This is a genomic window from Shinella sp. WSC3-e (assembly GCF_945994535.1).
Classification (GTDB): Bacteria; Pseudomonadota; Alphaproteobacteria; order Rhizobiales; family Rhizobiaceae; genus Shinella; species Shinella yambaruensis.
This window is the reverse complement of sequence record NZ_OZ000530.1, coordinates 568,204-621,999: the sequence shown is the minus strand read 5'-3', so window position 1 is coordinate 621,999 and position 53,796 is coordinate 568,204. Positions and strand designations below refer to the sequence as shown.

Annotated in this window: 62 protein-coding genes (2 of these 62 cut by a window edge); 16 read left to right on the top strand and 46 right to left on the bottom strand. The window is 68.0% G+C overall.

Annotated elements, in window-relative coordinates; genetic code table 11:
* The 18 genes from AABF56_RS03130 to AABF56_RS03045 form a co-directional block, all read right to left on the bottom strand.
* Positions 1-3,337, bottom strand: partial view of a baseplate multidomain protein megatron gene (locus tag AABF56_RS03130; RefSeq protein WP_272804892.1) — the 5' portion only. 497 nt of this gene lie to the left of the window's left edge; 3,337 of the gene's 3,834 nt are visible here — the first part of the coding sequence; the start codon lies at positions 3,335-3,337; its stop codon lies off the left edge, out of view.
* Between the two features lie 3 nt (positions 3,338-3,340).
* The gene (locus AABF56_RS03125) at positions 3,341-3,748 is read right to left on the bottom strand and encodes an NlpC/P60 family protein (RefSeq protein WP_443021147.1); all 408 of its coding nucleotides are present in this window, start codon (positions 3,746-3,748) and stop codon (positions 3,341-3,343) included.
* A 208-nt stretch (positions 3,749-3,956) separates the two neighbouring features.
* On the bottom strand, positions 3,957-4,847 hold the full coding sequence (locus AABF56_RS03120; RefSeq protein WP_272804891.1) for a DUF2163 domain-containing protein: 891 nt from the start codon (positions 4,845-4,847) through the stop codon (positions 3,957-3,959).
* On the bottom strand, positions 4,844-5,479 hold the full coding sequence (locus tag AABF56_RS03115; RefSeq protein ID WP_272804890.1) for a DUF2460 domain-containing protein: 636 nt from the start codon (positions 5,477-5,479) through the stop codon (positions 4,844-4,846). Before AABF56_RS03115 ends, AABF56_RS03120 begins: the two co-directional genes overlap by 4 nt.
* A gap of 402 nt (positions 5,480-5,881) precedes the next feature.
* Entirely contained in the window at positions 5,882-6,415 is a 534-nt protein-coding gene (locus AABF56_RS03110; RefSeq protein ID WP_272804889.1) for a phage tail tape measure protein, read from the bottom strand.
* Positions 6,416-6,418: 3 nt separating this feature from the next.
* The gene (locus AABF56_RS03105; RefSeq protein WP_272807427.1) at positions 6,419-6,622 is read right to left on the bottom strand and encodes a rcc01693 family protein; all 204 of its coding nucleotides are present in this window, start codon (positions 6,620-6,622) and stop codon (positions 6,419-6,421) included.
* A complete protein-coding gene (locus AABF56_RS03100; RefSeq protein WP_272804888.1) occupies positions 6,619-6,981 on the bottom strand; it encodes a gene transfer agent family protein in 363 nt (120 codons plus the stop codon). The genes AABF56_RS03105 and AABF56_RS03100 overlap by 4 nt, the downstream gene beginning before the upstream one ends.
* Positions 6,981-7,388 (bottom strand): phage major tail protein, TP901-1 family, encoded by a 408-nt coding sequence (locus AABF56_RS03095; RefSeq protein ID WP_272804887.1) that lies wholly within the window; start codon positions 7,386-7,388, stop codon positions 6,981-6,983. The genes AABF56_RS03100 and AABF56_RS03095 overlap by 1 nt, the downstream gene beginning before the upstream one ends.
* 26 nt (positions 7,389-7,414) lie before the next feature.
* Entirely contained in the window at positions 7,415-7,822 is a 408-nt protein-coding gene (locus AABF56_RS03090; protein ID WP_272804886.1) for a DUF3168 domain-containing protein, read from the bottom strand.
* A complete protein-coding gene (locus tag AABF56_RS03085; RefSeq protein WP_272804885.1) occupies positions 7,819-8,157 on the bottom strand; it encodes a phage head closure protein in 339 nt (112 codons plus the stop codon). The genes AABF56_RS03090 and AABF56_RS03085 overlap by 4 nt, the downstream gene beginning before the upstream one ends.
* The gene (locus AABF56_RS03080) at positions 8,157-8,726 is read right to left on the bottom strand and encodes a head-tail connector protein (RefSeq protein WP_272804884.1); all 570 of its coding nucleotides are present in this window, start codon (positions 8,724-8,726) and stop codon (positions 8,157-8,159) included. Before AABF56_RS03080 ends, AABF56_RS03085 begins: the two co-directional genes overlap by 1 nt.
* Before the next feature lie 197 nt (positions 8,727-8,923).
* Complete coding sequence (locus AABF56_RS03075; RefSeq protein ID WP_272804883.1) at positions 8,924-10,168, bottom strand: phage major capsid protein; 1,245 nt, start codon at positions 10,166-10,168, stop codon at positions 8,924-8,926.
* Between the two features lie 72 nt (positions 10,169-10,240).
* Positions 10,241-10,798 carry an HK97 family phage prohead protease gene (locus AABF56_RS03070; protein ID WP_272804882.1) on the bottom strand — a complete coding sequence of 186 codons (558 nt, stop codon included), beginning with the start codon at positions 10,796-10,798 and terminating at the stop codon, positions 10,241-10,243.
* A gap of 127 nt (positions 10,799-10,925) precedes the next feature.
* Positions 10,926-11,234, bottom strand: coding sequence for a DUF6107 family protein (locus tag AABF56_RS03065; protein ID WP_244769956.1), 309 nt, complete (start codon positions 11,232-11,234; stop codon positions 10,926-10,928).
* 387 nt (positions 11,235-11,621) lie between these two features.
* Positions 11,622-12,758 carry a phage portal protein gene (locus tag AABF56_RS03060; protein ID WP_272804881.1) on the bottom strand — a complete coding sequence of 379 codons (1,137 nt, stop codon included), beginning with the start codon at positions 12,756-12,758 and terminating at the stop codon, positions 11,622-11,624.
* A 214-nt stretch (positions 12,759-12,972) separates the two neighbouring features.
* On the bottom strand, positions 12,973-13,581 hold the full coding sequence (locus AABF56_RS03055; RefSeq protein WP_272804880.1) for a glycoside hydrolase family 19 protein: 609 nt from the start codon (positions 13,579-13,581) through the stop codon (positions 12,973-12,975).
* Position 13,582: 1 nt separating this feature from the next.
* Positions 13,583-14,785: a DNA-packaging protein gene (locus AABF56_RS03050; RefSeq protein ID WP_272807426.1), complete on the bottom strand. Its 1,203-nt coding sequence runs from the start codon at positions 14,783-14,785 to the stop codon at positions 13,583-13,585.
* A 403-nt stretch (positions 14,786-15,188) separates the two neighbouring features.
* Positions 15,189-15,731 (bottom strand): hypothetical protein, encoded by a 543-nt coding sequence (locus tag AABF56_RS03045; protein WP_244769953.1) that lies wholly within the window; start codon positions 15,729-15,731, stop codon positions 15,189-15,191.
* A 261-nt stretch (positions 15,732-15,992) separates the two neighbouring features.
* On the opposite strand from AABF56_RS03045, the gene AABF56_RS03040 reads away from it, so the two are divergent.
* A complete protein-coding gene (locus tag AABF56_RS03040) occupies positions 15,993-16,325 on the top strand; it encodes an MmcQ/YjbR family DNA-binding protein (RefSeq protein ID WP_272804879.1) in 333 nt (110 codons plus the stop codon).
* A gap of 7 nt (positions 16,326-16,332) precedes the next feature.
* Here AABF56_RS03040 and AABF56_RS03035 read toward each other — a convergent pair whose 3' ends face one another.
* A complete protein-coding gene (locus tag AABF56_RS03035) occupies positions 16,333-16,818 on the bottom strand; it encodes a YcgN family cysteine cluster protein (protein WP_272804878.1) in 486 nt (161 codons plus the stop codon).
* A gap of 178 nt (positions 16,819-16,996) precedes the next feature.
* On the opposite strand from AABF56_RS03035, the gene AABF56_RS03030 reads away from it, so the two are divergent.
* Genes AABF56_RS03030 through AABF56_RS03020 form a run of 3 tightly spaced genes read left to right on the top strand, consistent with a single transcriptional unit; the run spans position 16,997 to position 20,347 of the window.
* Complete coding sequence (locus AABF56_RS03030; protein ID WP_443021090.1) at positions 16,997-19,180, top strand: transglycosylase domain-containing protein; 2,184 nt, start codon at positions 16,997-16,999, stop codon at positions 19,178-19,180.
* A 29-nt stretch (positions 19,181-19,209) separates the two neighbouring features.
* Positions 19,210-19,803: a DUF1214 domain-containing protein gene (locus AABF56_RS03025; protein ID WP_272804876.1), complete on the top strand. Its 594-nt coding sequence runs from the start codon at positions 19,210-19,212 to the stop codon at positions 19,801-19,803.
* Positions 19,796-20,347 carry a DUF1254 domain-containing protein gene (locus AABF56_RS03020; protein WP_272804875.1) on the top strand — a complete coding sequence of 184 codons (552 nt, stop codon included), beginning with the start codon at positions 19,796-19,798 and terminating at the stop codon, positions 20,345-20,347. Before AABF56_RS03025 ends, AABF56_RS03020 begins: the two co-directional genes overlap by 8 nt.
* A gap of 174 nt (positions 20,348-20,521) precedes the next feature.
* On the opposite strand, the gene AABF56_RS03015 is transcribed toward AABF56_RS03020, so the two are convergent.
* On the bottom strand, positions 20,522-20,710 hold the full coding sequence (locus AABF56_RS03015; protein WP_272804874.1) for a hypothetical protein: 189 nt from the start codon (positions 20,708-20,710) through the stop codon (positions 20,522-20,524).
* Positions 20,711-21,312: 602 nt separating this feature from the next.
* Here AABF56_RS03015 and AABF56_RS03010 point away from each other — a divergent pair.
* Complete coding sequence (locus AABF56_RS03010) at positions 21,313-22,290, top strand: DUF2336 domain-containing protein (protein ID WP_272804873.1); 978 nt, start codon at positions 21,313-21,315, stop codon at positions 22,288-22,290.
* Positions 22,291-22,299: 9 nt separating this feature from the next.
* Here the strand turns inward: AABF56_RS03010 and AABF56_RS03005 are convergent, their stop codons facing one another.
* From AABF56_RS03005 to AABF56_RS02980, 6 genes are all read right to left on the bottom strand, one after another.
* Positions 22,300-22,431, bottom strand: a complete 132-nt coding sequence (locus AABF56_RS03005; RefSeq protein WP_256388502.1) for a hypothetical protein — start codon at positions 22,429-22,431, stop codon at positions 22,300-22,302.
* Between the two features lie 94 nt (positions 22,432-22,525).
* Positions 22,526-24,178 (bottom strand): M10 family metallopeptidase C-terminal domain-containing protein, encoded by a 1,653-nt coding sequence (locus AABF56_RS03000; RefSeq protein ID WP_272804872.1) that lies wholly within the window; start codon positions 24,176-24,178, stop codon positions 22,526-22,528.
* Between the two features lie 198 nt (positions 24,179-24,376).
* A complete protein-coding gene (locus AABF56_RS02995) occupies positions 24,377-24,748 on the bottom strand; it encodes a DUF1491 family protein (RefSeq protein ID WP_272804871.1) in 372 nt (123 codons plus the stop codon).
* A gap of 246 nt (positions 24,749-24,994) precedes the next feature.
* A complete protein-coding gene (locus tag AABF56_RS02990; protein WP_272804870.1) occupies positions 24,995-26,446 on the bottom strand; it encodes a methyl-accepting chemotaxis protein in 1,452 nt (483 codons plus the stop codon).
* Positions 26,447-26,568: 122 nt separating this feature from the next.
* The gene (locus AABF56_RS02985) at positions 26,569-27,282 is read right to left on the bottom strand and encodes a peptidoglycan-binding domain-containing protein (protein WP_272804869.1); all 714 of its coding nucleotides are present in this window, start codon (positions 27,280-27,282) and stop codon (positions 26,569-26,571) included.
* Positions 27,254-28,795 carry a sensor histidine kinase gene (locus AABF56_RS02980; RefSeq protein ID WP_272804868.1) on the bottom strand — a complete coding sequence of 514 codons (1,542 nt, stop codon included), beginning with the start codon at positions 28,793-28,795 and terminating at the stop codon, positions 27,254-27,256. Before AABF56_RS02980 ends, AABF56_RS02985 begins: the two co-directional genes overlap by 29 nt.
* Before the next feature lie 512 nt (positions 28,796-29,307).
* On the opposite strand from AABF56_RS02980, the gene AABF56_RS02975 reads away from it, so the two are divergent.
* Entirely contained in the window at positions 29,308-29,733 is a 426-nt protein-coding gene (locus AABF56_RS02975) for a DUF5330 domain-containing protein (RefSeq protein ID WP_272804867.1), read from the top strand.
* Positions 29,734-29,885: 152 nt separating this feature from the next.
* Positions 29,886-30,305: a SufE family protein gene (locus AABF56_RS02970; RefSeq protein ID WP_244769939.1), complete on the top strand. Its 420-nt coding sequence runs from the start codon at positions 29,886-29,888 to the stop codon at positions 30,303-30,305.
* 301 nt (positions 30,306-30,606) lie between these two features.
* On the opposite strand, the gene AABF56_RS02965 is transcribed toward AABF56_RS02970, so the two are convergent.
* From AABF56_RS02965 to AABF56_RS02910, 12 genes are all read right to left on the bottom strand, one after another.
* Positions 30,607-31,404: a DUF6456 domain-containing protein gene (locus AABF56_RS02965; RefSeq protein WP_272804866.1), complete on the bottom strand. Its 798-nt coding sequence runs from the start codon at positions 31,402-31,404 to the stop codon at positions 30,607-30,609.
* Positions 31,397-31,840 (bottom strand): helix-turn-helix domain-containing protein, encoded by a 444-nt coding sequence (locus tag AABF56_RS02960; protein ID WP_244769937.1) that lies wholly within the window; start codon positions 31,838-31,840, stop codon positions 31,397-31,399. Before AABF56_RS02960 ends, AABF56_RS02965 begins: the two co-directional genes overlap by 8 nt.
* 230 nt (positions 31,841-32,070) lie before the next feature.
* Positions 32,071-32,505, bottom strand: a complete 435-nt coding sequence (locus AABF56_RS02955; RefSeq protein ID WP_272804865.1) for a MucR family transcriptional regulator — start codon at positions 32,503-32,505, stop codon at positions 32,071-32,073.
* A gap of 411 nt (positions 32,506-32,916) precedes the next feature.
* Complete coding sequence (gene mnhG, locus AABF56_RS02950) at positions 32,917-33,273, bottom strand: monovalent cation/H(+) antiporter subunit G (protein WP_272804864.1); 357 nt, start codon at positions 33,271-33,273, stop codon at positions 32,917-32,919.
* A complete protein-coding gene (locus AABF56_RS02945) occupies positions 33,273-33,638 on the bottom strand; it encodes a cation:proton antiporter (protein ID WP_272804863.1) in 366 nt (121 codons plus the stop codon). The genes mnhG and AABF56_RS02945 overlap by 1 nt, the downstream gene beginning before the upstream one ends.
* Entirely contained in the window at positions 33,638-34,111 is a 474-nt protein-coding gene (locus AABF56_RS02940) for a Na+/H+ antiporter subunit E (protein ID WP_244769933.1), read from the bottom strand. Before AABF56_RS02940 ends, AABF56_RS02945 begins: the two co-directional genes overlap by 1 nt.
* A 1-nt stretch (position 34,112) precedes the next feature.
* Positions 34,113-35,654, bottom strand: coding sequence for a Na+/H+ antiporter subunit D (locus AABF56_RS02935; protein WP_272804862.1), 1,542 nt, complete (start codon positions 35,652-35,654; stop codon positions 34,113-34,115).
* Between the two features lie 17 nt (positions 35,655-35,671).
* Positions 35,672-36,049 (bottom strand): Na+/H+ antiporter subunit C, encoded by a 378-nt coding sequence (locus AABF56_RS02930; protein ID WP_133033142.1) that lies wholly within the window; start codon positions 36,047-36,049, stop codon positions 35,672-35,674.
* Positions 36,049-36,468: a Na(+)/H(+) antiporter subunit B gene (locus AABF56_RS02925; RefSeq protein WP_272804861.1), complete on the bottom strand. Its 420-nt coding sequence runs from the start codon at positions 36,466-36,468 to the stop codon at positions 36,049-36,051. The genes AABF56_RS02930 and AABF56_RS02925 overlap by 1 nt, the downstream gene beginning before the upstream one ends.
* Before the next feature lie 445 nt (positions 36,469-36,913).
* Positions 36,914-39,238 (bottom strand): putative monovalent cation/H+ antiporter subunit A, encoded by a 2,325-nt coding sequence (locus tag AABF56_RS02920; protein WP_272804860.1) that lies wholly within the window; start codon positions 39,236-39,238, stop codon positions 36,914-36,916.
* A gap of 46 nt (positions 39,239-39,284) precedes the next feature.
* Positions 39,285-39,680 carry a type II toxin-antitoxin system VapC family toxin gene (locus AABF56_RS02915; RefSeq protein WP_272804859.1) on the bottom strand — a complete coding sequence of 132 codons (396 nt, stop codon included), beginning with the start codon at positions 39,678-39,680 and terminating at the stop codon, positions 39,285-39,287.
* Entirely contained in the window at positions 39,677-39,928 is a 252-nt protein-coding gene (locus AABF56_RS02910) for a type II toxin-antitoxin system VapB family antitoxin (protein WP_272804858.1), read from the bottom strand. The genes AABF56_RS02915 and AABF56_RS02910 overlap by 4 nt, the downstream gene beginning before the upstream one ends.
* A 117-nt stretch (positions 39,929-40,045) precedes the next feature.
* Between AABF56_RS02910 and msrB the strand changes: the two genes are divergently transcribed.
* Complete coding sequence (gene msrB / locus AABF56_RS02905; protein ID WP_244769926.1) at positions 40,046-40,453, top strand: peptide-methionine (R)-S-oxide reductase MsrB; 408 nt, start codon at positions 40,046-40,048, stop codon at positions 40,451-40,453.
* A 29-nt stretch (positions 40,454-40,482) separates the two neighbouring features.
* On the opposite strand, the gene AABF56_RS02900 is transcribed toward msrB, so the two are convergent.
* A complete protein-coding gene (locus AABF56_RS02900; protein WP_244769925.1) occupies positions 40,483-40,986 on the bottom strand; it encodes a GNAT family N-acetyltransferase in 504 nt (167 codons plus the stop codon).
* Positions 40,987-41,216: 230 nt separating this feature from the next.
* Between AABF56_RS02900 and AABF56_RS02895 the strand changes: the two genes are divergently transcribed.
* Complete coding sequence (locus AABF56_RS02895; RefSeq protein WP_272804857.1) at positions 41,217-41,717, top strand: hypothetical protein; 501 nt, start codon at positions 41,217-41,219, stop codon at positions 41,715-41,717.
* A 50-nt stretch (positions 41,718-41,767) separates the two neighbouring features.
* Here AABF56_RS02895 and trhA read toward each other — a convergent pair whose 3' ends face one another.
* A complete protein-coding gene (gene trhA / locus AABF56_RS02890) occupies positions 41,768-42,427 on the bottom strand; it encodes a PAQR family membrane homeostasis protein TrhA (protein WP_272804856.1) in 660 nt (219 codons plus the stop codon).
* A 121-nt stretch (positions 42,428-42,548) separates the two neighbouring features.
* Positions 42,549-42,872 (bottom strand): TraR/DksA family transcriptional regulator, encoded by a 324-nt coding sequence (locus AABF56_RS02885; protein ID WP_064329474.1) that lies wholly within the window; start codon positions 42,870-42,872, stop codon positions 42,549-42,551.
* Positions 42,873-43,176: 304 nt separating this feature from the next.
* Here AABF56_RS02885 and AABF56_RS02880 point away from each other — a divergent pair, with 304 nt between their 5' ends.
* Entirely contained in the window at positions 43,177-44,046 is an 870-nt protein-coding gene (locus tag AABF56_RS02880; RefSeq protein WP_272807425.1) for a VOC family protein, read from the top strand.
* Between the two features lie 583 nt (positions 44,047-44,629).
* Here the strand turns inward: AABF56_RS02880 and AABF56_RS02875 are convergent.
* Entirely contained in the window at positions 44,630-45,040 is a 411-nt protein-coding gene (locus tag AABF56_RS02875; protein ID WP_432347237.1) for a DUF930 domain-containing protein, read from the bottom strand.
* A 165-nt stretch (positions 45,041-45,205) separates the two neighbouring features.
* Here AABF56_RS02875 and AABF56_RS02870 point away from each other — a divergent pair, with 165 nt between their 5' ends.
* The 5 genes from AABF56_RS02870 (at position 45,206) to AABF56_RS02850 (ending at position 49,775) form a co-directional block, all read left to right on the top strand.
* A complete protein-coding gene (locus AABF56_RS02870) occupies positions 45,206-46,333 on the top strand; it encodes an AI-2E family transporter (RefSeq protein WP_244769921.1) in 1,128 nt (375 codons plus the stop codon).
* Between the two features lie 133 nt (positions 46,334-46,466).
* Positions 46,467-46,775 carry a sulfite-sensing transcriptional repressor BigR gene (gene bigR / locus AABF56_RS02865; protein WP_272807423.1) on the top strand — a complete coding sequence of 103 codons (309 nt, stop codon included), beginning with the start codon at positions 46,467-46,469 and terminating at the stop codon, positions 46,773-46,775.
* On the top strand, positions 46,772-47,182 hold the full coding sequence (locus AABF56_RS02860; RefSeq protein WP_244769920.1) for a YeeE/YedE family protein: 411 nt from the start codon (positions 46,772-46,774) through the stop codon (positions 47,180-47,182). The genes bigR and AABF56_RS02860 overlap by 4 nt, the downstream gene beginning before the upstream one ends.
* The gene (locus AABF56_RS02855; protein WP_272804855.1) at positions 47,179-47,613 is read left to right on the top strand and encodes a DUF6691 family protein; all 435 of its coding nucleotides are present in this window, start codon (positions 47,179-47,181) and stop codon (positions 47,611-47,613) included. Before AABF56_RS02860 ends, AABF56_RS02855 begins: the two co-directional genes overlap by 4 nt.
* Positions 47,614-47,681: 68 nt before the next feature.
* Positions 47,682-49,775, top strand: a complete 2,094-nt coding sequence (locus tag AABF56_RS02850) for a S9 family peptidase (protein WP_272804854.1) — start codon at positions 47,682-47,684, stop codon at positions 49,773-49,775.
* 40 nt (positions 49,776-49,815) lie between these two features.
* Here the strand turns inward: AABF56_RS02850 and AABF56_RS02845 are convergent, their stop codons facing one another.
* The 4 genes from AABF56_RS02845 to AABF56_RS02830 all read right to left on the bottom strand — a co-directional run bounded on the left by AABF56_RS02845 (position 49,816) and on the right by AABF56_RS02830 (position 53,198).
* Positions 49,816-50,175: a type II toxin-antitoxin system PemK/MazF family toxin gene (locus tag AABF56_RS02845; RefSeq protein ID WP_244769917.1), complete on the bottom strand. Its 360-nt coding sequence runs from the start codon at positions 50,173-50,175 to the stop codon at positions 49,816-49,818.
* Positions 50,175-50,438: an AbrB/MazE/SpoVT family DNA-binding domain-containing protein gene (locus AABF56_RS02840; RefSeq protein ID WP_244769916.1), complete on the bottom strand. Its 264-nt coding sequence runs from the start codon at positions 50,436-50,438 to the stop codon at positions 50,175-50,177. Before AABF56_RS02840 ends, AABF56_RS02845 begins: the two co-directional genes overlap by 1 nt.
* Positions 50,439-50,511: 73 nt before the next feature.
* Positions 50,512-52,581, bottom strand: a complete 2,070-nt coding sequence (locus AABF56_RS02835) for a caspase family protein (protein WP_272804853.1) — start codon at positions 52,579-52,581, stop codon at positions 50,512-50,514.
* Between the two features lie 137 nt (positions 52,582-52,718).
* Positions 52,719-53,198: a hypothetical protein gene (locus tag AABF56_RS02830; protein ID WP_272804852.1), complete on the bottom strand. Its 480-nt coding sequence runs from the start codon at positions 53,196-53,198 to the stop codon at positions 52,719-52,721.
* A gap of 155 nt (positions 53,199-53,353) precedes the next feature.
* Between AABF56_RS02830 and AABF56_RS02825 the strand changes: the two genes are divergently transcribed.
* Positions 53,354-53,796: the beginning of a protein adenylyltransferase SelO gene (locus AABF56_RS02825; protein ID WP_272804851.1), read on the top strand. The gene runs 1,069 nt beyond the window's last position; only the first 443 of its 1,512 coding nucleotides appear in the window; its start codon is at positions 53,354-53,356; its stop codon lies off the right edge, out of view.

The window sequence follows — 53,796 nt, the reverse complement described above, 5'->3', positions numbered from 1 at the left end:
ACGCCATGGCATCCTCGGTGCCATGCAGGGCGCGCAGCAGCCGGATGAGTCGCCAGCGCCCCGGCGCGATCTCGCTCGCCCCGGCAAAGCCGATAATTTCCCAGGCCCCGCTGCCGGCTCTGAGCGCAAGGCGGTTGGCGCCGTTCAGCATGGCCAGCGTGTCCACCGCGGAAAGCCCGCCGAAGGGCAGGTCGAGCATGATCGCCCGCCCCGGATCGAACCGCCCGGCGACGCCTGCCGCCAGCGGCTCGACCAGCGTGCCGATCCGCGCCGGCCGGTCGAGCCGTACGCGGCTGCGATAACCTTCGCTGCCCTCCGAACTCGACACGATCATGGAGCGCCAGGGATGCGCATAGGCCGCGACACGCGCAAAATCCTGCGCCCCGCCAGACCCGAGGACCGGCAGGTCGAGGAAAACGACGTCCGGCGCAAAGGCGTCGCCCACCCCGCTCGCCGGCCGCGGCCGGCCGTCCGGCAGCAACGGCGCCGGGCTGTCCCCCGCCGCGATCGCCCGCGCCTCCACCTCCCGCACCAGTCCGTCGGTGATGCCGGTGATGAGAAAGCGTCCCTCCGGCCCGTCGGCCAGCCGCACGATGTCGCCCGGCGTCACGCCCATCGCGGTCGGCGGCAGGCGGAAGGTGAGCCGCCGCTGCCCCGCCCGCTGGTCGCGCAGCGCCGTCTCGACGCTCGCCGCGGCCGCCCCCGCATGCAGCACCGCCGGCAGCGCCAGCCGCAGCACGCGGTCGTTCTCCCCTGCCATGCGGCGCGAGCGCGCCGTCACGCGCGAATAGGTGCCCGAATCGTCGAAATGGTCGAGGATCGCCTCGCCCGCGAAATCGCTGATATGCCCGCGGCTCTCCTCGAACAGCACCTCCTCCGGCCGCTCGGCAAGAAGGCCGATCTCCGCCGGCGGCAGCGCGGATTTCAGCCGCGATCGGAAGACCAGCCTGCCGTTCGCCTCCAGCGCATCGATCTGGAACGCTTCCATCAGCGGCTCGATCAGCGCGCGCGCCGAGGTCTGGTCCGCCTGCACGAAACCGGAGAGATCGCCGGCAACGCCCGAGACGTCGAAATCGTGGAACCCGTGATCCTTCAGGATCGCCGCGATGACATCCGCCACCGTCCCGGCCCCGAGCCGCGCGTTCAGCCAGTGCCCGCGCTGCCAGTTGAGCCCGTCCGACCAGAGTGCGGTATCCTCGGGAAAGGCCGGATAGGGCCGCGCATCCCAGGTCCAGAGGAAGACATGGCCCGGATCGACCATGCCGGCCTCCGGCCCGCTGCCCTGCCACCAGCCGTGGTGCGCGTCGAGGAAGCGCCGCTGCACCGCGTCGTTGCGCGCCCCGCCGGAATGATAGGGCAGCGCGTTCTCCGAGCTTTTCGGATCGACGAAGACGTTCGGCTGGTTCGCCCCCTTGTCGACCGCCGGGCAGCCGAGCTCGGTGAACCAGATCGGCTTGGAGCGCGGCACCCAGGCGGTGTGGCCGGAAAGCTCCGCCCCGCCCGGCCCGCGCTCGTAGTGGCGATTGCCCCACCAGTTCTCGAGGTCCTTGTAGCGGAACACCCAGGGCTTTCCCGCCATGCCGTCGGTGATGGGCACGCGCTCGCGCGCCGCCCGCGCCGCCGCGTCGGGATAATACCAGTCGAACCCCTCGCCGCCGGTGATCATGGCGCGCATGGCCGCCATGTCCTCGGAATGGCGAAACGCGTCCGGATTGCCGGCCAGCGTATCGGCATTCTGCCAGTCGGAGAGCGGCATGTAATTGTCGATGCCCACCGCATCGATCGCCGGGGAGGCCCAGAGCGGGTCGAGATGATAGCGCACCTCGCCGCTGCCGCCCGGCGGCTGGTAGCCGAAATATTCGCTCCAGTCGGCCCCGTAGGTGATCTTCGTGCCCGGCCCGAGGATCGCCCGCACGTCGCCCGCAAGCGCGCCAAGCGCCTCGACGAAGGGAAAGGCCCCGCTCCCGTCGCGCAGCCAGGTCAGCCCGCGCATTTCCGAGCCGATCAGGAAGCCGTCCACCCCGCCCGCCGCCTTCGCCAGCAGCGCATAATGCAGGATCAGCCGCCGGAACCCCTCGTCGCCGGCGGGGCCGGCGATCTCCTCGCCCGAAACGGAAAAGCTCCCCGCCCCGGCCGCGCCGACAAAGGCGTTCACCTGGCCGCGCGCCGAAGCGGTTCCCTCGGCGGATTGTGGATGGCAGGTGATACGCCCGCGCCAGGGATAGGGCGCCTGCCGCACGTCGCCATAGGGGTCCGGCAGCGCGTTGTCGGCCGGCACGTCCATCATCAGGAAAGGGTAGAGATAGACCTCGATCCCGCGCGCCCTCAGGTCGCGGATGGCCGCGATCACGCTCGCATCCGAGGGCGTGCCGCCATAGGCCGGCCGGCCCTCGACGCGGCTCACCACATAGGCGTCCGCGCGCGCGATGCCGCAGACCTTCCACGGCCGGCTCTCCTCCAGCCGCTCGGACACCTCCACCCCCGGCAGGATGCGGCACTGGCCCGCCCGAAGGTCCGTGCCGAACCAGGCGACCACCAGCCCCACCCGTTCGAGGCCGGGGCACAGCGCCTGCAATTCGTCGATCGAGGCCACCCAGTCCGTCGCCGCCACCAGCGTGTTGCGGTTCAGGTTGCGCGCCTTGCCTTCGGAAATCTTCTCCGTCACCAGTTCGGGGTCATAGCCATGCTCGCTCGATCCCGGAATGACCGTCACCGCCCGGACCTTGCCCTCCAGCGAGCCGACCGGCTTCAGCACCTCGAACTGCAGGATCGGGATGCGGTTGCCGAACGTGTCGAGCGGCAGCCGCTCGAAGACGACATAGGCAAGCCCGCGATAGGCCGGCGCGTTGCCCGCCCCCTGCTTGGCGAGGATCAGCGGATCGGGCGCCTGGTCGGCGGTGCCGCGATGGACGCGCATCTCGATGCCGGTCAGGTCGATCTCCCGCCCGTCCGCGAAGACGCGCCTGACGCCGGCGATCGGCCCTTCGCACACGCCGACGGCGAAGTTGGCGAAATAGCTGAAGGTCTCGACCCGCGGCCCGCTCGCCTTGCCGCCGCTGCGCTCGACGGAGACGTCCTCCTCGAAGCGCGTCGCCCAGATCAGCGTGCCGCCGACACGCGCCGTGCCGTAGACGCGGCTCATCGCCGTGCCTTCCTCCGCCCCCGGCACGCGCCCGTCATTGAGCCGCGCGCCGGGAATCTTCGTCAGGCCGTTGATCAGCGAGCGGTCGACCGCCGAGCCCGCCAGCGCGCCGACGGCCCGGCCGAGCATGGCGCCGAACGGCCCGAAGAGGCCGCCGAGCGTCGCGCCCGCGGCCTGGAAGAGAAGTGTCGCCATGGCTCAGGAAATCTCCGGAAAACGGAAGACGCCGGCGATCCGCCGGCGCCATGCGGGCACGAGCGGCGATTCGGTCACCGCCGCCTGCTCATAGGCATGGATGAAATGCGCGTCGGACGTCGCGATGCCGGCATGTTTCGCCGCCACCCCCGCCCGCCAGCGGAAGACGAGGATATCGCCCGGCCGCAGCGCCGAGACCGGCAGCGCCGCGCCGCAATGCCGCGCCGCCGCCTCCAGCAGCCGCTCCGCGCCCGCCCGCTCCGCCCAGTCCGCGGCGTAGGCGCCCGGCACCTCCGGCTCCGCCCCGTAAAGCTCCCGCCACACGCCGCGCACCAGCCCGAGGCAATCGCAGCCGACGCCCTTCAGCGCGCCCTGATGCCGGTAGGGCGTGCCGATGAAACTGCGGGCGATCGCGACGACCCGACCGCCGGTATCCTGTCCCGGCCCCTCATCCGGCCTGCCGGCCACCTTCTCCCCGCAGGCGGGGAGAAGGGATTTGCCGCCAAGGTTTCCCGCATGACATTGCCGCGGTGGAAGAAGACGGTTCGGCATGTCCCCTTCTCCCCGTTCACGGGGAGAAGGTGGCCGGCAGGCCGGATGAGGGGCATCCCGCAGCATCTCACTCATAGAGCGGCCTCCCGTCATGCACCGTCTCGCCATCGGCATAGCCATAGGTGAAGTCGCTGCCCGGCATGTGCGGAAAACCGCGGAAATTCAGCCCGTTGGAGAACTTGGCCTTGCAGGTCGCAAAGCGCTTGTCGCACCCTGCCGTCACCTGCATCGCATCGCCCGCGGCCACCCCTGCCGGCACCGGCAGCCAGAAGGTCAGCTCGTCGCCGCCTGCCACCTTGCGCTGGTCCTCGATATCCGCCGTCAGTCCCTCCGCCGCGCCGCTCGTGAAGGTGAGCACGCCATAGCGGAAGAACCGCTCGGCAAAGCCGGAGAGCCCGCTCACCCGCAGCCGCATGTCGTCCAGCACCGCGCCCACCGTCGCCGTCGCCCGGAAGGCCGGCGCCGCCGCATTCACGCTGCACCGGCCGTCGCCCAGCACCGCATCGCAGCGATGCCCGTAGATACGCCCGCGCACCTGGTCGAGCCGGTGCGTCAGCCGCCGCAGCTCGGCGCGAAAAAGCCCGCCCTCGCGCCGCACCTCGCCAAGCTCGGCCGTGCGCAGCAGCAGCCGCTGGGCGGGGTTCTGCCAGTTGACCCGATAGACCTCGACCTTCGCCCCGTCGTAGCGCCCCGCCGAAAGGTCCTCGGTGCGGATCGCCTCCGTCGAAAACCCGCCCGCGAGATCGCCGCCCTCGGCCGAAAGCCCGTTGCCGTCCTCCGTCTCGCTCGCTTCGAAGCCGCTCGCCGCCAGATAGGCGAGCCCGCCGAAGGAAAGGTCGCGGTCGTGGTCGGTAAAGCCCATCACCACGCCGTCGCGCCGCGTCACCCGCCAGGCATGGCACAGCGTCGTCGCCTCGCCGTCGAGATGCGCCTGCAATCCGCCCGGGATCGTCCTCATGGCCGGATCTCCACCAGCGGAATGGAGGGAATGCGCCCGGCATCGAACTGCGCGAGGTCGATGTCGATACGGTCCGTGTCGAAGCGCACCGGCACGTCGAACGCGTAGCCCGCCCGGATCGCGCCCGAAGCCGGTATCTTGCCCGGCTTGAAGGTGACGACACCCGTCGCATGGTCCACCGTATAGTCCGCCGCCGGCCGCGTGCTGCCCGCCACCGAGACGACCACCGTGCCCATGACCGGCTTTTCGATGGTGCGCACCGTCTCCCCGCCGGCATCCGCATAGCGCTTGACGAGCTGGAAGGACGCCGTCGCACCGTCCCCCATGCCGATCTGCTGGTCCGTGGCGCTGACCGCCCCGCCCGGCGCACAGGACTTGTGGTCCACCGGATCATGGAAGCGGAAGCCGTAAAACTGCCCGGCCCGCGCCTCGAAGAAGGCGAGCACCGCATAGAGATCCTCGAGCGACCGCACGCCCGAACCCGCATCGTAGCGCCGCCGCGCATCGTGCCAGCGGCGATTGCGGTTCTCCCGCCCGTTGGAAAGGCTGACGATATCCGTCCGCCGCACCGGCCCGCCGCTGGTGCCGAGCGCGACACGCAGCGGAAACCGCACCTCATGAAATCCTGCCATGCCCATCTCTCCGAAAATGCTCCGGCCCCTCATCCCGCTGCCGCGACCTTCTCCCCGCAAGCTGGGAGAAGGGACGTGGAGCGCGGTTTTCCCGAATCGCCCGAGCCACTTATCGCGAAACCCTCACCCCGATTCCCTTCTCCCCGCCCGCGGCAGGGCGATCGCCTACGGCGTTCGACGGTGCCGCTCTCCTCTTCTCCCCCGCGGGGAGAAGGTGGCCCGAAGGGTCGGATGAGGGGGTGGCTCGGATCGAGCCTTTGCACCGTCGCCATCCCCCTCATCCGCCTGCCGGCACCTTCTCCCCGCGGGGGAGAAGGGGACGGGGCAGCGGTTTCCTTCCACAGGCCACAGCCCTGCCCCTCGGGAACAAGGCCGCAGCAGCGGGTTGAGGAGCGTTCACCCTCACAAACTGCGCTGCCCGCGCCCCACGGCGCGTGTCAGCATGGCCGCGATCTGCCCTTCGGACTTGCGGAAACTCGCCGCATCCTGCGCCGTCACGTTGAAGACGATGCGCGTCCCGCCGCCCTCGCCGGCGACACCCAGCGCCCCGTCCGGCCCGCGCTTCAGGGGCAGGATCGCCTCCGCTCCCGCCTCGCCCATCAGCCCGAGCCCGCCGCCGGTCCCGAAATAGGTCGGCGAGGCCACGACCCCGCCCTTGGCGAAGGGCGTCGCGCCGCCGAGCAGGCCGGAAAAGCCGGTCGACAAAAACCCTTCCAGCGGCTTCAGCCCAACGGAAAGCGCAATGTCGCTCATGCGCAGCGCCAGCCCGCGCAACACGCTCTCCAGCCCCTTGCCGTCGACGACCGCACCCTTCAGCGCGTTCGTCAACGCCGCGCCGAAGGAGCGCGAGCGCGCCTCCAGGTCGTCGAAGATCGCCGAAAGCTGCCCGGCATCGTCGAGCGTGCCGGCAAGAGGTCTGTCATCCGTATCCGCCATCGTTCACTCCTTGTGGTCGGGAAAGGCGCGCATCAGCGCGGCAAGCGCATCGCGCCCCGGCGCCGGCGGCACAGGCCGCAGCACGCCGAGCGCGAAGGCCAGCTCGCGCGGCGTCATCGCCCAGAAATCCGTCGCCGAAAGCCGCATCCGGCAGAGCCCGGCATGAAGCGCCGCCTCCCAGGGAAAGGCCGCCCTCCTCCCGTTCAGCCCGGATGCGGCCCCGGAGGGTTTTCCGGCCGCGCCTCCGCGCCCGGCCCGAAGGTCGCCTGCAACAGCTCCGCCGCGATGCGCGCAAAGCCGGAGAGCCCGTCCGCCACCGCCATCGCCGCCACGTCCTCGTCGGAAAAGAGGTTGCCGCCGCCGCGCAGCCCCGCGCCGATGATGCGGATGAGATCGCCCGCCTTCAGCCGCCCGGAGGAGAAGCGCTCGGCCAGCCCCGTCAGGCTGTCGACGGCAAAGGCCGTCTCCAGCTCCGCCAGCGCCCCGAGCGTTAGGCACAGCACCCGCCGCTCGCCGTCGAGCACCGCCTCGATCTCGCCGCGGTGCCGGTTCGCCCGCGCGCCCATCAGAGCGCCCCGAAGGTGAGCAGCCCGGCCGATTCCAGCGCGATCTCGAAGACCACCTCGCCGTCATGCGCCCCGGAATAGTCGAGCGCCGCGATCTGGAACGGCCCCGCGACCGTGCCGAAATCCGGGATCACGATCTGCCAGGCGAGGATCGTGCCGGCGAAGAACAGCGAGCGCACCAGCGCGTCCGAGGCCTGGTCCTTGAAGATGCCGGCGCCGGACACCGCCGCGCGCTGCACGCCCGCCCCGCCGAGGAGTTCGCGCCAGCGCCCCGCCGATTCCGCATCCGTCACGTCGACGAGCTGCGCATTGAACGACAGCCGCTTCGAGCGCAGCCCCGCAACGGTGACGAAACCCGCCCCGTTGTCGATCTTGATGAGGAGCTCGCGCCCCTTCTGTGCCACCATGGCAAGGTCCTTTCCGAAAGAGGGTGTCAGGCATGCGGCTCCGTCACCGCCCGGAAGCGCATTTCCGCGCGGTGGAAGCGGGACTTGCCGTCGCGGCGAAGCCGCGTGTCGCGGTGGAAGAGCAGGACGAGATGGTGCCCGGCCAGCACCAGCGCCGCATCGTCGAGCGCCGCGCGCACGGCGGCGGCCATCGCCTGCACCTGCCGGTGCCCCGCCGCCTCGGACCAGGCCTCCAGCGTCACCACATGTTCCTCGCCCGTCTCGCTCGCCGTCGAATGGTCGATACTGTCGATGCCCGCGATCACGAGCAGCGGCGCCGCCGGCCCGTCGGGCCTCCGGTCGGTGATGCCGTTCGCGCCGACCAGCGCCGTCAGCGCCGCATCGCCCGAAAGCCTGGCGAAGATCGCCTTCTGCAGGGCCGATGCCGCGCTCATGGCTGGATCTCCTCGCAGTCGCAGAGCGTGTAGCGCCCCGTCTCGTCCGGATCGCGAAAGGCGCGGATGGCGAAGATCCGCGCACCCTTGCGCAGCCGCATGCCGCCGGCAAGGTCGCCCCGCCGCCGCAGCCAGATGCGGTGCGTCACCGTCACCGGCAGCGTGCCCGCCGCCTCGTCCGCCCGCGCCGCCACCGGCTCGATCGCCGCCCAGAGCGTTGCCAGCGCCGCAAAGCCGCGCTCCACGCCGCCCTGCCCGTCCGGCGTCTCGACCGGCCCCTCCAGCGTCAGCCGCGCGGAGAATGCGCCGGGATCGATGATCCTCGCCTTGGCCATCACAGCCTCCGCAGCCGGTAGGGCGCCACCAGCCGGTCGCAGCCCGCCGGCACCGTGCCCGGCTGGTCCTGAGGCGAAAGCACCCCGCGCAGCTCGAACATGGCCGCCACATGCAGGAGCAGCGCCCGCTTCAGCCCGTCCGGCACATCCGCGCCGCTCTCGCCGAAGCCGGCGGTGAAATCGATCTCGATGCCGTTGAGCGCCCGCCCGCTCGCCGGGCGCGCCGGAAGCAGCAGCCGGGCCGGCCGCGCCGTGCCGTCGAGCAGATAGCCACTCGCATCGACCGCGACCGGCAGTCCGGCGGCGTCATAAACCGTCACCGTCTCAATGGTTTGCACCGGCCCCCTGGCAATCTGAATCACCCGCGTTTCGGGCCAGTCGTCGAGATAGAGGCGCAAGGGGCGCGTGATCAGGCAAAGCCCCGTCGCGGCCTCCAGATGTTCGCGCGCCACGCGGACCAGCGCTGAAAGCAGCGCATCCTCGTCGGCCGCATCGAGGCGCAGATGCGCCTTCGCCTCGGCAAGCGTCACCGGCTCCACGGCCGGCGGCAACAGTTCCGCAATGGTCATGATCGTCCTTCGCGATGGAGATAAGGAATGCGGGCGCGGCCGGGAGGAAACCGCGCCCGCCGGCACCGGCGCCAGGGAACGCCGCCGGTGCACACTTTGCGTCATCCTCGGGCTTGACCCGAGGATCCACAGCCGCGCGACGGCGGGTGGATGGTCGGGTCAAGCCCGACCATGACGGCGCTGATGGACGGGGTCGCTCAGCTCGCCGCGAACTTCACCAACTTGATCGCCTCGAAATTCTGCACCCCGCCGCCGACGCGCTTGGTCGTGTAGAACAGCACATAGGGCTTGGCCGAATAGGGATCGCGCAGCACGCGCACGCCCGTGCGGTCGACGACGAGGTAGCCGGAGCGGAAGTCGCCGAAGGCGATGGAGAAGCTGTCGGCCGCCACGTCCGGCATGTCCTCCGCCTCCGCGATGGCGAAGCCGAGCAGCGAGGCCGCCTGCCCCGCCGAGGCCGGCGGGCGCCAGAGATAGTTGCCGTCCGCATCCTTGAACTTGCGGATCTGCCCTTGCGTCTTGCGGTTCATCACGAAGGTGCCGTTCTGCCGGTGCCCCGCCTTCAGCGAATAGACCGTGTCGAACAGCGTGTCGGAGGGGCTCGCGGCCTTGAAGGCCCCGGCCGCGCCCGTCGCGATATAGCCGATATTGCCCCAGCTCCAGCTCGCGTCGGCGACGGCCGTGTAGCCGAGGAAGCCCTTCGGCTTGTTGGTGCCGTCGCCGGAGACGAAGGCGGTGCCCTCCTGCTCGGCGAAGACCATGTCGATCTCGGAGGCGATCCAGCCCTCCACGTCCACCGCCGCGTCGTCGAGCAGCGCGGCCGTCGCCGCCGGCATGGCGTAGAGCTCCATGGTCGGGAAGGAGAGTTCGGCGAGCTGCGCATTGCCCGTCTGCGGCCGCGCGGCGGTTTCCGCCACCCAGCCCGCCGCCATGCCGCCCGTCGCGAACGGCTTCTTCAGCACCGTGCCGGAGACCTGGCGCACGGTCGCAAGCGCCCGGATCGGCGAGACGGCGGAAAGCCGGCGGCCGATCTGCGTGTCGGTCTCCGGCGGCACGAGATAGCCGCCGTCCGCCGCCGAGCCGACCGACATGGCCTTGCCCTCCAGCGCCCGCAGCGCGCTCTCGTCGCCGCGCCGCATATAGGCGGAGAAGGCCGCCTTGTGCTCGCCCGCCTCGAAGCCGCCCTCGCTGCCGCCGAGCGCCGGGCGCGCCTTCTTCAGCGCGAGCTGGTCGATGACGCGCTTGTGCTCGTCCACCGCGCGGTTGATGCGCTCCACCTTGTCGCGCGTCACCACGTCGGCGGTCAGCTTCTGCTCGATCTCGCCGAGCCGGCGGTCGTTCGTCTCCTTGAAGGCCTCGAAGGCCTCCATGAAATCGTCGAAGGCGGCGGTCATCGTTTCCGGCACGGCCTTGATTTCCGGCGCGGTCTTGTGGCTCTCCATGCTGTCTTCCTCTTCTTCGGTTGGCATTTCCAGCCGAAGCGAAACCGCTTCGGTGTCGGGTAAAACAAAAGCCTAGCGTTTCATCATCCGGGCCGCCCGGCGCATGAGGCGCACGAGCTCGGTCTCCCGGTCGCGGAACCACCGCGCATTCTTCACGTTCGACACCCGCGCCGAGGGCAGCATGGGAAAGGTGACGATCGAGATCTCCCAGAGGTCGGCCTCCAGGATGCGGCGCACGCCGCTCGTCCGGTCGGTCTTCGAGCGCACGGTCTGGAAGCCGATGGAAAGCCCGTCGAGCGCGCCCGACTTCATGAGGTTCAGCACCTCGCGGGCCCGCGCCACGCCGGGCGAAAGCACGCCCTCGACATAGAGCCCGCGCCCGTCCTCGCGGATCGTCCGCCAGCGCCCGAGCGGCTCGGCCGGATCGTGCTGGAACAGCATGCGCACGCCGGAGGCCCCGCGCTTTTCCAGCGAGCGGGAAAAGGCGCCCGGCGCGATCGCGTCCTTGCCAAGGTCCACCTCGCCGAAGAGGCTCGCATAGCCGGAAAACGCCCCGTCGCCGGAAACGCCCGCAAGCGTCAGATCGGCATATTTCTTCGTCCGCCAGACCGGCAGGTCGTCGGTGATCATGGTCTTCTCCGATGATGTGAAGGGGAATAGGCGGTAGCCAATAGGCAGTAGGCAGTGGGGATCGGCGCAGCGCAGCCCCAACCACCAATTCCCTATTCCCTACCGCCTATTGGCTATTGCCTACCGCCTATTCCCGCATCCGCTCCGCCAGCCGCGCCAGCACCCCCAGCCCCCACCAGGCCGAAAGGCTGGCCGCCGCCGAGCCGGTCAGGAGCATCTCCGCCGGCCCGAGATAGCCGGCAATGCCGAGCCGCACCGCGATCCACAGCCCGGCCGGCCCGCCGAAGACGAGGCCGCAGGCAAGCCCCGTGAGGAACCGGCACGCCGCCTCCCGGCGGCTCCTGGGCAGGAGATAGATGAGCGAGACGGCCGCGCCCGCCGACGCGCCGATCAGCCGGGCCGTCCAAAGCCCGCTGTCGTTTCCGAAGTCAGCCATTGTTAAGCCTTTCAGATTATTATGGAAATCCGGGACAGCGGGCCGCACGCGGCCGAAAGCGCCGGCTTTCCGCCAAGGAAGCCGGGCCGATCAGCGAGTCTTTTGAATCCCTTGCGGCGCTTTGCTGGAAAACCGATTCAAGGTTTTCACAAGTCGGGTGCGGCACTCTGCAAAGTGATTCGCATGTGCAGCGCAACCAGTTAATTTTCCTGGAGAAAGCAGCAATCCCGGCCCCTCACCCTAGCCCTCTCCCCGCAAGCGGGGAGAGGGAACTTGCCTCACGAATGGTCATTGGCCGGGGAAACCGACGCGGCATATCGCCTTCGCCCCGCTTGCGGGGAGAAGGTGGCCGGCAGCGGGATGAGGGGCAAGCATCCCCGCTCCCCCTCAATACCCCACCGCCCGCCGCTTCTCCTCGTCCGTCAAAAACCCCGCCGCGCCCACCCGGGCCCAGAGTTCCGAGCGCTCGTCCGCCAGCCCGCTCACCTGGTCGAGATCCGGCACCAGCCGCAGCCCGTCATCCGACCCTTCGGAAAACCACCCCGCGAAGGCCGCCGCCGTGCGCTGCACCAGCGGCAGCACGGTGAGCCGCCAGAAGGCCCGGTTGGCCTCCTGGTAGTTGGCATAGGTGGCATCACCCGGAATGCCGATCAGCATCGGCGGCACGCCGAAGGCGAGCGCGATGTCGCGCGCCGCGCCGTTCTTCGCCTCGACGAAATCCATCTCGCGCGGGGAAAGCCCCATCGCCTTCCAGTCGAGCCCGCCTTCCAGCAGCATCGGCCGCCCGGCCCGCGCCGGTCCGGAATAGCCCTCCTCCAGCTCCGATTTCAGCCGGCCGTACTGGTCGGGCGTCAGGTTGCCGCCCTCCTTCGGCTGGTAGACCAGCGCGCCGGAGGGCCGCGCCGAATTGTCGAGCAGCGCCTTGTTCCAGATGGCGGCCGCGTTGGAGAGGTCGAGCGCCATGGACGCCGCCTCCAGCGGCGCGAAACCGAGCTGGTCGTCGAGCGGATGAAAGAGGCGCAGATGCAGGATCGCCTGCCCCTCGCCCGCGGGGTGCCGGCGCACATGGCCGCCGACGCGATATTCATAGGCCTCCGCCCAGCCGTCCCGCCCCTCGACGATGCGCACCCGGTCGGGCCTCAACAGATGGAGTTCGCGGAGGTCGTCGCCCACCCGAACGCCCTCCACGAAGGCATTGCCGGAAAGCAGGAGATGCCCGTAGAGCGTCTCGAAGAAATCCGCGCCCGCCTGGCGCCCGTTCGGCCGCGACAAGAGCGAAAGCAAGGGGTCGTCCGGCCGCTCCGCCTCGCCCTGATAGGCAAGCCAGGGCACGGAGGCCGCCGCTTCCGCGATCATGCGCACCGCACGGTGCGCCACCGGGTTCTTCATGAACCCCTCGCGCGACAGCGAGGCATAGGAGCGGGACGACCAGTGCGCCCGCCCCTCGGCCGTCAGCGCGAAGAAGCCCGACGCCTTGGTCTCGGCCGCCCGGCGCTGCCGGGAGAGGAAGGATGGTAATTTCATGGTGCCCTCCGATTGTGTCGATTCGCCGATGGTCCGGGCGGTGTGCCGTGCGGGTGGATCCTCGGGTCGAGCCCGAGGATGACGGAGGGGAGGATCGGGTTTCCATCCCATGGAACGATGCGGCATGCGGATCCGGTGCGGTGGCCCTTCTACATCTCTTCCGTCGTCATCCTCGGGCTCGACCCGAGGATCCACCCGCACGGCACGCCGCCCGCTACCCGCCCAGCGCGGCGAAAAACGCCCGCCCGTAGCCCGCCACCTTTTCCGCCCGGTCGAGCCCGTTGATGATCCGCCGCGCGCCGACCCAGTCGGCCCGCGTGCCGGAGAAATGGTCGGCCAGCCGCCGCCCGGTGAAGGCGCCGCGCAGCATCCCGGTGAACAGGATCTCGACCGACACCGCCATCTCCATCGCAAGCTCCGGCCGGCCGACGAGATCGATGCCCGTCAGCCCGGCCAGCCGCGCATAGTTGCGCCGGTGGGTGATCTGCACGAGCCCGCGCCCGAGCCAGCTCTTCCCCGCCTCATCGCGCCGCCAGTAGGGCGCGGAAACCTGCGGCAGCCGTCCGGCCGCGAAGGCCCGGTCGAGCCGGGCGATCGCCGCCGCATCCGTCGCCGCGAAGGTCTCGCGCACCGGCTGCAGGCGCCCGCCCGTCTCGTGATGGGCCGTCGCCAGCATGTAGGCGAGGAAACGCCGGTCCTCGACCTCGCCGCGCTCGAAGCGGTCGAGCAGCGCCGCCAGCCCCGCGACCTGCGCTCCCGCCAGCCGGCCGCCATACAGCGTGCCGCGCACCGCATCGAAAAACGCCTTGCGATCGATCGTCATCTCAAATCCCCCTAACCCGCGGTTCGCCCGCCCGCTCCAGCACCAGCGCCGTCAGCGCCCAGACCAGCGCGTCGAGCCGGTCCGGCGAGCGGCCGGAGGAGAGCCCGTCCGGCCCGAAATCGCACATCTGGTCCTCCAGCTCGGCAAAGGCGGCCGCATGGACCACCCGCCCCTGCTCGTAGAGCGCCGCCACCGGCTCGGCGCGCAGGAATTTTCCGCGCGTCGCCCGCACGGTCGCGACCGGCAGGTTCACGTCGACGCTTTTCAGCATCGCCGTCACCATGTCGCCGCCCTGGTTCACCTCGGCGACCACCCGGTCCGCGTCGAAGCGCCGGAAGGCGCGCACCACGGCGCCCGCCCAGCCCGCCGGGCTTGCGCCCGTCACCGAGCAGTCGGCGAGCACCACCGCCCGCCCCGCCCCGTCCAGCCCCGCCACGACGATGCCGCAGACGGAGGCCGCCGAGGCCGTCGCCGGCGGATCGACCGCCACGACGATGCGCGAGAGCGGCCCGGGATTGCGCTGGCGGATCCCCTCCAGCCGCGCCCGGTTCCACAGCGCGTCCTCGCGGTCGGCGATCAGCTCGCCGTCCAGCTCCTGCCGCCCCAGCCGCGTGCCGCCGTAGCGCTCGGCCATCGCCGCAAGGAAGCCCGGCGCGAGGTTGCCGGCATTGTCGTCGGTGCGGATGCGCCGCACCGCGGTCTTCGGATCGCCCGCCAGCGCCCGCAAGAGCGGCACCGGCCGGGGCGTCGTCGTCACCAGCACGCGCGGATCGTCCCCGAGACGCAGGCCGAATTGCAGCATGTCCCAGGTCTCCTGCGCATGTTTCCATTTGCCGAGCTCGTCGCACCAGGCGAGGTGGAACTGCGGCCCGCGCAGGCTCTCCGGGTCCTCGGAGGAAAAGATCTGCGCGATCGAGCCGTTCGGCCAGACGAGCCGGCGGCGCGAGGCCTCGAAGTCCGGCCGTGCCCGCCCGGCGATCCGGCAGATGCCCGATACGCCGTCGATCATCACCTCGCGCGCATCGCCCAGCGTCTCGGCCACCAGCGCGATGCGCAGGTCCGCCTTCAGGCTGGCGATCGCATGCACCCATTCGGCGCCCGCCCGCGTCTTGCCCGAGCCGCGCCCGCCCATCAGCAGCCACACCCGCCAGTCGCCGGCGGGCGGCATCTGGGCAAGGCGGTGGTGGAAGTGCCAGCCGCGCATCTGGCGCAGGCTGGTCGGCGTTATCGGTGTCGTGCGGGCAGGCTCGATTCCTTCGGCCTGGCCCCTCATCCCCCTGCCGGGACCTTCTCCTTGGCTGCGGGGAGAAGGGGGAACAGGCGCTCGATTGTTCCAGTCCTCTTGCTCCCGATGGGAAGGAAACCCGGGCCTCATCCCCTTCTCCCCGCCTGCGGGGAGAAGGTCCCGGCAGGGGGATGAGGGGCAAGCCTCAGACGAGAGGCAGGCTTCACCGCTCCTCCGCCCCAAAATCCCCGCCTCCAGCGCATCCGCTTCAACGCTAAACGCCGTCCGCCCCCGTTCTTCCTCGATCATCCTCAAGCCCGCAGCCGCCGTCCGCATATCCGCATCGATTGTCTTCCCGATCGCCCGGCAGGCGCGCCGCTCTCTACGGCCCGCTTTCCGCGCGCGCGGCAGCATCGCCGCCAGGCCCGAGCCCGCGCATCCAGTCTTCCTTCGCCGCATTCAGCCGTTCCTTCACGCGGTCCTCGACAAGCCGGTCGAACTCCGCCGCCAGCGCCGCCTCGTCCTCGGCGCCGTCGGCGGCCGCGTCCGCCTCAGCCCGTGCATTGAGAAGCGTGCGCTGCAGGCTGTCGATCTTCTCCAGCGTGCGCACGATCAGCGAGACGGCCTCGATGGCCGCCTTGGCGTCCGCCTGTGCCTGCTTGCGGAAAACCTCGTCCTGTGCGCCATCCGCATCCTCCTCGGCCAGCGCCTTCTGGCTCTGGAAGCGCTGGAAGCGCTCGCGCAGTTCCTTGGTCATCTCCAGAAGCATCGCCTGCATGTCGAGAAACGGATCGAGCGGCGCCTGCGCCTTGATGTCGAGCAGCGGCGCCGCGCCGCCCTCGAAGAGCGCCGGCCGCCCCGCCAGCCCGTCATAGACCGCCGGCGCCGGCGAGACGCCGAAAAGATCGAGATCGATCGCATCCATTCTCGGTCCTCCAAATGAAAAGGCGCCCGGTCCGAAGGGAACGAGCGCCTGTCAATAAATTCCTGCGTCCAGATGCGGAAAGCCGGCCGCGGGCGAAGGCCGCCCCTGTCCCGGTCTCCGGGAAAACCGGGTCGGCTCCCTCCGCCCGCACCTTTCCGACTATGCCATGACCCTACCAGACGACCGTGACGCCGTCAAGGACTATTTTCCTATCTTCTGCAAAAACTTTTCGGCCGCAGGAAAGGGTGCTACCTTTCGCCCATGATATCCGACGATCTCGTGACCATTGCGCTCGGCATGCCGGGGGCGCGGGAAAGTGCTCATTTCGGCAAGCGCGACTTCCGGGTGGGCGAGAAGGTCTTCATGACCCTGCCGGACGCCGGCCGGGCCGTCCTGAAGTTCACGCCGGACCAGCAGGCGCTGGTCCTGGAGACCGATCCGGGCCTGTGCGCGCCGGTACCGGGCGGCTGGGGGTCGAAGGGCTGGACGTCGCTTTATTTCGACGGCGCGGACGCCGCGCGGGTGCGCGAACTCATCGATACCGCCTGGCGCAACGTGGCGCCGAAGAAGCTCGTCGCGGCAAGCCTCCCCTGAAGCGCCGCTACTTGCCCTTTCCCACTTCCAGCGGCCAGGTCACCAGATAGTCCTCGTAGTCGTCGACATCGAGGCCCTCCTCGCTCACCGTGCGGTCGCGCGCGGAAATGCCGGCCTGGTGCACGGTGTCGGGATCGCCGGACACCAGCGGATGCCACCAGTAGAGGTCCTCGCCGTCGCGGATGAGGCGATAGCCGCAGGTCGGCGGCAGCCAGGAGATCTTTTCCACGCTCTCCACCGTCAGGCGGATGCAGTCCGGCACGGTCGCCTGCCGGTTCTCGTAGTCGGAGCACCGACAGCTTTCCCCGTCGAGCAGCACGCAGCGGATCGAGGTCCAGGCGATCTCGCCCGTGTCCCAGTCCTCCAGCTTGTTGAGGCAACAGAGCCCGCAGCCGTCGCACAGGCTCTCCCATTCCGGATCGGTCATCTCGGCGAGGGTCTTGGTCTTCCAGAACGGCAGGTCGTCCGGCTTTTCGGCACTGTTGATCGTCATCTCCGACCCCTGAACCCCTTGGGCGCAAAGGTCAAGGGGCCGGCTGCCAGGACCAATCGGCGAAATCCGTTCTGTTGCCTTCAAAAGACTGATATCCTCACTGAATAAACCGGTGGTGAGAGGACGTTAACCCAACGCAGGCAGGCTGCGACCCGCCCCCGCCAAAGGTATGCGAACCGTGGAAGACGACAGCCAGACGCCGACAAAACCCCGCCGCCGCAAGCGGCACATCCTCCTGCGCATCGATTCCTGGATCGATTCCACGGTCTGGAACGCCGGTTTTCGCGCGGCCGAGATCTGGGAGGAGATCACCATCTTCTCCCGCCGCTTCCACGTCAAAGGCTGGAAGAAGGCGGTCTTCGAGGTCGCCGGCGAGGGCATGAACCTCGGCACTGCCGGCTTCGTGCTGCTGCTCGCCCTCGCGCTCCCCGCCTTCGAGGAGACCAAGGGCAACTGGCGCGCCCAGAGCGATTTCGCCGTCACCTTCCTCGATCGCTACGGCAACGAGATCGGCCATCGCGGCATCATCCACGAGGATTCCGCGCCGATCGACGAACTGCCCGACCACCTGATCAAGGCGGTGCTGGCGACGGAGGATCGCCGTTTCTTCAGCCATTTCGGCATCGATTTCCTCGGCCTTGCCCGCGCCATGAACGAGAACGCCCGGGCCGGTGGCGTCGTGCAGGGCGGCTCGACGCTCACCCAGCAGCTCGCCAAGAACCTGTTCCTGTCCAACGAGCGCACCATCGAGCGCAAGATCAAGGAGGCCTTCCTCGCCCTCTGGCTGGAAGCCAACCTCTCCAAGAAGGAGATCCTGCGCCTCTATCTCGACCGCGCCTATATGGGCGGCGGCACGTTCGGCGCGGCCGCGGCGGCGCAGTTCTATTTCGGCAAGAACGTCACCGACGTGAACCTTGCCGAATCCGCCATGCTCGCCGGCCTCTTCAAGGCCCCCGCCCGCTACGCCCCGCACGTCAACCTGCCCGCCGCCCGCGCCCGCGCCAACGAGGTGCTGACCAACCTCGTGCAGGGCGGGCTGATGACCGAGGGCCAGGTGATCGCCGCGCGGCGCAACCCCGCCACCGTCATCGACCGCAACGAGAAGGCGGCGCCCGACTTCTTCCTCGACTGGGCCTTCGAGGAGGTGCAGCGCATCGCCAGGCCCTTCGCCCAGCATTCCCTCGTCGTGCGCACGACCATCGACATGGGCCTGCAGGCCGCCGCCGAGGAGGCGGTGGAAAGCAGCCTTCGCCAGTACGGCGAGAGCTATCGCGTCCGGCAGGGCGCGCTGGTCATGGTGGAGAACGGCGGCGCCGTGCGCGCCATGGTCGGCGGGCGCGACTATGGCGAAAGCCAGTTCAACCGCGCCACGCGCGCGCTGCGCCAGCCGGGCTCCTCCTTCAAGGTCTATACCTATTCGGCCGCGATGGAATCCGGCATGACGCCGGAGACGACCATCGTCGACGCGCCGATCAGCTGGAGCGGCTGGTCGCCGCAGAACTACGGCCGCAGCTATGCCGGCCGCATGACGCTGATGACGGCGCTCGCCAAGTCCATCAACACCGTGCCCGTTCGCCTCGCCAAGGACAAGCTCGGCACCAAGCGCATCGCCGAGATGGCCAAGGCCATGGGCGTCGAGACGCCGATCCGCACCGACAAGACCATGCCGCTCGGCACCTCCGAGGTCACCGTGCTCGACCAGGCGACGGCCTATGCCGTCTTCCCCGCCGGCGGCGTCTCGGCGCGCCGCCACGGCATCAGCCAGATCCTCAACTACGACGGCGACATCCTCTACGATTTCGGCCGCGACGAGCCGCCGGCGAAGGAGGTGCTGTCCGAGCAGGCCATGTCCTCGATGAACCGCATCCTCGTCACCATCCCGGTGAGCGGCACGGCGCGGCGCGGCGCGCTCGACCGCGGCATCGTGTCGGGCGGCAAGACGGGCACCACCCAGGCCTATCGCGACGCCTGGTATGTCGGCTTCACCGGCAACTACACGACCGCCGTCTGGTTCGGCAACGACGACTATACCTCGACCAACAACATGACCGGCGGCTCGCTGCCTGCCATGACCTTCAAGCGCCTGATGGACTATGCCCACCAGGGCATCGAGCTGCGCCCCATCCCCGGCATCGAGAACCCCCTGCCCGACGGCAAGAAGGCGAACGAGGTGGCCGCGACATCGAGCGACGAGAGCGCGCTGCCCGCGCTCGTGCGCCCGCGCTCGCTCTCGGCGGACGTGACGAAGCTCTTAAAGGACGTCGCCCGCGAGCTCGGCGCGGCGCCGGCGCTGAAGGCCGATGGCCGGGTCGCCGCGCTCGACGGGGCGCTTGACCTTGCTCGCGCGAAGCGGACAGAGTGACGGCAACCTGATTCCAACGGTCGATCGCCTTGCTCCGTACGCCCCTCGTCATCGCCACAGCGCTCGCCGTCGCCTTCGGCCTCGGCATCCTGAGCTCGATCTATGCGCTGCGCGCGACAGTCGGCTTCGGCGCCATCGCGCTCGGGCCCTGGACCGCCTTCCCGACCGCCCAGACGATCGACGCCGACCCCTACGCCAAGGCCCACCGCGCCCGCGACGGCAAGCTGCTGCTCGGCGGCGCGGAAGGCCTCACCTTCACCGCCGCCACGGACAGCGCGAACCGCACGCTCGTGGAAAACTGCCGCTACGAGATCCGCGGCATCACGCCCCCCGCCCGCCTGTGGACGCTGCATGCGGCGGACCGTAACGGCAATCCGCTGGAGGGCGCCCGCGCCGGCCTGCCGACGGGCCTCAATGCCTGGTCGGTGCTGCGCGGCACCGACAGCAATTTCTCCATCCGCATCGCCTCTTCGGCGACGCCCGGCAACTGGCTGGCCGTGCCGGAAGGCAGGGCGCCGTTCCTGCTGGTCATGACGCTGCTCGACACGCCGACCGCCGGCAGCTCCGGCGTCATCGACCTTGCCATGCCCGGCATCGTCAGGCTGGACTGTGCCGATGCGTAGCTTCCTCTATGCCATCGCCGTCGGCCTTGTCGGCGCGGCGCTGCTGCACATCGTCATCATCCTCTCGCTGCCGAGTTTCACCGGCCGTGACGCCTATACGCGCGTGCAGGCCTTCGGCGAGACGAACCGCTTCTTCCCCCTGGCCGATGCCGGCGATACGCTGGTGCCGATAAACGACGACCCGGCGATGAAGACGGCGGTCTGCGCCTTTTCCGTGGAGAACGGCCCGATCCGGCTGTTTGCCGAGGGCGAGGTACCGTTCTGGTCGCTCGCCGTCTATGACAGCGCGTCCAACGAGGTGTTCAGCATGAACGACCGCACCTCGGTCAGCGGCGCGCTCGACACGCTGGTCGCCACGCCCATCCAGCTCATCGGCATCCGCAAGGCCGTGCCGGCGGAGCTGGAACAGTCGATCCTCGTGGAAATGCGCGGGGAGGAAGGCTACGCCGTGCTGCGCACCTTCGTGCCGACGCAAAGCCGCGAGGAAGCGGCAACCGCCTTTCTGGCGGATGCAAGCTGCGAGCCCTTCACGGCGGAACAATAGGAAGGATCGCTCCGAAAGGAGCCTTGCTTGACGACAACTCCGCCTCTCCCTTCGTCGTCATCCTCGGGCTTTGACCCGAGGGTCCACGCGGCACGCGCTGCTGTGGATGGTCGGGTCAAGCCCGACCATGACGGAGGAGAGGTCGCCGCACTGCGCGCGGCGATCAAAAACGCTTCAGGGCCGGCGGGCGGTGTCCTGCGCGCCCTGCTTTGCCGCCTTGCCGCGGGCCGCCAGCATGGCGGGCGTCAGGCGTTCATATCTCACGCCGGTGAAAAGAAGAACCTGGGCCGGAGCCTCCCGGCGCAGGGTGTCGCGGCGCGGCGTTCGCGCGAGCCATTCCTTCAATCGTACCACGTCTGCCATTCTCGCCTCCAAAGAAGAATCGAGACGGATGAAGCACTCCTACAATCTCACCCTGCCCGTTTCAACGGGCCGGTGCATCCGGTTCCGTCACCCCCGGACGCGACATGAGATCGATGTCTTCCCAGTCGCATACGGGTGGAAAACGGCGATACGGGACCAGAAGTTTCCCATTCACGGGAATGTGTCTGGCGACCGTCCGGCATCCGGAACATCGCACCTTTCCCTCGCGGAACGGCGGGTGCCTTTCGGCAGATCCACCGCTCACATGATCGAATCATAACACGTCCATCGCAATAGACGAGCCGATCCTTGCCCCTAAAACTAGCGACTATCGGGTTAACATGCTGTTAACACTAGCGTGAAGCGCGCGTGTTCGCTGTTCCCTGCGGTACAGGCGGGAGCGCCCGCCGGGCGAGCGGGGCCTGTGCCGATACGGTCCGCATCCGCCGGCCCTGCCGCCGCAACCCTTGCGGCACCGCCTTGTAAACATTGCGGTTTCCGCGCGAGCAGGGTTAACGCCTTGCTAACGCTTTTCCTCTACTTTTCGTGAACGATTGGGAAGCGGCGGGGGGCTGCCGTTCCGGGGACTGAGCAGGTGTTTTGTGGCGGACAGGTTTCGCGAACTGGAGAGACCGCAGGCAGGGCGGCCGAAGGACATCGTGCTGATGGCCACGGTCTCCAGCTTCGAGAGCCTGCGTTTTCCCTCGCGCTCGGACCTGCACCAGTTCGGTGAGCTCTTCGAGCCGCTCTATAACGCCTCCACCGAGGAAGCCCGCCGGCAGGCCGTCGCCGCGCTCTCGCGCTGCCCGCAGGTGCCGGACGAAACCGCCCTCTTCATCGCCACCCAGCCGATCGGCATCGCCGCCATCTTCCTCATGGGCTCGAAGGCCATTGCCGAGCACACGCTGATGCACGTGCTGCGCGCCGCCGGCCCGGAGCATGCCCGCGCCATCGGCCGGCGGGACGACCTCTCGCCCGCCGTGGTCGAGGCGCTGGTCGCAAGCCATCAGGACCATGCCAGCCGCAGGGCCGGCGAGGATCGCGAGGCGTCGCTGAAGGAAGCGGCAAGGCTGGAGCGGGAAGAACAGATCCGCGAGGAGTTGCGCGCCCTGGTGCGCGCCGCAACGCCCGCCGTCCAAGCGCCCCCCGGGCTCGAACCGGCAACGGAGGCCCACCAGGCGCTGTTCGTGCGGTTTGCCCGCGCGGGCGAGGCCGGCATGCTGGCCGTCACGCTCGCCGACGCGCTCGGTTCCAGCCAGTGGCTGTCCGAGCGCATCCTTCTCGATGTGTCCGGGCGGCAGCTCGCCGAGACGCTGCTGGCGCTCGACGTTCCGGACGCGGACAGCCTGTTCGTGCTGACGAAGATCTATCCCCATCTGGCCGAAGGGGGCGCTGCGGCGCTGCTTTCGGCGCTAGACCCGGCCGAGGCGATCGACCGTGTCGAAAGCTGGCAGCGGGCGGACAGCTACACGAATGGCAATGGCCTGCCGAAGGCGGCCAACGGCGACGACGCGAAGTCGAATGGGCAGGATAACCACGACAGGTCCTCCGAAGCCGCACGGCACCGCGCCGCCGGCTGATCGTTTCTATTAGAAAATCCGGCGCCTGGCCGGTACGCGAATCGTCGCGCCTTCGTTCCGCTCGGCCGAGAGCGCGGCGAGCGTGGTCACGACGAACATTCCCGAAATCAGCAGTGCAAGAGCGGGCAGCACGATGAACATGGCGTTTCTCCGAGGGTTCGACGCAGGCCGATGCCTGCGTGCCTCCCTTTTGCCATGCCGGACGCCGCCGTGATGTTCCCGCGGGAACAGGGTCTCAGAAGAGGAAATCGCCCTTGTCGAGCGCGCGGAGCGTGACATGCTCCAGCGTCAGCATGTCGTTGCCGGCGCGGATCACCACGTCGTCGCCGCGTTGAACGGCATGGTTCGCCATGAGGTCGGTAAAGCCGGTAATGTCGGCATGGCCGGAAAGGTCGACCCGGTCCGTGCCCGGCGTGAAATCCGCCACCGTGTCGCGCCCGGAGCCCTTGGCGAACAGGAAGACATCCGCCCCGCTGCCGCCGATCAGCCTGTCATTGCCCTTGCCGCCGTCGAGAATGTCGTTGCCGCCGCCGCCCGAGAGCGTGTTGCCGCCGCTGTTGCCGATGAGCACGTTGGCGAGCTCGTTGCCCGTGCCGCTCATGCCGGCCTTGCCGAGCAGGACCAGCTTTTCGAGATTCGCACCGAGCGTATAGCTGACCGTGGACTGCACCGTGTCGGTGCCGCCGCCCGCCTTCTCGACAAGCTTCAGGCGGGCATCGCCGACGATATAGGTATCGTTCCCCTTGCCGCCCGCCACGGTGCCGGTCACCTTGCCGCCGCGCGTGTCGAACGTGTCGTTGCCCGCGCCGAGATCGACATTGCCGCGGATCGTGCCGTTGTTGGTGACGATCTCGCTGCCGCTGCCGCCCTTCAGCGCCAGGCCCTCCGCCTTCAGCGAGCCGTTGTTGGAAAAGGTGTTGAGCCCCTTGCCGAGCAGCGCCACCGCGATGCCCTTCGTCGCCGTTATCGCGCCGTTGTTCGTCACCGTCGCGCCGGCCCCGTCGCTGAGGATGCCGGCAGCCCCCTTCAGCGTGCCGTTGTTCGTCACCTGCGCCTGGGCGCCGCCGATATCGATGGCCTCGCCGGCCGTCGCGGTGATCGTCTTGTGATTGGCGAAATTGACCTTCGCCCCGTCGAGCCGCACGCCGTCCTTCGCCGCGGTGATCGTGCCGTTGTTGGCCATCACCGCGCCGCCGCCAGTGATCACGACGCCCTCGTCGGCACGCGAGACGATCTTGCCGTTGTTGGTGACGATGGCGCCGGCACCGGTCACGGTCAGCCCGTCGCGCTGCGCATCCACCGTGCCGCTGTTGGTCACGATCGCCGCCCGGCCGGCGCTCCTGATGCCGTCATCGGCCGTCGACTGGATCATGCCGTAATTGGTGATGATCGCCTTGGCGCCCGATACCGTGACGGCATCGCCCGCGCTCTTCACCGTGCCGTGGTTCGTCACCAGCGCATCGCCGCCGGTCACCTTGAGCCCCGTCCCGCCGGAGGACAGCATCGAGCCGCGGTTGGTGATGTTGGCGCCCGCGCCGCTGAAATTGCCGGCCGCCGCATCGCCCGAAAGCGTGCCCTGGTTGGAGAGGACCAGCCCGCCGCCGCTGGCGGAAAGGCCGGTCAGCGCGGCGGAGATCACCCCGTCCGGCTTGATCGCGACGGTTCCCGCATTGCTGCCGAGCGTGCCCGCGCCGAGCACGACCGCATTTCCGGCCGAAGACCGGATCGTCCCGTCGACGACAAGCGTGCGGCCGGCAATGGCCCCGCCCGCATCGACGGCAAGGCCCGTCGTGGCGATGGAAATGCCGGGCGCGACGATCCACTGGCTGTCCGCCTCGCGGGCGACGAGCGTCGATGCCCGGTCCGTGAGAATGTCGTATTTGCTCATGTCTTTCCGGCGTCCATCATCGACGTTGCCACATTCCGGAGCATTTCCGCTTCACGTCGAACGGCAGAATGCCCATCTCCCTGTTTCCGCGCGGCGCCCGACGCGGGCCTCCACGCCTTGCCGCCGGATTGGCTATGGTGCCTTTCCGGCAGAAATCCGTTCCGGCCGGATCGATGCTGCGGGTTTCGGTCGGCAGGGTTAACGCCGGAAGAACCCGTCGTCCTTCGGTTCGGCCCCGGCGAAGTCGATGAGATCGCCAAGATCGTCCGTCTCTATCGACACCACCCAGAGGTCGCCATCGAAACGCCGCTCCCGGGCGAGCGCATCGGCCACCGCCTCCGCCCTTGCCCGCTCCAGCCGCGTCTCGAAGCGCCTGAGCCCGCTCTCCTCCGCCTCGAAGACACTCTGCGGCGCCGGCGCATGGAGGCTTTCCGACCCGTCGCGGAACACCTGCCGCACGAACACCGCCCCCGCCTCCTCCGCGCCCTTCACCTCGATGGCCGCAAAATCGCCGCGGGCGAAGACGCGGCGCATCAGGGCGGACACGAAGATATCGGAACGAAGGCGCATGGCGGCGGCATACACGGCGCGGCGCGATCGGGCAATGGCGAAGCCTGGCGACCCCTCATCCCGCTGCCGCGACCTTCTCCCCGCAGGCGGGGCGAAGGAAGATGGTGAACCGGTTTCCCCAAACAATGACCGTGATGGACCCGGGAAAACACTGCATCCTCCCCTTCTCCCCGCAAGCGGGGAGAAGGTCGCGGCAGCGGGATGAGGCGCAGCACCGCCGTCACCGCGGCCAGGAAAAACCCCGCCTCACACCCGGATCGCCAGCCGGAGCCCGCCCCAGTGGCGACCGTTGACGGTGATGGGGGCGGAGATGTCCTTCATCAGCACGAACTGGCCGCCGCCCATGTCCCGGCGATAGGTCTGCACGAGGAAGGGTTCGGTGCTGCGCCCGGCGGCCAGTCCCACCCGGTCGTCGAAGATCCGGCGGTTGCGGCAGTTGGCGGTGTTCCAGGCCGGATCGCCCGGCCGCTGCGGCTCGGAGAATTTGCGGTTGTGCGTCGGCAGGTAGCCCTGGTCGTCGATCGCCGCGCAGAAGGCGATGCGCGCGTCCGCGGCCAGAACCGGCTCCTGGATCGCCGGCAGCACGCGGTCGGTGAAATCGGTGAAGCGCGTCGTCATCTGCACCGGATCGGTGCCCGGGATCGGCCGGTACTGCCGGTCGAACAGCGCCTCCATGCCCATCTCGCCGCTGCCGACGGCCGCCGAGAAGCGCGCCGAGACCTCCCCGGCCAGCCGCTGCACGAGGCGGATATAGGGGCTGTCCGGCGTCTCGATCCCCGCGCTCGTCGTCGCCTGGATGATGCGCTCGGAAATGGCCACCACCTCGCCGACCTTGCCGGAGGCGCCCTGCAGCACCTCGTTCGAGCGGATGATCTCCGCCGAGGCCGCGCCGATCGCGCGCGCGAAGTCGCTGCATTCCCGGTCCACCGCGCCCGTCGTCGCGGCAAGCGCCGAGGCGCTGTCGAGGATCTTCGACATCACCTGCTCGACGCCGGCAAACGAGCCCTGCACCGCCGAGGCCGTCGCCTTGACGCCCTCGGCGGAGACGCGCGCGCCCTCGCCCGCCGCCTCCAGCCGGTCGATGCGGGCGCGCAGCGCCTGCAGCGTCTTCTGGATGGAGGCCGTCGTGCTGGAGGTCTCGAGCGACAGCGCCCGCACCTCCGCCGCCACCACCGCGAAGCCCTTGCCCGCCTCGCCGGCACGCGCCGCCTCGATGGCGGCGTTGAGCGCCAGGAGGTTCGTCTGCCGGGCGATGGTGCCGATGGCATCGGCCAGCCGGCCGACATCGGCGAGCGCCCCGGAAAAGGCCGAGATTTCGGTGCCGATCTCGTTGGAGGCCGTCACCATGTGGTCGATCGCGGCAATCGAACCGTCGAGCTGCACCGCCTGCTCGCCGAGCACCTGGCGGGCGCTCGCGGCCAGCTGGTCCGTCTCGCCGAGCGCGCGGGCGATGTCGCCGTTGGCGCTGGCGATCGCGGTCGCCGACCGGGTCAGCCGGGTGAAGAGCGCCGCATGCTCGCGCGACTGGGCGGCCGTGTCCTGGATGGAGCCGGCGATGTCGACGAGATGGAGGCCGAGATCCGACGCCTCGACGGCCAGCGCCCCGACGACCCGGCGCAACGCCGCGCCATCGGCCGGCGCCCGCCCCTCGTCCTCTTCCCGGGTATGCGCAGTCTCACGCAAGGCAGCGTTGGACATGGTTCATCGATCCTCCAGATGATCGAAGGATCATCCGGCAGACATGGTTAACGCATCCTTTAGAAACAACCGGTAGATGTGCCAGTTGCGGCATACGACTTTCGTCGCATGGACGGCGCGCCTCAGAGCGCGCCGATGTCCTTCAGCTTGGCGAGCACCTGCTCGTTCGGCTCGCCGGTGACCGGCAGGCGATAGTGCTTTTCGAAATGGCGGATCGCCGTGCGGGTCTTCTCGCCGATCAGCCCGTCGACGGCGATATCCGTATAGGCGATGTTGCTGAGGCCCTTCTGAATCTTCATCACCAGTTCGCTCGGCACCGGCCGCGCGACGGCGGAGGTCACCGCCGGATCGGCCTCGGCCTGCAGGATGGCGGCCGCGACCGGGTCCTCCTCGACGGCCGCCTGTGTCCTGGCCGGCTTGCCCTCGATGACCTTGGCCACCTCGTCGAAGGGCCGCTCGGCCGGCGTCACGTCGGTGACCTCGGGCAGGGGCTCGCCCTCCTCCATGCGCTCGATGACGAAGGTCGTCACGTCATGCGGCTCGGGCTTCGTGGCGGTGAAGCCGAGGGAATTGTCGGCCGAGCGCATCTTCAGGAAGGGCGCCGGGTGGCCACCCGGCTGGTACCACAGCGCATTGGCGGCGACGAAGGAGAAGACCACGACGAAGGCGCAGGTGCCGCCGAGCGCGGTCGGATGGCGCGCGGCAAGGCGGCCGAGCGCCATCAGCCCGGCGATCACGATATTCGGCCGGCGCGGCTCCACGCGGGTGCCGGACCGGCCCTTGCGGGCCTGGCCCTGGGGCCGCCGCTCAGGCTGTCTTCTGACGTGCGCGTTCATCGTTCGTGTCCTTGCCATCCTGCGACGGCTCGTAAACGGTCTCGACCACGGCCGCAAGGCGCGGCGGGAATTCGACGGTGGATGCGGCGTTGGGCGCGCAGCCGGGCCGCAGCTCGCTGTCCGGCGCGACGCCGGAGCCGTCCGCCGGCACGCGCACGGTGATGACCGTGCCCTCGCCCGGCCGGCTCTGGATGACGAAGCTGCCGCCATGCAGCGCCACGAGCCCCTTGACCAGCGACAGGCCGAGGCCGGTGCCCTCGTATTTGCGGGTATATTCGTTCTGCACCTGCATGAAGGGCTGGCCGATCAGCGCCAGCTTGTCGGCGGGAATGCCGATGCCGGTGTCGCTGACGGTCAGGACGAGGTCCCGCCCCTCGCGCGCCGCATCGATGGTGACGATGCCGCCGCGGTCGGTGAACTTGATCGCATTGCCGACGAGGTTGATGAGCACCTGCTGGATCGCCCGCTGGTCGGCGATGGCCTCGCCAATGGCGCGCGGCACGCGGCTCGTCAGCTTGATGCCCTTCTCGCGCGCCTGGAGGCCGAGCATCTGCTCGCAGGCCCGGACGCTGTCGGCGACGGGGAACGGCTCGGTCAGGAGCTCGTAGCGGCCGGCCTCGATCTTCGAGACGTCGAGCATCGTGTTGACGACCGACAGGAGATGCGAGCCCGACTGGTGGATCAGCGTGACATATTCGCGCTGCCGGTCGTTCTCCAGCCTGCCGAAATATTCGCCGGCGAGGATGTCGGAAAAGCCGAGGATGGCGTTCAGCGGCGTGCGCAGCTCGTGGCTGACGGCGGCCAGGAACCGCGTCTTGGCGTCGTTGGCCGATTCGGCCTCGGCCGCCTTGCGCGCGCTCTCGCCGCGCAGCTTCGCCTCGTCGGACATGTCGCGCGACTGGGCGACCACGGCGGCAAGCGCGCCGTCCGGGCCGGCAAGCGCCGTCATCTCCACGCGCATATGGGTGAACTGCTCGGCATCGGCCTCGGTGCGCGGGCGGTCGATGCGGATCTCGACGGTCTCGCGCGTGCCGCCCTGGCGCAGGCGGTCGATCGCGGCAAGGAAGCCGAGCCGGTCGGACACATGGATCTGGTCGAGATAGCCGCGGCCGGCAGGATCGCGCATCCAGGCGAGCATGTCGGCGCGGTCGCGGCCATGCACGGCGGTGACGAAGCCGCGCGCATCGTGCAGCGTCACGAGGCCGGCGAAGAGATCGTAGGGCGAGGCGGCCGGCGGGGTTGCGGCGGCCAGCTCCTCGGCGAAGGTCTTCTGCGGCGCGGGCCTCGCCTCGAGGGTGGAGGAGGCCGCGGCCGCCAGCAGCGCGCCGGCGCCGGCAAGCGCCACGCCGGCCGGCAGCGCGGCGGAGGCGGGCATGACGGCGGAAAGGACGAGCGGCAGGCCGGGAACGGCCGCCAGCAGCGCCAGCGTGGTGGCGCGCAGGGACGCGGACGGGCGCTGATCGGCAGCGGACGCGCCAGCAACGCCAGCAACGGCGCCCAGGCGGGCTGCCATTCTGTCAGCGATGGTGGTCAATTGGCGCAACGCGATACCCTGCCATTTATCTTCTTTTGGTGCGCCCAAAATCGCATCGGCGACTTAAGGAAAGAATAAACGGCGGGGGCGGAAAGCGGGGCAAAAAGGCCCAAAAGTCCCATTTCGGGGCAATCCAACGGCCATTCGTCCGGCGTGGTTAACGGGGCGTAAGCGCCTCATTTTGCGGCATTTTTCTGTTCATATTAACTTCTGGGGCAAGGGGCCGGAAGAGACGCTCCCGGCATTCCGGCGCCTTGCCGCGGCGCGGCCCGCCACGATCCTTAACGGCGATCGCTAAAATCTGCCTCAAATGCGTTTAAAGTGCCGCCGGAGGGCCGATAGATCGCATTTTAATCAAAACTGGGCAAAACCCGAATGATTCCTGCAAAGGGGAATTTCCTTCCCGCCCCTATTCTCGCATCAACGGTTCGCCAAGGACCAAACGAGCCGAAGGCCGCAAAGAGCCGAGGCGACAACGAGGATGGCAAGCGATGTGGTTTCTGATCAAGGGAACGTTCTGGTTCTCACTGGTTCTCGTCCTGCTCCCCTTCCTGGACGCGGAATCCTCCGCCAAGCTGGAGAAGGGCCCCGCGGTCGAGATCGGCGACACGTTCACCGCCGCCAGTGAAGCGCTGCATTACGTCACCGCCATGTGCCTGGAAAAGCCCGACGTCTGCGAGAAGGGCGCGGAGACCTTCGTCGCCCTCGGCCACCGGGCCCGCGAAGGCGCCCGCATCGCCTATCAGTTCCTCGACACCCAGTTCGCCGAAGAGGGCACCGCCGTCGCCAAGGCCGATCCGGCCGCCAAGGAAGCCCTCGACCAGCCGCTTCCGGCCGTCGCCACGATCGATGCCGACGACGAGGTCATCACCGGCACCGTCGCCATCCCGACCCGCCGCCCCGACCACAAGGGTTGATACCGCCCCGATTTTCTGCCTGCCTCACTCGTTGCCCTGCAACCGCCGCATGGACCCGTTCCCTGCGGCGTTTCTTTTTGCCCGCACGCTTTGCGGTTCAAATTCCGGCCGGCCTCGCCTATATGAAGGCAGTCCCCGCACACGGAAGAACCATGGCCACGCTGCAAGAGATCATCGACGACTTCGCCTTCCTCGACGAGTGGGAGGACCGCTACCGCTACGTCATCGAGCTCGGCAAGGCGCTGCCGGACCTGCCGGAGGAACAGCGCACGGCCGCCAACAAGGTACAGGGCTGCGCCAGCCAGGTCTGGCTCGTCAGCAAGGCCGGTGCGGGCGCCGATCCGGTGATGACCTTCGAGGGCGATTCGGACGCGCATATCGTGCGCGGCCTCGTCGCCATCGTGCTCGCCATCTATTCCGGCAAGCGCGCCTCCGAGATCGCCGCCCTCGACGCCATCGACACCTTCAACGCCATCGGCCTCGTCGAGCACCTCTCCTCCCAGCGCGCCAACGGCCTGCGCTCGATGGTGCGCCGCATACGGGAAGAGGCGGCAGTGCGGGTGGCGGCGTAGGCGGCCGGAAGGCCTTTCCCCACAAGCGGCGAGACCATCGCCTATGGCGTTCGACGTTGCTCCATCCCCTTCTCCCCCGCGGGGAGAAGGTGGCCCGAAGGGTCGGATGAGGGGGTGGCTCGGACGGATCGTTTGCGCCTTCGCCATCCCCCTCATCCGCCTGCCGGCACCTTCTCCCCGCGGGGGAGAAGGGGATGGAGCAACGTCGAACGCCATAGGCGATGGTCTCGCCGCTTATGAAGGATAGATACCGGCAGGCGGAGAGGGTCATAGCCAATCGCGGCAACGCGCCCTTTCCCCCTCACCCCATCCATTCCGGCCGATAGCCCTCCGCGCCCCAGGCATGGGCCTGCCGGCCGGCCGGGACCGGCGGGGCATAGTGGCGGGCGAGCGCCATCAGGGCGGCGCGCAGCATCAGCTTGGCCGAGCGGGCGGGCCATTGCCGCTCGCGCTCCACCGTCTCCAGCCCCTTCATGAAGCAGCAGACATCGAGCGCGACGCCCGACAGTTCCGGCCCGATCGCCGTGATAGCCCGCGCCACGCGCAGGCGGGCGGCAAGCGCGGTGTCGGTAAGCTCGCGCACCGCGCCCGCCTCGCCCTTCTGGCGGCCGGCGATGCGCGGCTCCCAAGACATGGTCAAACGCGGCTGCAGGCCGCCGCGGGTGAAATCCGCATGCAGCCGCTCGCCGGCGGCAAGGGCGGTGTCCGGCAGGAAGGCCTCGCCCGTCTTCTCCTTCAGCCGGGTCAGGCTCGCCAGCGGCGATTCCAGCCGGTTGGCGAGCGCCCGCTCCCGCGCCCCGTCGCGCAGCACCGTCACCTCGGCGAGGTCCCGGTGCTGGTCGGCGAAGGGCGTCTCTGCCGTGCAGAGCCTGCGCTTCAGATAGGCCCGCGCCTCCGCCGTCGCAAAGAGCCGGTCGCCCTCGCGCCTGACAAGCCCGCGGCGCAGCGCCGCGGCGAGAAGCGCCGGGCCAAGCGGCTGCCGGCGCCCGTCGGCCGCAAGCGCCGCCTCCCCGGCCACCCTCGCCTCGCCGGCCGCCAGCAGGAGGCGCAGCACCTTCGCGAGCGCCGCATCGTTCGTCGTGTCCCCGCCCTCACCCATGGCTGCCGATCCCCGCCGGGCCGAAGACCGAGAGCACGACACGCTCGATCGCCGAGACGAAGGCGTCGAAGGCGGCATCGTCGCGGCGGTCCTCCACCACGTTGCAGGCATGGCCGACCGTCGTGCGGTCGCGCCCGAAGGCGGCGCCGATATCGGACTGCGACAGGCGCAGCACGACATGGCAGACATACATGGCGATCTGGCGCACATGGCAGGTGGTGCGCCGGCCGTCGCGCCGCCAGAGCGGCCGCTCGCCCGCCATCGCCGTCATTTCCAGCACCAGCTGGCGCACGATGCGGCAGGCGGTGCCGGCCGGCACGACCGGCACCGGCGGCGCTGCCCCACCCGGCACGGCCCCCTTGGTTTCCGGCGCCGGACCGGGGCAGGACGGGGTTTCGAGCGACGACCGCCGGTGGGGAACGATGAACTGGTGCATGACTGGCCACTCCGTTGATAGGAATTTATTCATACACCCTAGAGGATGAGTGGGGACGAATGAAGCGTATCGGCGCAACCTTTCCTTGAATTTCTTCATAAATTTATGATAAACATCCCCATATAGGTTTTTATTCCTCAATCCCTTGCTGATATGCGCCCGAACCGCCGGCACGCAAAAGGCCGGCCCCTTGCGGGACCGGCCTTCGAAATGCAAGCGGAATGCGGGTCTTACTTGCCCTTGCGGCGCTGGCCGAGGCCCATTTCCTTGGCGAGGCGCGAGCGGGCTTCCGCATAGGCGGGCGCGACCATCGGGTAGTCGGCCGGCAGGTCCCACTTCTCGCGGTATTCTTCCGGGGTCATGCCGTAATGGGTCATCAGGTGGCGCTTCAGCGACTTGAACTTCTGGCCGTCTTCCAGGCAGATGATGTAGTCGTTCTGCACGGATTTCTTCACCGGCACCGGCGGCTTCGGCTTTTCGGCGACAACGGGGGCCTCGATGGCGGCGGCAGGCTGCGTCGTGTTGTTGAGCGCGGCATGCACGTCGGCGATCAGGCCCGGCAGCTCCGCGACGGGAACGACGTGATTGCCTACATAGGCGGCGACGATATCGGCGGTCAATTCCACAAGCAGATTGGAGCCGGCGGCAGGGTTTGTTTCGGTCATTTCTTTCTCCTGTCGGACAACACGCAGGTCGATGGCCCTACCCATCGACCTGGACAATGAATTCGGCGTAAAGCGTCCTTGTCGGGTGATCCTGTGGCAGAATAATGCTCGCCCGTCGAAATGCAGACATTTTCGTCAATATAACTTCCACTATAGCGGCCGCCGTGTCATGCGCCAGCTCCTGCCGGCATATACCTCATGGGCATAGATACGGCTCGAACTCAACTTAAACAGGAAAACCGCATACAAGCCTATTCAACCCGGATGCTTTACTTCGTCTGAAATACCATTCCACAATTCATTGTCCAGTATTATTTTGTGGAGACAAAGCGGAAGCTTTCAATAGAAAAGGCAAGCCACTAAAAGTTAGTGGATACTACAATTTCTGAGGACTGGGCGTTCAACCCTTTATCAACGCTTCTTGTTGCCGCGTTCGCGCGCATCGCGCATCTCGTCAAGCACAGTATGGCGCGAGAGGCGATAGCCGGCCTCGTGGGCCGCCCTGGCGACGAGATGGGCGGCGATCGGTGCCGTCAGCACGAAGAAGACGAAGCCGGCGAGCGCCCGCGTGAAGATCGCCGCATCGAGCGAATGGAGGCCGGCGGCAAAGAGCATGAGGCCGGAGCCGACCGTGCCGGCCTTCGAGGCGGCGTGCATGCGGGTATAGACATCCGGCAGGCGCACGATGCCGAGGGCCGCCAGGAAGGTGAAGATGCCGCCGGCGACCAGCATGACGGCGACGACGACCGCGAGAACGAGATCCAGCATCAGCGCCGCCTCCTTGCCTTGGCCGTTTTGCCCTGCCGCACGCCCTTGCGGACGGGGCTTTCGCCGCCTGCCGCCGGTTCGTCCGCCTCCATGCCCTGGCGCAGCACGAAACGCGCGAAGGCGACGGTGGCGAGGAAGCCGACGAGGCCGAGCGCGATGGCGATGTCGATATAGAGGTTGAAGCCGGTCCTGATGGCGAGGACGGCGATGAAGCCGATGGCGATGGCCACCAGCATGTCGAGCGCGACGATGCGGTCCGGCAGCGTCGGCCCCTTGACGACCCGGTAGGCCGTCAGGAAGAAGGCCGCGCACATCAGGAAGAGCGCGATCGTGGCGGCGGCGGAGATGACGGTTTCGGCGCCCATCAGCGGAAAGCCTCCAGGATCTTCTTCTCAAAACCACCGGCGATGTCCCGCCGCGCGCCGACGGGATCGGAGCAGTCGAGCGCGTGCACGTAGAGCACCTTGCGGTCGGCGGAGACGTCGACGGAGAGCGTGCCCGGCGTCAGCGTGATGAGATTGGCGAGCAGCGTGATCTCGAAATCCCGGTCGACCGTCAGCGGAAAGGCGAAGATGCCGGGCTTCAGCGCCATTTTCGGGCTCGCCACCAGCACCGCCACCTTCCAGGCGGAGAGCGCCAGTTCCTTGATGAACAGCAGGAGGAGCGACAGCACCTTCAGCGGCCGGATACGCCTTCCGTCCGGCCGGATGTGATCGCGGATCAGCGCGAGCGACAGGGCACCCGCGACGATGCCGAGCAAGAGGTTGGGAATGGTGAAGCTGCCGGAGACGGCAAGCCAGGCGAGCGCGAACAGGGCGACGGTGAAGGCGGGCCGCATGTCAGTTGCCTCCCGGAAAGACGGAGCCGACATAGGCCCGCGGATCGGCCAGCCCCTGCGCGGCGAGCTGGATGGTCGAGAGCAGCCCATCCGGAAAGAGGCCGAAGACCACCGTCAGCACGGTGAGCACGGCAAGCGGCAGCAGCGCGCTTGCCGGAATGGCCTCTGCCGCAAGGGCACCGTCCGCCGGGCGCCAGTAGGCCAAGAGGAACACCCGGCCGACCGCGATGGTCGTCAGGAAGCCGCTGAGGAAGACCACTGCCGCCAGCCACCAGGCGCCGATATCCATGGCCGCCTTGGCCACCATGACCTTCGGCCAGAAGCCGGAGAACGGCGGCAGGCCGGAGACGGCGAAGAACAGCACCAGCGACAGCGCGGAAAACAGCGCCGAGCGCGTATAAAGTCCGCCAAGGCGGGAAAGATCGAACGTGCCGGAAAGCCGCCCGGCAAGCCCCGCCGCCATGTAGAGCCCCGTCATCACGACCATGGAATGCAGCGCATAGAAGATCGCCCCGCCGGTGCCGCCCGGGCTGCCGAGCGACAGGCCGGCCAGCATGATGCCGATGCCCGAGATGACGAGATAGCCGAGCAGCCGGCGGATGTCGTTCTGCCCGAGCGCGCCGAGCGCGCCGAGGAGCATGGTGGCCGCGCCCGTGAGCGCGATGACGAAGCTCAGTTCCTCCCGCTCGACCGGGAAGAGCATGATCAGCGTGCGCAGCAGCGCATAGATGCCGACCTTGGTGAGGAGGCCCGCGAACAGCGCGGACACCACGATGCGCGGCGTGTGGTAGGAGGCCGGCAGCCAGAAATTCACCGGGAAGGCCGCGGCCTTCATGCCGAAGGCGGTGAGGTAGAGCATGGCGAGCGTCATCAGCGGCAGCTCGGCGCGGCCCGCCGCCGCCTTCGTGGCGATGTCGGCCATGTTGAGCGTGCCGAAGATGCCGTAGAGATAGCCGGTCGTGATCAGGAACAGCGTCGTGGCGATGAGGTTCAGGAAGGCGTATTTGATCGCGCCGTCGATCTGCCGCGGCTCCGAGCCGAGCGTGATCAGGCCGAAGGACGAGATCAGCAGCACCTCGAACCAGACATAGAGGTTGAAGATATCGCCCGTCAGGAAGGCGCCGGAAACGCCGGCCATCAGCAGCAGCAGGAACGGATAGAAGCCGTAGCGCCGGCCGCTGCCGTCGATATCGGTGAGCGCGTGCACGGCGCCGGCAAGCGCCACGACAGCGCCCGCAAGGGCGAAGAGCACGCCCGTCAGGTCCGCCGTGAACGCGATGCCGAAGGGCGGCAGCCAGCGGCCCATGACCATCGTCACGGGGCCGTTTTCCGCAACATGGGCGAAGAGCAGCGCATCGAGCAGCACCAGCACGGCCAGCGCGGGAACCGCGAGGACGCCCTGCAGGTGCAGCGACTTGCGGGCCATCAGGAGCACCGCGCCGGCCAGGATGCACCAGGCGGGCGGCAGCACGACCAGCCAGTCGGCGGGGGCGACCGGGGTCATGACGAGGGCTGCGGTAAGATCGGTCGGCGTTGCGGCCATTGGCGGGTCGGTTCCTGTCAGTAGCCGGTCGGCGGAAGGGGGTCGTTCTCCGGCTCCGCCAGCCGCATCTCGTTGCCGTTGTCGGTGCCGAGATCCTGGTAGGCGCGGTAGACGAGCACCAGCAGGAAGGCGAAGAAGGAGAAGGAAATCACGATCGCCGTCAGGATGAGCGCCTGCGGCAGCGGATTGGCGGTGAGCGCCTGCGGCACGTCATGGCCGGCCGGGATGATCGGCGGCACCTCGCGCAGGATGCGGCCATTGGTGAAGATGAGGAGGTTCACCGCATTGCCGAGCAGCACGACGCCGAGCAGCACGCGCACCAGGAACTTCGACAGCATCAGATAGACGGCCGCGGAAAAGAACAGGCCGATGAGGAGGACGAAGGGTACTTCCATCAGGCGTCCTCCTCCGCTTCCAGCGCCAGGGCGATCGAGGTGATCGCGCCCACCACCACGAGATAGACGCCGGTATCGAACAGCATGACGCTGGAAAGCGGAATCTCGACGCCGAGGATGACCGGGTAGACCCAGAGCCCCGTCATGAAGGGCACGGCGAAAAAGATCGACATCAGGCCGGCGATCGCCGCGATGAAGAGCCCGAAGGCCGAGATCGCCATCGGATGGAACCACAGCGCCCTGCGCACGGCGGCAATGCCGTTGGCGATGCCGTAGATCGCGAAGGCCGAGACGGCGATCAGCCCGCCGATGAACCCGCCGCCCGGCTCGTTGTGGCCGCGCAGCAGCACGAAGAGCGAGAACAGCACCATGAGCGCGGTGAGGAACGGGGCGACGGTGCGGAAGATGAGCGTGTTCATGGGTGCCGGCCTTTCGCTGAGGCGTGCCGGCACGCCCTCCTCTGCCCTGCCGGGCATCTCCCCCTCAGGGGCTGGGCGATCGCACATGGAAGGAAACCGTTGCTCCATCCCCTTCTCCCCCGCGGGGAGAAGGTGCCGGCAGGCGGATGAGGGGGATGGCGAAGGCGCAAAGGCTCGATCCGAGCCACCCCCTCATCCGACCCTTCGGGCCACCTTCTCCCCACGGGGGAGAAGGGGAGAGCCGCACCGTCGAACGCCATATGCGATCGTCCCCTCAAGGGGGGAGATTGGATAGAGAGATGTTCCGCCCGTCTCCGACGTGGCTGACCGAGCACGGTGGCCGCCCCTTGCCGATCTCCCCCCTTGTGGGGGAGATGCCCGGCAGGGCAGAGGGGGGTAATGGCATTGCCCTGCCTCTGAGGACGGCGACCAAAGACCCAGCCCATCACGCCCTCCCCTTGCGGATGCGAATGATCGACAGAATCGCCAGGCCCGTCACCATGACGACGGCGATCTCGCCCAGCGTGTCCGTGCCGCGGAAATCGACGATGATGACGTTCACGACATTGGCGCCATGCGCGATCGTCTTGGAATAGAGGTTGAAGAAATCGGTAAGCGCCGTGTCGAAGCGGCCCTGCGTGACCTTCAGGAGGTAGAGCGAGAAGCCGAGGCCGCAGGCGATGGCGATGACCGCATCCGGGATCTTCTCGCGCAAGGGACGGTGGTCGCGCGGCGTCAGCTTCAGCCGCGTCATGACGAGGGCGAGGATGACGACCGACAGCGTCTCGATCATGAACTGCGTGAAGGCGAGGTCCGGCGCGCCGAACAGCAGGAAGAGCAATGCGACGCAGAAGCCCTGGATGCCGAGCGCGACGATGGCCGTCAGGCGGTTGCTCGCCGTCAGCACCGCGCCGATGCCGAGGACCGCGAGCGCCATGACCGCCAGCTCGTGGAACGGCATGTCGGCCGGCCAGACCGGCAGGCGCGGCCATTCGCCATAGACGGCGGGCGGCACGAGCAGCGCCAGCGCGATCACCGCGAAGGTCGCCGTCATGTAGATCTCCATGCGGCCGGGCTGGACGAGGCGGGTGATCGCCGCGGCGGCGCGCACGAGGCCCGTCATCACCTGGTCGAAGCCGCGGTCCGGTCCCCAGCCGATATCCTCGACCAGCCGGTTCGCCGCCGCGCGCGCCTTGTCGATGAAGAGGAAGACGGCGATGCCGAAGACAATGGTGACGACGGACAGCGCCAGCGCGAGGCCGAGATGCGGCATGGCCGAAATGGTGACCGTCTGCGGCATGCCGGCGATGGCGGAGGCGAGCGGCGACGTCAGCAGGGCATGGGTGACGGCGGAGAAGAGACCGATGACCAGCCCCTTGACGGCGAGCAGCACGGGGCCGATCCACAGGAGGGCCGGCCCCTCATGCGCATGTTTCGGCGTCTTAACCGGCGCGCCGAGGAACGGTTTCAGCGCCACCGCGAAGGCGACGGCGAACATCAGCCCGTTACCGACGACGGCCGCGGCGGTGAACGCGACGGCGCGCGGGCTGCCGCCGGCAAGCGCCGCATAGATCTCCTCCTTGGCGAGGAAGCCGAAGAAGGGCGGCAGGCCGGCCATCGAGAGCGCGGCAAAAAGCGCGGCAAGGAAGGTGACGGGCATCGCCCGCCTGAGCCCGCCGAGCCGGGTGATGTCGCGCGTGCCCGTCTCGTGGTCGATGAGGCCGGCGACCATGAAGAGCGCGCCCTTGAAGAGCGAGTGGGCGACGAGATAGAGCGCGGCGGCGGCCACCGCATGCTGCGAGCCGAAGCCGGTCAGCATCACGAGAAGGCCGAGCGAGGCGACCGTCGTATAGGCGAGCATCAGCTTCAGGTCGGTCTGGCGGATGGCGAGCACCGCGCCGACGATGAGCGTCAGCCCGCCGAAGGCCGGCAGGATCGTCTCCCAGGCGAGCGTGTCGCCCATGACGGGGTTGAGCCGCATCAGGAGGTAGACGCCGGCCTTCACCATGGTGGCCGAATGGAGATAGGCCGAGACGGGCGTCGGCGCCTCCATGGCGTTCGGCAGCCAGAAATGGAACGGGAACTGCGCCGACTTGGTGAAGGCGCCGCCGAGGATGAGGAAGAGCAGCGGCAGGTAGAACGGGCTTGCCCGCACCTCCGCGCCGAAGGACATCAGAAGCGACAGCTGCGTGACGTCGGTGACGTTCCACAGGAGCAGCAGGCCGGCCAGCAGGAAGAGCCCGCCGCCGCCGGTGACGACCAGCGCCTGCAGCGCGGCGCGACGCGAGGCTTCCCGCGCATGGTCGAAGCCGATCAGCAGGAAGGAGGTGATCGAGGTCAGCTCCCAGAACACGAAGAGCATCAGGAAGCTGTCTGAGGCGACGAGGCCGAGCATCGCACCCATGAACATCAGGATAAAGGAGAAGAACCGTCCCTGGTGCCGATGTTCCTTCAGGTAGCCGCCGGCATAGAGCACGATGAGCGTGCCGATGCCGGAGATCAGAAGCAGGAAGGCGAGCGACAGGCCATCGATCAGCCAGGAGAAGCTGACATTGTAGGACGGCACCCAGGCATAGCCGCCCGTGACGATCTCGCCGCGCGAGACCTCCGCATTGAAGCCGAGGAAGTGGAGGAAGATCGCGGCCGGCACCAGCGCCAGCGGCCAGGCGGCATGGTGACCGAGGAGCCGCGTGAGCGCCGGCGCGACCAGCGCGCCGAGAAACGGCAGACAGAAGGCAAGGAAGGTCAAGCCCATCGTGTCTGGTATCATCCCCTCTCCCTCATGCGCGGGCTTTGCCCGTCGTGCCGTGTTTTTTTCAGATCGCCGGTTCTACGTCGGTATGGCGGAAATCGCCACCCTTGAACAGCAAGGGCGCGTCGTTTTCACGCGCCAATGCATAGGAAAAACAATCACCATAGTTCAAATGTGCGGCATGACCCGTGCCCCGGCCGAAACGCCGGAAGGCCTCGAAGGCAAGCTCCGCCTGGGCTGCGGTGACCGGCGTGACCTGGATATCACCGCGCAGCAGAAAGGCATCCAGCGCGTTGACACCCGCGCCGCCATGGCGGGCAAACAGCACAATCTTCGTTTCGAGCAATGTCGCCGCGCTCATCACGCGGGTTGCGGCCCGCTCGATGGCCTCGTTGAACGCCCGCCGCTCCGGCTCGTCGGTCAAAATGGCGATCAGCGCAGACGTGTCCAGCACGATCATCGCGGCAGGCCGCTTTCATCATAACCGAGAATAGCCTCGGGCGTTCGCGCATCGAGCACGGGCAGGCCGGCGCAATCAAGCGCGATCCTGTCGAGCTGGTCGGCGAGGCGCACGGCCTTGAGATGGCGCACGCGCGCCAGACGCTCCTCGATGGAGACCTTTACCGCCCGCGTCAGGCTTTCGCCGGTCGCTTCGGCCAGCATGCGGGCAAGGGCATGGGCCTCCTCGTCCTTGATGTTCAAAGGCATGTTTTCCTCCTTTCCTTAAAAAAGGAGGATAGGAGGAACAGACGCAACTTTCAAGCGATCGGGCCAATTGTTTTGCCGCAATCGAAGTCCTATCTAATGCATCGACAGGAGGACGCGATGAGCGACACGAAGACGTTGAAGGTCAACAAGACGAAGGACGAGTGGCGGGAGATCCTGACGCCGGAGCAGTTCCGCATCACGCGCGAGCACGGCACGGAACGCGCCTTCTCCAGCCCCGATTTCGACCTTTCCAAGAAGGGCACCTATCGCTGCATCTGCTGCGACAGGCCGCTTTACCGGTCGGAGGCGAAGTTCAATTCCGGCACCGGCTGGCCGAGCTTCTACCAACCGATCGAGCCCGGCGCGGTGAGCGACCATTCCGATTATTCCTACGGCATGACGCGCACGGAGATCCGCTGTTCGGACTGCGACGCCCATCTCGGCCACGTCTTCCCGGACGGCCCGCCGCCGACGGGCTTGCGCTTCTGCATGAACGGCGTGGCGCTCCGCTTCGATCCGGATTGAGGCGCGCGGAAAGGCGGCCTCGGGCCGGCCTACCGCTTGGGAACCTTGAGTTCCATGCAGGTCAGGTCCAGCCAGCGGCCGAACTTGATGCCGACCTCGCTGAACCGGCCGACCACCCGGAAGCCGAGCTTTTCGTGCAGCTTGATCGAGGCGGCGTTCTCCGCCTCGATGCCGGCGATCATGACATGGATGCCGTTGAAGCCCGCCCGGTCGATCAGCGCCTTGAGAAGGCGCTTGCCCGTGCCGGTGCCGCGACAATCGCCGCGCACATAGACGGAATGCTCGACCGTGTGGCGATAGCCGTCGAAGGCCCGCCAGTCGCCATAGGAGGCATAGCCGATCACCTGCTTGCCGCGCATGGCGACGAGCACCGGGAAACCGCGCTCCCGGCGGGCGGAGAACCAGGCCTTGCGGTTGTCGAGGTCGACGATGGCCTCGTTCCAGATCGCCGTCGTGTTGGCGACGGCATCGTTGTAGATGTCCATGATGCCGGGAAGATCCGCCTCCACGGCGTCGCGTATCGTGATGTCCATGGTTCCCCCCGGTTCTGCCTCCTGCCATACAGGAGGAGCGGGAAAGCTGTCCAGCCTGCATTCCGGCGCCGCGCCGCAAACTTGACGCGCGAAGGGTGCTGCAACAGTTTAAAAGCGCTGCGCAATTCCTTGAAACGGAATCGCTTCGGGAACTCCGGCAGTGGTTGCCGGGTGAAGAAACGCCCACCTTTGTCCGTTCCCCAGGGGACGCCATCAACGAGTAGCCGATCGTGCAACGCTTTCTCCTTCTTCTTTTCCTCGCCCTTCCCGGTGCCGCCTTCGCGCAGGGCTGGGAGCCCTATGTCAATGCCCGCTTCGGCTTTGCGGTGGAGATCCCGCCCGGTTTCACGCTCGTGCAGGAAGCCGATAATGGCGACGGGCGGACCTATGCGAAGGGCGAAGCGAAGCTCTCCATCTGGGCGAACCACCTGGCGACCGGGCCGTTCGGGGAAGAGGTCGCCGACCGGCGGACCACATATCTGCAGGAGGGCTGGGACCTCAGCTATGACCGGCAGACGACGGGCTGGGCGAGCCTTTCCGGCACGCTCGTCGATTCCATCCTCTACCACCGGATCATCGCGCTGTGCGACGACGCCGCAGCCTCCTTCGTGCTGGAATACCCGCAGTCGATGAAGGCGGAGATCTCGCCGTTCGTCGGGAGACTGGTGAAATCGCTGCGGCCGGCCGAGGGCTGCACGAGCGCGCAGGGCGCCGCCCCGCCGGCGCAATAGAGCAAGTCCAGCACAGGGCCTTGCGTCCGCAATCGCAGCGAGAAAGGCCGTCAGACGCCCGAGACGACGCTGGTCAGCACCGCCGAATAATGCACGGCGGCCGCGGCGACGACGAAGGCGTGCCAGATGGCGTTCTGGAAGCGCAGCTTCTCCCAGACATGGAAGATGACGCCGACCGAATAGAGCACGCCGCCGGCGACGATCAGCGTCAGCGTGGCCGTGGAAAGATGCGTCGTCAGCGGCCCGGCGGCGAGCACCCCGCTCCAGCCCATGGCGAGATAGATGAGGATCGCCAGCCGGTCGTAACGGCCGGGAAAGAGGAATTTCAGCGCGATACCCGCCGCCGCCATCAGCCAGATGCCGACAAGCATGCCGGCCAGCAGCGGATCGTCGATGCCGCGCTGCAGGAAGGGCGTGTAGGTGGCGGCGATCAGCACGAAGATCGCCGCATGGTCGAAGCGGCGCAGGTGCCACTTGACCTTCGAGACCGGCCAGAGATTGTAGGCGAAGGAGGTGGCGAGCGCGACGACGAGCCCGATACCGTAGACCCAGGCAGCCGCCAGCTGCCCGCTCGTCGCCCAGACGGTGGCATAGAAGATCAGCGCCGTCACGCCGATCAGCGCGAGGACCACGCCGACGCCATGCACGATGCCGTCGGCGATCACCTCGACCCGGTCATAGCTCCACTTGACGCCCTTGATCTCCACCACTGCCGGCCCTGCCTTGTCTGTCGGGCCATGGTGGCGCGTTTGGAGGCAGGGGGCAAGGGTGTGCGCGGATCACAAAAGTTTGCCGTGTGAGATGAACCCTCGGGTCGAGCCCGAGGATGCCTCATTGCTGCGCGATGCATTCCTCGCAGAGCGCGGCATGGGGCACGGCGGCAAGGCGGGCCTCGGAGATCGGCGCGCCGCACTTGGCGCAGAGCCCGAACGTGCCGGCGGCAATGCGGTCGAGCGCGGCGTCGATGGCGCCCAGCTCCTTGAGGCCGGTCGTGCCGAATTCCTCCAGCACCTCGTCATTCTCCCGCTCGATGGCGCGGTCGGCGCTGTCGCCGCTCTTCAGCGTGTCGAGATCCTTCTCGATCTTGTTGAGGCGGCGGTAGAGCTCGCGCTTGCGGGTCTCCAGAATGTCCTTGTACTGCGCCAGGTCCGTCACGATACCGGTCTCCCTTCGTTTCCGATCATGCGCCGAAAATGGCATCGTACCTGAAAAACGACATTGATCGGAATCAAGTTCCCGTACCCGGATCGTCAACACCACATTGACGGTAAATCGCCGAAACACCACCTTTCGTGAACGCCGCCGCTCCGCCATATTCCCTTCCGACAGAACGGTTTCCAGGGGAAACCGAGACAGGGATCAAACCATGACGGACCTCGACAGACGGACATTCCTCGGCGCCGCCGCCGCGGGCATCGCCGCCACCAGGGCCGGCCCCAGCCGCGCGGAGACCGCCCCGATGAACGATACGACCACCACGACCAGCCACGCCGTCGAGATGCCGGCCTTCGTCGACCATTCGCACCTGACGGTGATCGACCTGCCGATGCTCTCGGCCTTCTACCAGCAGGTCATGGGCCTTTCGGTGCTCGAGAAGTCGGCGTCGGGCGAAACGCTCGGCGTTGCCGGCCGGCCGCTTCTGACGCTGACGACGGGCAGCAACGCCGCCCGCGCGCCGCGCAACGCGCCGGGCCTGTTCCATACCGCCTTCCTCGTGCCGAACCGCAGGGAACTCGGCCGCTGGCTCGCCCATGCCGCGCACAACAACGTGCCGCTCACCGGCGCCTCCGACCATCTCGTCAGCGAGGCGATCTATCTCGACGACCCGGAAGGCAACGGCATCGAGGTCTATCGCGACCGCGACCGTTCCGAATGGACCTATGTGCCGGACGGCACGGTGAAGATGGCGACGCACCGGCTCGACCTGCAGGCGCTCTACGACGAGGCGCCGAAGGACGGCTGGACCGGCCAGGAAAACGGCACCGCCATCGGCCACATCCACCTGCAGGTCTCCGACATCCCGGAGGCGGACGCCTTCTTCCGCGACGTGCTCGGCCTCGACATCATGGCGACCTATCCGGGCGCCAGCTTCTTCGCGACCGGGAAATATCACCACCATGTCGCCGCCAATGTGTGGAACTCGCGCGGCCAGCCGAAGCGCCGGCCCGGCATGACCGGCCTTGCCGACTACACGATCCGCTTCAACGAACCGGCCAGGCTGGAAACGGCACTGAACAAGCTGGACGCATTGGCGATCCCGACGACGCGCAGCGGCGACACCGTCTCGCTCGTCGATCCCTGGGGCATCGGCCTCAGGCTCTCGGCCTGAAGGCCTGGCCAAGAAACGGTGAAGGGTTGGGACACCCCCTCTGCGCTGCCGCTTTCCCCTTCTCCCCCGCGGGGAGAAGGTGGCCCGAAGGGCCGGATGAGGGGGCTTGCACACCGTCTGACGTCTTCGCCACCCCCTCATCCCGCTGCCGCGACCTTCTCCCCGCGGGGGAGAAGGGGCAAGACGCGTCGCCTCATTCCATATGCAATTCGCCTGCCCACAAGGAGGAGACCTTGCTCAAACTCCCCGGCGCTAAGAACGATGAAACGGTGTTCCATCCAGTCCCCCCTAGGTCCAATCGCCTATGGAAGGAAACCGTTGCCCCATCCCCTTCTCCCCCGCGGGGAGAAGGTGCCGGCAGGCGGATGAGGGGGAGGTCGAAGGCGTAAAGGATTTGTCCGAGCCACCCCCTCATCCGGCCCTTCGGGCCACCTTATTCCCGCGGGGGAGAAGGGAAGGACGGCAACGTCGAACTCTATAGGCAATTCTCCCGCCCTCAACGGGGAGATGCCCGGCAGGGCAAAGGGGAAATCCTCACCCCACAGGATCGGCTCCGCGACCACCTTCCCGGCCGAACCCACCCTCAATCGTAGAGATAATGCGCCGCCCAGTCCTCGTGCGGCACCACGTCGCCGATGCGGTACTTGAAGGCGTTGACCTCCAGGCGGTCGGCGCTCGCCTCGCATTTGTAGGAAAGGCGATACCATTCGCCGCCGCTGCGGAAGACGGCGCCCTTCGTCTTGATCGTCGTGCCGTCGAGCTTGGGATCGCCGAAGGCATAGGCGATCACCTTGTCCGGGCGGAAGCCGCCCTTGGCGTCGCTGATCTGGTCCATCGCCTCGATGTCGCAGCGCTGTTCCAGCCGCTCTTCCGGCGTCAGCTTCTGAAGCTGGCTGCGCACGCGCGCATCGAGCGCCAGCGCGGGCGATGAACAGAGCGGCGCGAGCGCCAGGGTGCAAAGGGCGATGAAAAGCCCGCCTGCCTGCCGTTTCAACTGTCGGCCTCCTCTTCGTGGTGTCATTTCCGACACCTTAATTCGGGGTTAACGGGCAATATGTCGATTTCGCGACGCTGGCAACCCACCAGAGGTTTCAAGCCGCAAGCGGTGGAACTTCCGCTTTCCTCGCGCGTTTCCGGCGCGGAAAACGGGGGATGCGCCATGCATGACATATCGGGAAAACCGGCCGAACGGCGGCTCTTGCGGGGCAGTCTCGACATCGAAAAGGACCTTTCGGAGGGCGCGCCCCGCCGCTACGGGCTGGACATTGCCGCCGCCTGGGCGGCCATCGGCATTTTCGCGATCATGGCCATGGCCGTCGTCTATCTCATGGCGCCGATCCTCATCCCGCTGTCGCTGGCGGTCGTCACGGGCCTCATCTTCGGCGTGGCGGCGGAAAAGCTCACCGACCTCGGCATTCCCCCGCTGCCGACCGCGCTGCTCCTGGCCGGCGCCTTCGGCTTCGGGGTCTTCTTCATCGCCGGCCTGCTTGCCGACCCCATCACCCAGCTTGCCGCCAACGCGCCCGACCTGGTGCGCGGGGCGTATGATCGCATCACGCCGCTCTTTTCCCGCCTCGGCTGGCTGAACATCAGCCCGCAGACCTTCGAGAGCGGCCAGATGTCGATGGAGAAGGTGCTGGAGAACACCGGCAGCATCCTTGGCATCCTTTCGGCCAGCCTCACCCCCGCCCTGCTGCAGGGCATGATCTTCTTCGCCGCGCTGGTGCTCTTCCTCTCCGCGCGGCTGAAGCTGCGCCAGATGCTCATCATGGCCTTCCCGCGCCGCGGCCAGCGGCTCGCCGCCATCCGCGTCATGAACGCCATCGACAGCGCGCTCGGCTATTATTTCGCCACCGCGGCGCTGGTCTATGGCGCGCTCGGCGTCGTCACCGCCCTCATCACCTGGGGCGGCGGGCTGGCCATGCCCGTGCTCTGGGGGCTGTTCGCCTTCCTCTCCTCGTTCGTGCCCTTCCTCGGCGTGACGCTGATGACCATCGCGCTCGCCACCGCCGGCCTTCTCACGCACGAGACGCTGGTGATGGGCCTCCTGCCGGCGCTCGCCTTCTTCCTCGTGCACCTGGCCATGGAAAACCTCGTCATGCCGGCCGTGATGGGCAAGCGGCTGGAGGTCAACGCCTTCATCATCTTCACCGCCATCATCTTCTGGACCTGGATGTGGGGCGCGGCCGGCGCCATGCTCGCCCTGCCCCTCTCCATCATCGGCATGACCATCGCCGACGAGCTGCGCCCTGCCAAGCGCAAGGCCCGCCGCAGCCTGCCCGGCTGACAAACCGCCGCACCCTCGCCAGCCCGCTTGCGTATGAACATTATACATTATATGAAAATGTATAATGTTTTGGGCAACGGCTGGAAGGGATCCCCGCGTGAGCACGACCAGACCGCCCGGCGGCGCCGGGACCATGCCGCCGCAGGCCATGGAGGCGCGGGCGGCGGAGGTCGCAGGCCTGCTGAAGACGCTCGCCCACCCGGCCCGGCTGATGCTGGTCTGCACCCTGGTCGAGGGCGAATTCTTCGTCGGCGACCTCGAACGGCGGCTCGGCATCCACCAGCCGACGCTCTCCCAGCAGCTCAACGTGCTGCGCGAGGCCGGCATCGTCGAGACGCGCCGCAAGGGCAAGCAGATCTTCTACCGCCTCACCGCCGAAAAGGCCGCAAGGCTCGTCGGCGCGCTCTACACGATCTTCTGCACGGACGGGGAAAGCCCATGACCGCCTATCTTCCCGCCCTTCTCGGCGGCATGCTGATCGGCCTTGCCGCCGCGCTGCTGCTCGTCCTCAACGGCCGCGTCGCCGGCATCAGCGGCATTGTCGGCCGGCTCGCGGAGGGGAGCAATGTCGCCGTCAACGCCGCCTTCGTCGCCGGCCTCCTTCTCGGCCCCGTCCTCTACCGCGGCCTTGCCGGCGGCTGGCCGGCCGTCACCATCGCCGCACCGCTGCCGCTCATCGCCGCCGCCGGCCTCCTCGTCGGCTTCGGCACGCGCATGGGCTGCGGCTGCACCAGCGGCCACGGCGTCGTCGGCCTTGCCCGGCTTTCGCCGCGCTCCTTCGCCGCCGTCGCCAGCTTCCTCGTTGCCGGCGTTTTCGCCGTCGCGCTCCTGCGGAGTTCCGGCCTGTGACCCGTTCCCTCCCGCAAATCCTGTCCGCGCTCGGCTGCGGCGCGCTCTTCGGCCTCGGCCTTGCCCTTTCCGGCATGCTGGACCCCGCGCGCGTGCAGGGTTTCCTCGACCTTGCCGGCGCCTGGGATCCAAGCCTTGCCTTCGTGCTCGGCGGCGCCGTCGCCGTCATGGCGCTCGGCCTCGTCCTTGTGCGCCGCCTGGCACGCCCGGCCTTCGCGGAGGGCTTCCACCTGCCCGACACCCGCCCCGTCGACCGCAGACTGATCCTCGGCTCGGCGCTGTTCGGCCTCGGCTGGGGGCTTGGCGGCTTCTGCCCCGGCCCGGCGCTGGCCGCCCTTTCGCTCGGCCGGGCAGAACCCCTCCTCTTCGTCGCCTGCATGGTGGCGGGCATGGTGCTGCACGACCGGCTTTTCGCCCGCCGGGCGGGCTGAGCGCTTGATGCGGGCCGCCGGGCTCTCTATCTCTCTGGTCCCGCCTACCGATTTGCCGGAGTGATCCCTTGCCCGTCTTCAAAAACCTGCCCGCCGCCCCCGTCGCCGCCAAGAAGCCGGTCTCCGATACCCGCCACGGCATCACCCGCACCGACGACTATGCCTGGTTCCGCGACGAGAACTGGCAGGCGATGTTCAAGGACCCCTCGATCCTGCAGCCGGAGATCCGCGCGCATCTGGAGGCGGAGAATGCCTATATGACGGCCGCGATGGCCGATACGGAGGCGCTGCAGAAGGTGCTGTTTGCCGAGATGCGCGGCCGCATCAAGGAGGACGACAGCTCCGTGCCCGTGAAGGACGGCCCCTTCGCCTACGGCACCGCCTATGTCACCGGCGGCGAGCAGCCGCGCTATTTCCGCGAGCCGCGCGAGGGCGGCGAACGGACCATCCTGCTCGACGGCGACAAGGAGGCGGCGGGCAAGGACTATTTCCGCCTGTCCGGCATCCATCACTCCACCGACCATTCGCTCGGCATCTGGGGCTATGACGACAAGGGCTCGGAATATTTCACGCTGAAGGTGCGCGACCTTGCGACCGGCGAGGACCGCAGCGACGACCTCGCCAATACCGGCGGCGACGGCGTCTGGGCGCCGGATGCCAAGAGCTTCTTCTACACCGCGCTTGACGAGAACCACCGCCCGTCGAGGATCTTCCACCACATCCTCGGCGAGCGGCAGGAGAACGACCGCCTCGTCTACGAGGAGAAGGATGCCGGCTTCTTCATGTCGGTCGGCGGCTCGCTGATCGACGACTTCATCTATATCGACATCCACGACCACGAGACGAGCGAATACCGCCTGCTCTCCACCAAGGACCTCCTCGCCAACCCGGTCGTCGTCGCGCCGCGCCAGACGGGGCTCGAATATTCGATGACCGAGGGCGGCGACGTCTTCTACATCCTCACCAATGCCGACGGCGCCAAGGACTTCAAGATCATGCAGACGCCGGTGACGGCGCCGGGCCGGGAGAACTGGACGGAGGTCGTGCCGCACCGGCCGGGCACGCTGATCCTCAACCACATGGCGTTTGCCCGCCACCTCGTCTGGCTGGAGCGCCACGAGGGCCTGCCGCGCATCGTCGTGCGCGACCGGGAAAGCGGCGAGGAGCACGCTATCGCCTTTGCCGAGGAGGCCTATTCGCTCGGCCTTTCCGGCGCGGCGGAATACGACACCGACGTCATCCGCTTCTCCTATTCCTCGATGACGACGCCCTCGCAGCTCTTCGACTACAACATGGCAACGCGCGAGCGCACGCTCCTGAAGACGCAGGAAGTGCCCTCCGGCCACACGATCGAGGACTACGTCACCCGCCGCGTCTTCGCGCCGGCCCCGGACGGCGAGGGCGTGCCGGTCACCCTGCTCTACCGCAAGGATACGCCGCTCGACGGCTCGGCGCCCTGCCTGCTCTACGGCTACGGCGCCTACGGCATCACGATCCCCGCCGCGTTCAACACCAATTGCCTGTCGCTGGTCGACCGCGGCTTCGTCTATGCCATCGCCCATATCCGCGGCGGCAAGGACAAGGGCTTTGCCTGGTACGAAAACGGCAAGATGGACAGGAAGACCAATACCTTCAAGGACTTCATCGCCGCGGCCGATTATCTGAACGAGGAGAAGTTCACGTCCTACGCGAAGATCGTCGCCGAGGGCGGCTCGGCCGGCGGCATGCTGATGGGGGCGGTCGCCAACATGGCGCCGGAAAAGTTCGGCGGCATCATCGCCGCCGTGCCCTTCGTCGACGTGCTCAACACCATGCTGGACGACACGCTGCCGCTGACCCCGCCGGAATGGCCGGAATGGGGCAACCCGATCGAGAGCAGGGATTTCTACCAGCTGATGGCCAGCTACTCGCCCTACGACAACGTGGACGCCAAGCCCTACCCCGCCATCCTCGCGCTTTCCGGCCTCACCGACCCGCGCGTCACCTACTGGGAGCCCACCAAATGGGTGGCCCGGCTGCGCGAAAAGACGACCGGCACCGAACCGATCCTCCTCAAGACCAACATGGGCGCCGGCCACGGCGGCGCCTCGGGCCGCTTCCAGCGCCTGGAGGAGATCGCCTTCGAATATGCCTTCGCGATCAAGGTGGCGGGGAAGATGTGATCCCGTCCCGCGGGCGGGCCAGCCTAGCCCGCGGGATGCCTCATGCAGGGTCGATCATGCTCACCACGCGGGCGGCGATCTCATCTGTCGTGTAACTGTCCAGCGTTTCGACGAAGCGGGCGGTCCTGTTCTTCACCCGCTCGACGATATCCAGCCCGCGTACCTGGTTGCAAAGCGCAACGCCCGTCGTCCTGTGGCCTGAAATGTTCACCGCCAAGCCGGCCCTACGGGCGAATGCACCGCCCGTCGTGATGGGAACGACGAGGCACATGCCGACGGCGTTGATCTCGCGGGGCGTGATCACCACGCAGCGATGTTCGTCCTTCATCTCGTTCCCGACGACCGGGTTCAGGTCGACGATGAACACATCACCACGCTTCGGGATGTTGCTGCGGACCATCAGAATGTTTCATTGCCGACACGGGAACCGCCCTGCCAGGCAGCGGCCTGCTTGTTCAGGTCGGCCATTTCGTCAGCTCCTTCCAGAAGCTGTGCCAGCGTGTATCGCTTGCGGGGCTGGGCCGGCGTCGCGATGAGCGAGCCGTTGTCGACGGTCAAGGTCAGTTCCGTGCCGACTTCGGCACCGAGCATCTTCAGAAGCGCAGGCGGAATGCTGAAGACGGTCGCACCGCCTTGCCGACGGATTTTCGCTGTATTGCTCATGCAGGGCATCTCCGAGTATGTGCTACGAAAATAGCACATACTCGGCCCACCGCAAGAGCAGGGTGCCTCGCCCCTACCGGAACGCCCCCACACAGGCCTGCAGATCGCTCAGCATGGCGCTGGACCCCTTCAGGCTCGTCCGCACGTCGCCGATGCGGATGTGGTTGCCCCGCTTCAGCGCGTCGATCACCGAGCGGTCGCGGCCGAGATCGTAGGCGATCTCCTGGCGGCCGTAGGCCTTGCCCTTGATGTCGTAGCCCTCGCCGTCGTCGATCCAGTATCGCGCATCGCTCGTGTAGTCGTCGCGGTAGTCGTAGGCCGTGTCTTGGAAGCCGAACGTGACGTGGCCGTCGTCGTACCAGCGGAAGGCGGCGTGGCGCCCGCCCTCGCCACGGCGCGTGGCGCGGCAGTTCAGGAAGCGGCGGTCGCCGGAGAAGTCGGCGACGACCTCCCAGCCGCCGACCGTGCGCACGGCGCGGTAGGGGTCGGCGTCCTTGCCGTAGCCGTCGTCATGGCCGGAGGCGGCGGTTTCGCCATAGGCGTTCGTCTCGTGGCTCACGGCACCGCCCGCCGCCGCATAATCGTCCGCCTTCACACCCAGGGCGGCATCACTGCTCCCCGCATGCTCGTCCTCCGGGAAGTCGCGCAGCGCGGCGCGGTACTTGTCGTAAAGGCCGAGGCGGCGCACGTCGACGAAGTCGAACTCGTAGTCCTCCAGCGCGCGCACGCTGTTGTCGCGCAGGCGCACGAGGCCGCGTACGCGCAGGCACCCGTCGCCGCATTCCACCTCGTCGACATATTCGCGGGCCCTGTCGTCCGGCGTCTTGATCGCGACGCCGAGGCTGTGGCGGCGCTCCTCGTTGATCGCGCGGAACATCAGGGATTGCGCGTAGCCGCGACGATCCTCGTCGAAATAGTCGTAGATCGCGCGTTCCTCGCTGGGGCTGAGATCGTCCCGGCTCCCGACATAGATGCGCCGCTCGGGAATGCTCGCCGCGGTGATGACGTTGCGCAGCCGCTCGTGCGAATAGACGGTCGTGAAGTAGGAGAGATAGTCGCAGCCTTCCGGCGGATACCAGAAGCGCACGTCGATCAGCACCAGCTGGCCGTCCTTGTAGATGTCGGAGAGCCGGCGGTCCTGCGCGTAATCGCCGAAGGTGATGCGCCCGCAGGGATCGCGCCGGTCGTTGGAGACCGTCAGATAGGGCATCTCGCCGCCATCCTCGTGGTCGCGGGAAAAGCGGCCGGCGAGAAGGTCGATCTTGCGCTTGGCGACATAGGCGAAGACGCCCTCGGGATAGCGGCCGAGATAGCGGTCGTAGGCCTCGCGGTTGTCGGCGAGCGCGGCGAATTCGTAGAAGGCGATCTCGGCCTCGTCGACGTCGTCCTTCGGGCTCAGGGCGAACTTGCCGTAGTCGGCATCGCTCTGCCAGGTCTCCTGCCGGCCCTTGCTGCGCTCCTTGACGATCTCGCTCACCTTGCGGAAGGCCTCCTCCAGCACGATGCCGGGAATGCTGATCGCATCGACGAAGGCCGAGGCGAAGGGGCTGATCGGCGTTCCCTCGTAGTCGTAGGCGGTGCCGGGCGCGGCGGCATAGGCATAGTGCACGTCCCCGGCGTCCTTCGGCTCGGCAAGCCCGTCCGGGATGTCGCGCAGCGTGAGGAACGGGTTTTCATGCGCCGCGTCGAAGAGCACGACCTTGAGGCCCTTGCCGAGCCCGCGCAGCGTCTTCGTGATCTCGGAGACGGGCAGCGAGCGGTTGCGCAGGCCCGTCACGGTGCGGCCGGAGGCATCGACCGGCAGCAGGAAATTGTCGCCGTCGATCTGCACCGCATAGCCGGAGAAATAGACGAAGAGCACCGGGTCCTCCGCCTTCTCCGCCAGCCGCGTGAAATTGTTGAGCGCGGAGAGCATGCCGAGATGGTCGGCATCGGTGACGCGCGTCACGTCGAACTCCACCCGCTCCAGCGCCTCGCCGACGAGGTCGATGTCGTTGAGCGGATTTTCCAGCGGCTCGGCGTCCTCGTATTCGGCATTGCCGATGAGGAGCGCGTAGCGTTCGGCGGCGACGGCGGCCGGCGCGACGAAGAGAAGAAGACAGGCGGCAAGCGCCGCGACCCACCGATGGACATTCCGCTGCACGATACCCTCCCGAGACACGGTCCCGGCTCGCCGGCAACCGGACATTCGCTCACCAATGCATGCCTGAAGAAGGGGACGGACGGTGCCGCCCGCTTATTCAGAAGGCCGTGAAATTCCATGCCGGCCGGCGACGGGCGTCAGGAGCCGGCGCAGGCCGCCGCCAGCTTGTCTATCGCCGCCTTCGACCCCGTGAGGGGGAAGGCGAGCGGCTCGAATGTCGTCGCCGGATAGGCGATGGTCAGCGCCCTGCCGGCCTTGAGGCGGTCGACCAGCGGGCCGGTTATCGGGAATTCGCTGACCATCGCGCCGTCCATCGCCTCGAAATGCGCCGGCCGGTCGAAGGCCTCGCCATCGACGGAAAGGCGCAGCGGGCTGGAGAAGTCCCCGCCGTCGCCCGGCGGGAAATCCAGCGCCGCGGCAGCGAGGAACCGCAGGCTGAGCCGGTCTTCCGGGCCGCATTTCAGGAAGAGGTTGCTTTCCCGCGCCCCGGCCCCCACGCAGACCGAGGCCACCATGACAGGCCCCTCCTCCTCCTCGGAAATGCCGGCGTTCCAGGCGCCGCAGGTTTCCGCGAAGGCAACGGACGGGAACAGCAAAAGGACGGCGAGCGCACGCATCTGTAGAACCCCGACTGTTGAACCGGCATGGCTTTCCCGGACGCTAGCACCGCGCAAAGGGGCCGGCAAGCGAGCGCCCCGCCGCCGGCCCTTTCAATCCGGCCGCTTGTCGCTACCTATAGGGAAACGAGACAAGAACGCCGCAAGAGGATGCCATGAGCAACGCCACCAACCCGCAGCACGGCGACGACGGCAGGCCCGTTGCCTTCGACAACAGCTATGCGCGCCTGCCGGACGTCTTCTTCGCCCCGGTCGATCCGAGCCCGGTGGAAGCGCCGCGGCTCGTCGCGTTCAACCGGGCGCTTGCCGGGGAGCTCGGCCTCGATGCGGATGCGCTGGAGCGGCACGGCGCGGGTTACTTCTCCGGCAACGTGGCGCTGCCCGGTTCGCTGCCGCTCGCCATGGCCTATGCCGGCCACCAGTTCGGCCAGTTCGTGCCGCAGCTCGGCGACGGGCGGGCCATCCTCCTCGGCGAGGTGATCGACCGCGACGGCCGGCGGCGCGACATCCAGCTGAAGGGTGCCGGCCAGACGCCCTATTCGCGCCGCGGCGACGGGCGGGCGGCGCTCGGGCCGGTGCTGCGCGAATATATCGTCAG

Coding starts and splice junctions, on each gene's coding strand:
- AABF56_RS03045 (WP_244769953.1), bottom strand. CDS start 15,731: ATGGATGCGATCGATCTCGATCTTTTCGGCGTCTCGCCGGCGCCGGCG.
- msrB (WP_244769926.1), top strand. CDS start 40,046: ATGAGCGACACGAAGACGTTGAAGGTCAACAAGACGAAGGACGAGTGG.
- AABF56_RS02930 (WP_133033142.1), bottom strand. CDS start 36,049: ATGGAAGTACCCTTCGTCCTCCTCATCGGCCTGTTCTTTTCCGCGGCC.
- AABF56_RS02830 (WP_272804852.1), bottom strand. CDS start 53,198: ATGCGTGCGCTCGCCGTCCTTTTGCTGTTCCCGTCCGTTGCCTTCGCG.
- AABF56_RS02945 (WP_272804863.1), bottom strand. CDS start 33,638: ATGGGCGCCGAAACCGTCATCTCCGCCGCCGCCACGATCGCGCTCTTC.
- AABF56_RS02960 (WP_244769937.1), bottom strand. CDS start 31,840: ATGCACCAGTTCATCGTTCCCCACCGGCGGTCGTCGCTCGAAACCCCG.
- AABF56_RS02840 (WP_244769916.1), bottom strand. CDS start 50,438: ATGAGCAATACAGCGAAAATCCGTCGGCAAGGCGGTGCGACCGTCTTC.
- AABF56_RS03055 (WP_272804880.1), bottom strand. CDS start 13,581: ATGACGATCGATCGCAAGGCGTTTTTCGATGCGGTGCGCGGCACGCTG.
- AABF56_RS03000 (WP_272804872.1), bottom strand. CDS start 24,178: ATGAGCAAATACGACATTCTCACGGACCGGGCATCGACGCTCGTCGCC.
- AABF56_RS03070 (WP_272804882.1), bottom strand. CDS start 10,798: ATGATCACCGACGACCTGCCGGTCTGGCGGACGAAGAAATATGCCGAT.
- AABF56_RS02940 (WP_244769933.1), bottom strand. CDS start 34,111: ATGCGGCCCGCCTTCACCGTCGCCCTGTTCGCGCTCGCCTGGCTTGCC.
- AABF56_RS02870 (WP_244769921.1), top strand. CDS start 45,206: ATGCATGACATATCGGGAAAACCGGCCGAACGGCGGCTCTTGCGGGGC.
- AABF56_RS02915 (WP_272804859.1), bottom strand. CDS start 39,680: ATGATCGTGCTGGACACGTCTGCGCTGATCGCCATTTTGACCGACGAG.
- AABF56_RS02970 (WP_244769939.1), top strand. CDS start 29,886: ATGGCCACGCTGCAAGAGATCATCGACGACTTCGCCTTCCTCGACGAG.
- AABF56_RS03035 (WP_272804878.1), bottom strand. CDS start 16,818: ATGACGATCAACAGTGCCGAAAAGCCGGACGACCTGCCGTTCTGGAAG.
- AABF56_RS03005 (WP_256388502.1), bottom strand. CDS start 22,431: ATGTTCATCGTGCTGCCCGCTCTTGCACTGCTGATTTCGGGAATGTTC.
- AABF56_RS02935 (WP_272804862.1), bottom strand. CDS start 35,654: ATGGCCGCAACGCCGACCGATCTTACCGCAGCCCTCGTCATGACCCCG.
- AABF56_RS03050 (WP_272807426.1), bottom strand. CDS start 14,785: ATGCGCGGCTGGCACTTCCACCACCGCCTTGCCCAGATGCCGCCCGCC.
- AABF56_RS02900 (WP_244769925.1), bottom strand. CDS start 40,986: ATGGACATCACGATACGCGACGCCGTGGAGGCGGATCTTCCCGGCATC.
- bigR (WP_272807423.1), top strand. CDS start 46,467: ATGCCGCCGCAGGCCATGGAGGCGCGGGCGGCGGAGGTCGCAGGCCTG.
- AABF56_RS03120 (WP_272804891.1), bottom strand. CDS start 4,847: ATGAGGACGATCCCGGGCGGATTGCAGGCGCATCTCGACGGCGAGGCG.
- AABF56_RS02975 (WP_272804867.1), top strand. CDS start 29,308: ATGTGGTTTCTGATCAAGGGAACGTTCTGGTTCTCACTGGTTCTCGTC.
- AABF56_RS03065 (WP_244769956.1), bottom strand. CDS start 11,234: ATGGCTGACTTCGGAAACGACAGCGGGCTTTGGACGGCCCGGCTGATC.
- AABF56_RS03020 (WP_272804875.1), top strand. CDS start 19,796: ATGCGTAGCTTCCTCTATGCCATCGCCGTCGGCCTTGTCGGCGCGGCG.
- AABF56_RS03040 (WP_272804879.1), top strand. CDS start 15,993: ATGATATCCGACGATCTCGTGACCATTGCGCTCGGCATGCCGGGGGCG.
- AABF56_RS03095 (WP_272804887.1), bottom strand. CDS start 7,388: ATGGTGGCACAGAAGGGGCGCGAGCTCCTCATCAAGATCGACAACGGG.
- AABF56_RS02995 (WP_272804871.1), bottom strand. CDS start 24,748: ATGCGCCTTCGTTCCGATATCTTCGTGTCCGCCCTGATGCGCCGCGTC.
- AABF56_RS03115 (WP_272804890.1), bottom strand. CDS start 5,479: ATGGCAGGATTTCATGAGGTGCGGTTTCCGCTGCGTGTCGCGCTCGGC.
- AABF56_RS02880 (WP_272807425.1), top strand. CDS start 43,177: ATGAACGATACGACCACCACGACCAGCCACGCCGTCGAGATGCCGGCC.
- AABF56_RS02845 (WP_244769917.1), bottom strand. CDS start 50,175: ATGGTCCGCAGCAACATCCCGAAGCGTGGTGATGTGTTCATCGTCGAC.
- AABF56_RS03085 (WP_272804885.1), bottom strand. CDS start 8,157: ATGGCCAAGGCGAGGATCATCGATCCCGGCGCATTCTCCGCGCGGCTG.
- AABF56_RS03015 (WP_272804874.1), bottom strand. CDS start 20,710: ATGGCAGACGTGGTACGATTGAAGGAATGGCTCGCGCGAACGCCGCGC.
- AABF56_RS03100 (WP_272804888.1), bottom strand. CDS start 6,981: ATGGGCGCGCGGGCGAACCGGCACCGCGGCGAGATCGAGGCGGTGCTC.
- AABF56_RS02955 (WP_272804865.1), bottom strand. CDS start 32,505: ATGACCGAAACAAACCCTGCCGCCGGCTCCAATCTGCTTGTGGAATTG.
- AABF56_RS03075 (WP_272804883.1), bottom strand. CDS start 10,168: ATGGAGAGCCACAAGACCGCGCCGGAAATCAAGGCCGTGCCGGAAACG.
- AABF56_RS02965 (WP_272804866.1), bottom strand. CDS start 31,404: ATGGGTGAGGGCGGGGACACGACGAACGATGCGGCGCTCGCGAAGGTG.
- AABF56_RS03080 (WP_272804884.1), bottom strand. CDS start 8,726: ATGACCATTGCGGAACTGTTGCCGCCGGCCGTGGAGCCGGTGACGCTT.
- AABF56_RS03110 (WP_272804889.1), bottom strand. CDS start 6,415: ATGGCGGATACGGATGACAGACCTCTTGCCGGCACGCTCGACGATGCC.
- AABF56_RS02910 (WP_272804858.1), bottom strand. CDS start 39,928: ATGCCTTTGAACATCAAGGACGAGGAGGCCCATGCCCTTGCCCGCATG.
- AABF56_RS02990 (WP_272804870.1), bottom strand. CDS start 26,446: ATGTCCAACGCTGCCTTGCGTGAGACTGCGCATACCCGGGAAGAGGAC.
- AABF56_RS02860 (WP_244769920.1), top strand. CDS start 46,772: ATGACCGCCTATCTTCCCGCCCTTCTCGGCGGCATGCTGATCGGCCTT.
- AABF56_RS02920 (WP_272804860.1), bottom strand. CDS start 39,238: ATGATACCAGACACGATGGGCTTGACCTTCCTTGCCTTCTGTCTGCCG.
- AABF56_RS02985 (WP_272804869.1), bottom strand. CDS start 27,282: ATGAACGCGCACGTCAGAAGACAGCCTGAGCGGCGGCCCCAGGGCCAG.
- AABF56_RS02980 (WP_272804868.1), bottom strand. CDS start 28,795: ATGGCAGCCCGCCTGGGCGCCGTTGCTGGCGTTGCTGGCGCGTCCGCT.
- mnhG (WP_272804864.1), bottom strand. CDS start 33,273: ATGCTGGATCTCGTTCTCGCGGTCGTCGTCGCCGTCATGCTGGTCGCC.
- AABF56_RS03060 (WP_272804881.1), bottom strand. CDS start 12,758: ATGAAATTACCATCCTTCCTCTCCCGGCAGCGCCGGGCGGCCGAGACC.
- AABF56_RS03090 (WP_272804886.1), bottom strand. CDS start 7,822: ATGAGCGCGGCATCGGCCCTGCAGAAGGCGATCTTCGCCAGGCTTTCG.
- AABF56_RS02925 (WP_272804861.1), bottom strand. CDS start 36,468: ATGAACACGCTCATCTTCCGCACCGTCGCCCCGTTCCTCACCGCGCTC.